Source organism: Plantibacter sp. ME-Dv--P-095 (assembly GCF_030209365.1).
Classification (GTDB): Bacteria; Actinomycetota; Actinomycetes; order Actinomycetales; family Microbacteriaceae; genus Plantibacter.
In genome coordinates this window covers 115,343-173,013 of record NZ_JARVSB010000010.1, presented here as the reverse complement: position 1 = coordinate 173,013, position 57,671 = coordinate 115,343, and the positions used below count along the sequence as shown (strand labels likewise).

The following is a 57,671-nucleotide window of genomic DNA, read 5'->3' as shown; positions in this document are numbered from 1 at the left end:
TCATCGGCAGTTGACCGGAGGTGAAGACGTGGTCGCCGGAGACGACCGCGGGGATGTACGCGGCCACGGGCGGGACGACGGTGGGCAGGGTGATGTCGAGCTCGGCGAGTCGATCGGCGATCTGGGACATGAGGGCTCCTCCGGGGCGTGCGGTCAGTCGGCGATGGGTCGTTTGAGGTAGGCGACGAGGCCGCCCTCGGGACCGGTGACGACCTGGACGAGTTCCCAGCCGTCCCCGCCCCAGTTGTTCAGGATGGCTGCCGTGTTGTGGATCATCAACGGCGTGGTGAGGTACTCCCAGCGGGTCATGTCTCTCCTCGATCGGGCGCTCCACACAGTGAGGCGGATGCGCAGGGGACGGACGTGGCGAACACCGGGTGAAGCTCGCTCACAGTTTCCCCGCTTACCTTCGATCCTATGCCTGAACCACGTACCCCCGCGAAGACGGTCGTGCAGAGCGTCCTCGGCTTCGTCGGCCTGAGTGTCGCCGCCGGTGTCCTCGCGACCGCTGCGGTCACCCCCGCCATCGCGATGACGGGCCTCGCCACGTCCACGGGCATCACCGTCTTCGACGGTCTCCCCGACTACCTCCAGCTCGACTCGCTCGCCCAGAAGTCGAGCATCTACGCGAAGGACTCCGCCGGCAACCCGGTGCTCCTCGCCTCCTTCTACGACCAGAACCGCATCGAGGACAGCTGGGACCAGATCTCCCAGTTCGCGAAGGACGCGGCCGTCTCGGCCGAAGACCCGCGCTTCTTCGACCACGGCGGCATCGACCTCGCGGGCACGGTCCGCGCCGTGGTCAACAACGCCGCCGGCGGGTCCACGCAGGGTGGCTCCTCGATCACGCAGCAGTACGTGAAGAACGTGCTCGTGCAGAAGGCCGAGGCGATCCCCGATGCGGCCGAGAGCAAGAAGGCCTACGAGGAGGCGACGGCCACGACCCCGGAGCGCAAGCTCAAGGAGATGCGGCTCGCGATCGGTCTGGAGAAGACGTACGGCAAGGAGGACATCCTCCGCGGGTACCTCAACATCTCCGGGTTCGGCGGTCGGGTCTACGGGATCGAGGCCGCCGCGAACTACTACTTCAACACCACCGCCGCGAACCTCACCCTGGAACAGGCGGCGACGCTCCTCGCGATCGTCAACAACCCCGAGAACCTCCGCATCGACAGACCGGACAACGCCGACAACGGGGCCGCGAACGGATACGCCCTGACGAAGACCCGCCGGGACTACGTCCTCGACCAGATGCTCAAGGAGGCGAAGATCTCCCAGGAGCAGCATGACGCCGCCATCGCGGTGCCGGTGACACCGACGATCGTGCCGCCGGTCACCGGCTGCTCGGCTGCCGCGTCGGCGGCCTACTTCTGCGACTACGTCACCAATGTGCTGCAGAACAACGAGATCTTCGGTGCCACCCAGGAGGAGCGCTGGACGAACTTCAAGCGCGGCGGGTACAGCGTCTTCACGACCCTCGACCTCGATCTGCAGGGCGCATCACAGGCCGCGATCGACGAGTACGTGCCGAAGACCACCACCGAGGCCGACCTCGGCGCCGTCTCGGTGAGCGTGCAGCCCGGTTCGGGACGCATCCTCGCGATGGCGCAGAACAAGGACTACTCACAGGACCCCGACGTGCTCGCGACGGGCGCCAACTACAGCGCCATCAACTACAACACCGATCAGGCCTACGGCGGATCGGCCGGGTTCCAGCCCGGGTCGACGTACAAGATCTTCACCCTCACCGACTGGCTGAAGGCGGGCAAGGGTGTGAACGAGTCGATCAACGCGAACCGCCGATCCGACTGGGGCACCTTCACCAACAGTTGTGTGCCGGGCGGGACGGAACAGGCCGAGGCCGGATGGAGCCCACGGAACGACGAGGGTGAATCCGGTTCGTACACGGTCCGTCGGGCCACGCAGCAGTCGATCAACACGGCCTTCATCGCGATGGCGCAGGAACTCGACCTCTGCGACATCAGCAAGACGGCCGAGTCGATGGGCGTGCACCGCGCCGACGGAGCACCGCTGAACAACTCCCCGGCCACGGTGCTCGGCACGAACGAGGTCGCTCCGTTGAGCATGGCGACGGCGTTCGCGACCCTCGCCGCCGGCGGCAAGACCTGCGACCCGATCGCCATCGACTCGATCACGAAGCCCGACGGCTCGACCGCCGAGGTCCCCTCGGCGAACTGCCGCCAGTCCGTCGACGCCAAGGTGGCGGCCGCCGCCGACGACGTCCTCCAGGGGGTGGTGTCGAACGGCACCGCCTCGGCCTCCGGCAGCCGCACCGACGGGGTCGGCGAACTGATCGGCAAGACCGGGACGACCGACAACGCCGAGGCGACCTGGATGAGCGGCGCGAGCACGACCGTCGCGACGGTCGTCGGCACGTTCAACGTCTCCGGGCACGTCAACCTCCGCGACACCTACATCGACGGCACGCAGGTCGCGTCGATGCGCCACCTCATCTGGCCGGAGATCATGACGGCCGCCCTGGCGAAGTATCCGGGTGGCGACTTCCCTGAGGCCGACCGCGCCACGCTGCAGGGCGACGGATCAGGTGGCAGCGGAGAGGATGCGACCCCGTCGCCAGCACCGACCGCCGACCCGACGCAGGCACCCACCCAGGCGCCGACACCGGCACCGGGCGACGAGGGCGGCACCGGCGGCACGGGTGAACCCGGTGAGCCGGCCGCGCCCGGGAACGGCAACAACGGCACCGGGAACGGCACCGGCAACGGCCCTCCGGATTGATCGGACGGACGGCGGGCGGGGCGGTCGGCTTCCCGACCTCCCGCCGCCGGCCCGACAACGATCGGGTTTCGACGTCGCTCTGAGCGGGCCTTTTTCAGGAATGTCGCTTAGCATCGATCCATGCCTCAACAACATCGCACGGCCACCGGTGTGCTCGGCGGCCTCCTGGGCTTCCTCGGGCTGAGCGTCGCGGCGGGTGTCCTCGTCACCGCGACGGTCACGCCGGCCCTCGCCGTCACCGGGATCGCGACCAACAGCACGATCAACGTGTTCGACGGTCTCCCCGACTACCTGGCCCTCGACGAGCTGGCGCAGAAGTCCAACATCTACGCGACCGACAGTGCGGGCAACCCGCAGCTGCTCGCGTCCTTCTACCAGCAGAACCGCATCGAGGTGGGCTGGGACCAGATCAACCAGTTCGTCAAGGACGCGGCGATCGCTGCTGAAGACCCGCGCTTCTACGAGCACGGCGGCGTCGACCTCACGGGAACGATCCGAGCCGTCGCGATCAGCGCGACGGGGCGCGATCTGCAGGGTGGTTCGTCGATCACGCAGCAGTACGTGAAGAACGTGCTCGTGCAGAAGGCCGAGGCCATCACCGACGAGGCCAAGATGAAGGCCGCGTACGAAGAGGCGACGAAGACGACTCCGGAGCGCAAGCTCAAGGAGATGCGCATGGCCATCGGCCTGGAGAAGCGCTACGGCAAGCAGGACATCCTGCGCGGCTACCTGAACATCACCGGCTTCGGCGGGCGCGTGTACGGCATCGAGGCCGCCGCCAACTACTACTTCAACACGACGGCGGCGAACCTCACCCTCGAGCAGGCGGCGACGCTGCTCGCCGTGGTGAACAACCCGTCGAACCTGCGCTTCGACCAGCCCGAGAACGAGGTGAACGGCGCGGCCGACGGCTACAGCAAGACGAAGGACCGGCGCGACTACATCCTCGGCAAGATGCTCGCCGAGAAGAAGATCACGCAGGAGCAGTACGACGCGGCGATCGTCACGGTCATCACCCCGACGATCACGCCGTCGAGCACCGGGTGCATCACGGCCGTGAACGTGAGCCCGGGAGCGGGCTACTTCTGCGACTACGTCACGCGGGTGTTCCAGAACAACCCGATCTTCGGTGCGACCGAGGACGAGCGCTGGGCCGCCTTCAACCGCGGCGGCTACGACGTGTTCACGACCCTCGACCTCGACCTGCAGTACTCGGCACAGACCGCGCTCGACGCCTACATCCCGCACGCGAGCGACCAGCTCGACATCGGCGCGGTGGCGGTGACGGTCCAGCCCGGAACCGGGCGCATCCTCGCCATGGCGCAGAACAAGGACTATGCGAGCGACGAGGACACCCTCGCCCTCGGGTCGAACTACTCGGCCGTCAACTACAACACCGACGTCGACTACGGCGGGTCCACCGGCTTCCAGCCCGGATCGACGTACAAGACCTTCACGCTGGCCGAGTGGCTCAAGGAAGGCCACGGCCTGAACGAGGGCGTCGACGGCCGCAAGCGATCGCCGTGGGGCACGTTCAAGGACTCCTGCGCCGACGGTGGCACCGTGTACGCCGGCTCCGACTGGAACCCCGGCAACGACGAGGGTGGCAACGGTGGCCAGTACACCGCACTCCAGTCGACGAAGCTGTCCATCAACACCGGCTTCATCGCGATGGCGAAGCAGCTCGACCTCTGCGGCATCCGCAAGACGGCCGAGTCGATGGGCGTCCACCGCGCAGACGGCGGGCCGCTGCTCCAGTCCCCCGCGACCGTCCTCGGTACCAACGAGGTCGCGCCGCTCAGCATGGCGACCGCCTTCGCGACCTTCGCGTCCGGCGGCACCACCTGCGACCCGATCGCGATCGACCGCGTCGTGAAGCCCGACGGCACCGAGATCCCGGTCCCGGCGGCCAACTGCCGCGTCGGCCTCGAGGCGAACGTCGCGGCCACCGCCAACGTAGCCCTGCAGGCCACCTTCAACGGCGGCACGACGAGCTCGTCGCGCACCGGCGACGGCATCCCGCTCATCGGCAAGACGGGCACGACCGACAACAACGAGGCCACGTGGATGAGCGGTGCCAGCACCCAGGCCGCGACGATCGTCGGTGTCTTCAATGCGACCGGCCACGTCAACCTCCGCCGCACGTACTTCGACGCCGGCCAGGTGGCCACGATCCGACACAAGATCTGGCCACGGATCATGTTGACCGCCAACGCCAAGTTCGGCGGCTCGGCGTTCGGCGACCCGGATCCGTCGCTGATCAACGGCCAGTCGGTCCAGGTGCCCGACGTCGCAGGCAAGACGATCGAAGAGGCGCAGAAGCTCCTCGAGGATGCCGGCTTCGGCTTCGCGAACGGCGGCGCCGGTGACTCCGCGCTGCCGGCAGGCCAGGCCGCGAGCACGAACCCCTCGGGTACGGTGCCGAAGGGCTCCATCGTGACCGTCTACACCAGCAACGGCCTCCTGGCGACCGTCCCCGACGTGAGCGGCGCCGCGAGTTACGACGAGGCCAAGGCGGCTCTCCAGAGCGCCGGGTTCGCGAATGTGGGCCAGAAGTGTGCGGTCGATCCGGCAGCCACGACCCCGAAGGTGACGGGGGTCGATCCCCCGGCGGGGACGGCGGCGCGCAAGGACGGCAAGGTCACCGTGACGGTCTCCAAGACCAGCTGTTAGCGGTTCGCGTCAACCAGGAGGGCCCGGTCGGACATCCCGACCGGGCCCTTCGGCGTTTTCCACGACGGGCGCTCCGAGGGTCCTCGGAGGGCGCACCCGGTACGCTCGGGGGACGGTCGGAACCACCCGACGACCGAGAAGGAGACGATCGATGGCGGCACCCATGAGCACCGGCGGCAGACTCGGCACCGCGGCGGCCGTCGTGGCCGGCCTCGGCGCCCTCACCTTCGGGTACGCGTCCCTCGTCGAACGCAACGCCTTCACGCTCCGCCGGGTGACCGCTCCGGTCCTGCCACCGGACGCCGAGCCGATCACCGTGCTCCACCTCTCCGACCTCCACATGGCTCCGTGGCAGCGTCGCAAGCAGGCCTGGTTGCGCGAGCTCGCCGAGCTCCGCCCGGACGTCGTCATCAACACCGGCGACAACCTCGGCCACGAGCACGGCATCGACGGCATCCGTGCCGCGCTGTCCGTGTTCGCCGGCGTCCCCGGCGCGTTCGTGCACGGCTCGAACGACTACTACGGTCCGAGCGCGAAGAACCCGTTCAAGTACTTCACGCAGACCTCCTCCAAGCACGTCTCCCCGACGACGCTCGACACCGGCGCGCTCGAGCGGTTCTTCATGGAGGACCTGGGCTGGCTGGACCTCAACAACGCGGTCGGCGAGATCACCGTCCGCGGGACACGACTCGACCTCTTCGGCGTCGACGACCCGCACAAGCACTTCGACCGCCTGGACACGTTGACGGCCCTCATCGACGAGCGGCTCGACGCGGAGACCCTCTCGACCGACGACCCCGCCCTGGCGCACACCGTGACGGTCGGCGTGATGCACGCCCCGTACCGCCGCGTGCTCGACGCGTTCGTGACGCAGGGGGCCCAGTTCATCTTCGCCGGACACACCCACGGCGGGCAGGTCTGCGTGCCCGGCTACGGCGCGCTGGTGACCAACTGCGACATCCCCCGCAAGCAGGTGAAGGGGCTCAGCGTGTGGCGCCACGCGCTCCGCTCCGCCTACCTCAACGTGTCGGCGGGCCTCGGGACGTCCATCTACGCGCCGGTCCGCTTCGCGTGCCGCCCGGAGGCGTCGCTCGTGACGCTCCTCCCCCGCCGCACCGCGGTCTGAGGCGGCTCGGGGCGTACACCGCCCTTCGACAGGCTCAGGGACCGAGGCGGGCGAGCGGAGCGCCCTTCGACAGGCTCAGGGACCGGAGCGGCCGGGCAGAACGCCCTTCGACAAGCTCAGGGACCGGGCCGGTGGACGGGCGGGTCTCCCAGGAAACAGAGAAGCCCGGCCGGACAATTGCTTGTCTGACCGGGCTTGTACTGTCGGGGTAGCGGGATGTGCAACCCGCCGGCTCGACGGTTCGCCATCCCGGAAAACAGAGAAGCCCGGTCGGATGATTACTCATCTGACCGGGCTCATACTGTCGGGGTAGCGGGATGTGCAACCCGCCGGCTCGACGGTTCGCCATCCCTGGGAAACAGAGAAGCCCGGTCGGATGATTACTCATCTGACCGGGCTAATACTGTCGGGGTAGCGGGATGTGCAACCCGCCGGCTCGACGGTTCGCCATCCCTGGGAAACAGAGAAGCCCGGTCGGATGATTACTCATCTGACCGGGCTAATGCTGTCGGGGTAGCGGGATTTGAACCCACGACCTCTTCGTCCCGAACGAAGCGCGCTACCAAACTGCGCCACACCCCGATGGCCCGAAGGCCTTGTCTAGGATAGCCGATTTTTCAGCGGCTGTTCGCCACTTCCGAGAATCGGGCGATCCTGGACCGGATCGATCGGGCGGCGTCGTCGACGCCCGACCGATCCGTGCTCTCAGGCCTGCTGGCGGCGGCGCACGAGGACGGTGCCGAGCGCTGCGGCACCGACGGCGAGGAGGCCTCCGGCGGCCCACGGGAGGGCCGTTCCGGCGAAGCCGGTGTCGGCGAGGGCGTTGCCCCCGGCGGACGGGTCGGACGCAGCGGCGGCAGCGGCCTCAGCCGGGTCGAGCACGGTGAAGTCGGACGAGTCGCTCACGGCACCCTGGGTGGCCGTCAGCGTGTAGGTGCCGGCGGGGTCGGCTGCGGTGTCGATCGAGACGTCGATGTCACCGGCCGCGTCGGCGACGGTCGACAGCGTGCGGGTCGATCCGCCTGCGGCCGACGAGTCGATGGTGATCGACACGGTCTGGTTCGCCGCCCAGAAGTCCGAGCAGGAGTAGGTGACGGCTGCACCCCGGGCGACGCTCGCGGGCGTGATCGAGTTGCAGCTGCCGGGTCCGTAGCTCTCACCCTCGACGGCGTTGGCTGCGGTGGGCAGCGCGACGACGGCGAGGAGGACGAGTGCGGCGGCGGAGAGAGTGCGGTTCATGTGCGGGCCCCTAGGTGTGCGGATGGCGCATGCGGTGCGATGACGCGTCATGCGGACAGTGGGCCTGGAGCCGAGCACTGGTCACTCGTGGCCTCCATGGCCGTGATCATGCTAGGGCAGCGGCCGCCGACGGGACCGCTGAAAACCGCGGAATTCCGCGGATGTGACCACCTTTGGGGGTACGGGCACCCCGGCCGCCCCGGGCCCGCGAGACATGCTCGCGGACCCGGGACCGGATGACCCGATCAGGCGGTCTTGCGGCGACGGACGGCGAGCGCGGAGACGACGCCGGCGCCGACGACGAGCAGGCCGCCACCGATCCACGGCAGGGCTCCACCGTCGAAGCCGGTCGAGGCGAACTCGCGCTCGGAGACCTGGAAGGAGGCGCTCTCGGTGGTCGCACCCTGGGTGGCGGTCACCATGCAGGTGCCCGACTTCGTCGCGTCGGTCGAGATCGTCACGGCGAACGCGCGAGCAGTGTCGGCGCTGAACGTCCCGGAGGTGGGGACGGCGCTCTGGCCGGCGGCCTGCTCGGTGGCGCCGGCGGTGTTCGGCTTGGCGGGGGCGGGCACGCTGCAGCCGGGGCCGTCGACCGTGACCGTCACGGGGGTGCCGGGGTCGAAGGTTCCGTCGCACCGGAACACGGTGGACTCCCCCTGGGTCACCGAGACCGGGGTGAGGGTGGCACAGCCGGCAGGGCCGTACGTGGACGAGTCGGTGGCTGCGTTCGCCGCGGTCGGGACCGCGAAGACGGCGAGCAGGCAGAGCGATGCTAGGGCAAGGGTGCGCTTCATGTGTGTATCCCCAAGGAACGTCGAGTACCCCTGCGTCCGCCGATTTCGGGTGGGCGTCCGCGCGAGGTTCCCCAGGGTCACGAATTCGGGTGCGTGGCTTCCTGAGGTGTTGTCATGCTATGTCAGGAGCCACAGCGAGGGAAGGTCGAAATCGTCGTTTTGCCCGTGATTCCGGGGGTTGTGACCAGGTTTGGGGGTACGTCGGAGGCCTTCGGAGCGACCACCGTGAAGACGAGTTCGGTGGATGCCCCCGGAGTGAGGGTCACGTCGGTCTGCGCGTAGAGGCGACCGTTCGGGTCGGTCACCGCCTTCACCGCGAGGTCGGTTCCGTCGCTCGCTCCGAGGAGGGCCGCGCCGAGTGGTCCGTGGATCACGACGCGCGTCGCGATGTCGCCGGGAGGGGTGCCGAAGCGTCCGCCCGCGGTCACGTAGTCGGGGAGGGACGTCGCGGCGTCCGCCGGGGCGGTGGACGTGAGGGTGACGGCGACGACGTATTCGGCACCCTGGCTCGTGCAGCGGGCGTCGCGGAGGTCGACCTTCGTCTCCAGGTAGTAGTCCATCTTCGCCCGGGTGAGGTCCTCGAGGTACACCCCGGTGTACACGGCGTCGTCGTCGGTCGCGGGCGGGATCCCGGCGAGCGTCGTCTGGGCGATGAGCGTCTGCTCGGCGGGCACGGCACTCCAGAGGTGGAGCCGGTTCTCCGCAGCGGATGCCGACAGCGCCTCGACGAGCGCGGCGGGGTCCGGTGACCGGGAGATCATGGTCTCGAAGACCGAACCCGAGACGGCGGCGAAGAAGGCGTCCTGGACGAGCCGGTCCGGGAACCGCGCGTAGACGTCGCTCAGGAGGGTCTTCGGGGCGTTGTCGGCGGTGAGTTCGGAGCCGTCCGGCAGGGCGACCGGGCCGGTCGCCTGCAGCAGGTGGGCGAGGACGTAGGGGTCGATGGCGACCACGGTGTCGATGGGCACGCCGAACACCCGGGTGCCCATGGCGGCGGCGAGTTCGCCCGTCCGGCTGAAGTCGACGGTGAGGTTGGTGTCCTGGATGTAGGTGCCGAGGTTGTCGGTGTAGACGTTCTGCTCGAAGGGGGTGAGCGGCAGGACCGGGGTCGGGAACTTGGAGAAGTCGTCACTGCCGCGGGTCCCGGCGAAGGAGATGACGCCGTTCTCCGCGTGGATCAGCGCCACGGCGCCGGCGATGCCGCCGCTCGAGCGCACCTCCGCGTTGTTCTGGATCATCACCATGATGTTCCGCGGCCCCGCCCCGCCTGCCATGTCGGGGAGGAGGGCCGTGGCGCGCGCGGCCGTGTCGAGCATCGTGCTCGCCCCGTCGAGGGTCCGGGTGAGCTTCTCGACGGCGTCCGCGACGACCGGGAGGGCACCGTCCGTGCTGATCGTGTCGACGCGACCCGCGATGGCGTCGGCGGCGGCCGCGGCTTCGGCCACCCTCGGCGCGACGTCACGCAACGGCTCGGTGGCGATCGACCCGTCGCCGGGGAGGAGCGAGGAGAGGTTGACCCGACCGGCGATCTCGACGACCGACGGGATCACGTCGTCCGCCACGTCGTCCGTCGCGGCTGCGGCCTCGCGGACCGCGGAGAAGTTCACGCCGAGGAACGGGAGGACCTCGGCGGCGCGCCACACCGGATCGCTCGTCAGGGAGACGGCCTCGCCGGTGTGCGCCGACAACGACTGTCGGGTGGCGTCGGTGCCGCTCGCATCACCGTCGAGGACGGCGGTCTGGAGGGTCTTGGCATCCGCCTGGGCGGCCTCGAGGGCGGACTTCGCGAGGGAGGCCCGGACACCCAGCCACGCTCCGAGGGCGAGGACGACGAGGAGGACGGCCAGTGCGATCCACCAGCGGCGGGACCGTCGGCGACCACTCGTGGGGATGCCGGCCGTCGCCGGGCGTGGGTCAGCCAAGAGTGCTCCTTGTTCGGGTAGGCACAGCCTAGCCGCCAGCTGACGGGCGGAACGGGGCGCTGCACGCCCCCGTTTTGGGGCAAGCAGCCGCCCGTCGCCCGGGTCTCGGGCACCCCATGGCCTACGATTGCGAGGTGCCGACGGCACGACCCGACGACCGATCAGGAGCCGCACCGCAGATGACCCGCACACCTCGAATCATCATCGGGGTCCTGCTGCTGGTCTGCCTGTGCGTCATGCTCGGGATCGCGTTCTGGCCGACGCCCGTCGACGCCGGTGGGCGGGACACCCTGCTGGCGCTGATCGATCGACTCCAGGCCGCCGGAGCGCCGTCCTGGTTCGACTACCGCTTCGTCGAGTCCGCCGCGAACGTCGTCCTGTTCATCCCGCTCGGCGCACTCCTCGCGTTGGAGCTCCCCCTGAAGCTGTGGTGGATCGCTCCGTTGACGACGACGACGTTCTCCGTCGCCATCGAGCTCGGCCAGACGCTGCTCCCCGCTCGGGTCGCGACCATCGCCGACGTCTACGCGAACGCCGCCGGAGGGCTGCTCGGCGCGACGATCGTGCTCGTCGTCCGACTCCTCGTCAGCGCTCAGGGGCGACCGAGGCCGACGTAGCGCCACCCGGCACCACGCCACGCGTCGACGTCGAGGCAGTTGCGGCCGTCCACGACGATCTTGCCGGCGGTCAGCGCCGCCACCGCCTCCGGGTCGAGGGCGCGGAACGCCTTCCACTCGGTCACGACCACGACGATGTCGGCGTCGGTCACCGCCTCTTCAGCGGACGCCGCGAACATGAGCTGCGGGTGGAGACGACGCGCGTTGGGCACGGCCTCCGGGTCGAACGCGAGGACCTTCGCACCGAGACCGTTGAGCCCGACCGCCACGTCGAGGGCCGGCGAGTCACGGACGTCGTCACTGTCGGGCTTGAAGGCGAGTCCGAGCACCGCGACACGCTTCTGGTAGGCGCTTCCACCGAGCTCCTCGACGACGAGGTCGACGACCCGCTGACGGCGACGGAGGTTGATGGCGTCGACCTCCTTCAGGAACGCGACCGACTCGCCGCGACCGAGCTCCTCGGCACGCGCCGTGAACGCGCGGATGTCCTTCGGCAGGCAGCCGCCGCCGAAGCCGACGCCGGCGTTCAGGAAGCGACGGCCGATCCGCGCGTCGTACCCGATCGCGTCGGCGAGCTCCGTGACGTCCGCGTCCGTGACCTCGGCGATCTCCGCCATGGCGTTGATGAACGAGATCTTGGTGGCGAGGAAGGCGTTGGCGGCGACCTTGACGAGCTCGGCGGTCGAGTAGCCGGTGGCGACGAGTGGCGTCCCGGTGGCGAGCGCCTGCGCGTACACCTCGTCGAACGCGGCACGGGCGACGGCGGCGTCCTCGGGAGCCGGCGGCAGACCGTAGACGAGCCGGTCGGGGGCGATGGTGTCCTGGACGGCGAAGCCCTCGCGGAGGAACTCGGGGTTCCAGGCGAGCACGGCACCCGTGGGGGCGACGAGTTCGGCGAGGCGCGCTGCGGTGCCGACGGGCACGGTCGACTTGCCGACGACGACGTCACCGGCCGACAGGTGCGGGAGGAGCGCCGTCACCGCGGCGTCGACGTAGCGCAGATCGGCCGCGTTGGAACCGGCCTTCTGCGGGGTACCGACCGCCACGAAGTGCATGGTCGCCCCGGCCGCGTCGGCCATGTCGGTGCTGAACCGCAGGCGACCGGACTCGACACCGGCGAGGAGGAGCTCGGGCAGTCCCGGTTCGAAGATCGGCGAACGACCGGCAGCGAGCGCCTCGATCTTCGCGGGGTCGACGTCGATGCCGACGACCTCGTGACCGATCGATGCCATGGCGGCCGCGTGCACGGCGCCCAGGTAGCCGCAGCCGATGACGGAGAGCTTCATGCGTGTGATCCTTCGCTGATGGGTCGGACGGTGGGAGAGGTGGAGGAGAGTCGGCCGCCGGACTCCTGCAGGTAGCAGACGCCGCAGAGCGATTCGTAGGTGACCGTGGTGCCGTCGATGGCGACCTGGTCGCCGTCGAAGACGAAGGTGTCGCCGAAGCGGCGCCCGTTGAAGATCGCCTTGCGGCCGCAGCGGCAGATCGTCTTCAGCTCCTCGAGGCTGTGCGACACCTCGAGGAGGCGGCGGCTCCCCGGGAAGGCGACGGTCTGGAAGTCGGTGCGGATGCCGTAGGCGAGGACGGGGATGCCTTCCAGAAGGGCGATCCGCAGGAGGCCGTCGACCTGCCCGGCATGCAGGAACTGCGCCTCGTCGACGAGGAGGCAGCTGACGTCCGCGCCGGTCTCCGCGACGACCCGTCGGCGGTGCTCGGCGAACACCTGGACCGCGTCGTCGTCCGGACCGAGCAGGAAGTCGGCGTCTCGGGTGACGCCCAGGCGACTCACGATGGCGGCGTCGCCCTTGGTGTCGAGCGACGGCTTGGCGAGGAGGACGCGGTGACCGCGTTCCTCGTAGTTGAAGGCAGCCTGGAGCAGGGCGGTGCTCTTGCCGGAGTTCATCGCCCCGTAACGGAAGTAGAGTTTCGCCACCAGGCAAGCTTAGGGTTCGGAGACGGCACCTGTTGCATCGACGGCGACGACCGTCGACAGCCGTTCACCTGCCTCGGGGCGGTCGAGACCGCGTCAGAGCGAGATGTCGAGCGCCTCAGCCGTGCTTTCGAGCACCTCGGCCGCCCTGGCGGGGACGTCGTTCAGCGTCGAGCCGTACGTCGGGATCATCTCGCGCAGCCGTGGCTCCCACGCCGTCATGCGGTCGGGGAAGCACTTGCGCAGCACGTCGAGCATGATCGGGACCGCCGTCGAGGCGCCGGGCGACGCACCGAGGAGACCGGCGATCGTGCCATCGGCGCCGGTGATGACCTCGGTCCCGAACTGCAGGACGCCGCCCTTGTCCTTGTCCTTCTTCATGACCTGAGCGCGCTGGCCGGCCTCGATGAGGTACCAGTCCTCGTCCTTCGCCGTCGGCAGGAACTCCCGCAGGCTCTCCATCTTCTGCGAGCGGGACTGCAGGAGCTGCCCGACGAGGTAGGTGATCAGGCTCGGGTTGTCCTTCGCGACCGCCAGCATCGGGAAGAGGTTGTGCGGGCGGACCTGGGTGACGAGGTCGAGGATGGAACCACGCTTGAGGAACTTCGGGCTGAACGTCGCGTACGGGCCGAAGAGGAGGCTCGCCTGACCGTCGACCACGCGGGTGTCGAGGTGCGGGACCGACATGGGCGGGGCGCCGACCGAGGCCTGGCTGTAGACCTTGGCCTGGTGCTTCGACACGACCGCGGGGTTGTCGGTGCGGAGGAACTGGCCGCCGATCGGGAAGACGCCGTAGCCCTTGATCTCGGGGATGCCGGACTTCTGCAGCAGCTTGAGCGCCCATCCGCCGGCTCCGACGAACACGAAGCGGGCGTTGATCTCCATCGGCGAGCGGCCGAGCGTCTGCCGACCCCGGATCCGCCAGGTGCCGTCTTTCAGGCGCTTGAGCGAGCGGACCTCGTGGTTCACCCGCACGTGGGCGGACGGTGCCGCCTCGAAGAGCTTGTGGGTGAGCGAACCGAAGTCGACATCGGTGCCCGCCGTGATCCGCGTGGCGGCGATGCGCTCGCCGACGGCACGACGGTTGATGAGCAGCGGTGCCCACTCGGCGATGACCGCGGGGTCTTCGGAGAATTCGATGCCGGCGAACAGGGGCTCGTCCTTGAGCGCCTCGTACCGCTTCCGCAGGTACTCGACGTCCTTCTCGCCACGGACGAAGGTCATGTGTGGCGTGGGGTTGATGAACGTGTCGGGCTCGCCCAGCAGACCCTCTTCCACGAGGTGCGCCCAGAACTGGCGGCTGAGCTGGAACTGCTCGTTGATGCCGATGGCCTTGGCCGGGTCGACCTTCCCGTGGGCGTCCTGCGGCATGTAGTTCAGCTCGCACAGCGCCGCGTGGCCCGTTCCCGCGTTGTTCCACGGGTTGGAGCTCTCGAGCGCGACGTCGCTCAGGCGCTCGTAGACCTCCACCTTCCAATCAGGCTGCACCTGGTGGATGAGGGCGGCGAGCGTGGCGCTCATGATGCCACCACCAATGAGGGCTACGTCGATGGTTTCGGTCACCAGAGCAGTCTAGTCGCGGCGAGGCACGAGCTCTCCACCCGCGCGAGGTCAGTGATCGCCACTTGTCGGATAGCTCGATGTCGAGACAGTTGCGCTCGGTGCGCGCAGCGTCCGGAAGACCGGCCGGGCCGGAGCCTCAGCGTCCGGGGAGTGCTGGCGACAGGGCGTCGAGCTCCTCGAGCATCCGCTGCGCGATGTGCGCGTAGCCGGCGTCGCTCGGGTGCAGACCGTCGGCGGAGATCCAGGCCGCGGGATCCTCGTCGAGCCAGTGCGAGGCCCCCGAGATGTAGTCGGCGTCGATCGTGTCGGCGGCGTCGTGGACCCAGCCGATGATCTGCTCCAGCGAGTCGGGACGCTCCGCCGTGAACCACCAGGGCTCGACGACGACGATCCGCGTTCCGGGCAGGCCGTCCCGCAGGCGCTGGAACTCCGGCAGGATCGCCTCTCGGATCGCCTCCTCGTTGCCCGTCCACTCGAAGTTGTCGTTGATGCCGAGCGCGACGATGAGGACCTCGGGGTGCTGCGCGATGACGTCGCCCGCGACGTCGCCGACCTGGTCGCGTTTGCGGACGAAGCCGAGCCCCGGGTACCCGGCGTTGTACTCCGTCCACCCCTCGGCCTGGGCGACGAGCGAGGACCAGCGAGCGGCGGGTGCCGACGCCGCGGACCCCTTCGTGTACGAGTCTCCGTAGAACGCGACCAGCGGACCGACCGCCACCTCCGAGCCGGACCCGGCACGCGCGACGGTGGTCTGCTGCACGTCGGCACGCAGACCGCTCACGGTGACGACCGCGGCCACCGCGACGGCGGCGGCGATGAAGGCGACGAACCAGCGTCGGCGCAGGCGTGGGCGCGACATGTCTCCCCTGTCGGGTTCCGGGAGCCGGTCAGACCGACGCGGGCTGCGCGAGCAGCTCGGCGGCGACGAGTTCGGCGATCTGCACCGCGTTGAGGGCTGCGCCCTTGCGGAGGTTGTCGTTCGAGATGAAGAGCACGAGGCCCTTCCCGGCCGGAGCGCTCTGGTCGGGCCGGATGCGCCCGACGAACGACGGGTCGGCACCGGCGGCCTCGAGGGGCGTCGGGACCTCGGAGAGCTGGACACCGGGGGCGTCGCGCAGCAGCTCGGTCGCGCGCTCCGCCGACAGCTCGTTCGTGAACTCGGCGTTGATCGAGAGCGAGTGGCCGGTGAAGACCGGCACGCGCACGCAGGTGCCGGAGACGAGCAGCTCCGGGAGCTCGAGGATCTTGCGGCTCTCGTTGCGGAGCTTCTTCTCCTCGTCGGTCTCCCCGAGGCCGTCGTCGACGATGGTCCCGGCGAGCGGGATGACGTCGAAGGCGATCGGCGCGACGTACTTCTCGGGTGCCGGGAAGTCGATGGCGGAACCGTCGTGCACGAGACGCGTGAGGTCGCCCTGGGCGACGGCTGCCTCGATCTGACCGGCGAGCTCTGCGGCACCGGCGAGGCCGGAACCGGACACGGCCTGGTAGGTGTTCACGATGAGGCGCGAGAGCCCGGCCTCGGCGTCGAGCACCTTGAGCACCGGCATGGCGGCCATGGTCGTGCAGTTCGGGTTCGCGACGATGCCCTTGACGGCGTCCTTGATGGCGTGCGGGTTCACCTCGCTGACGACGAGCGGGACCTCGGGGTCCATGCGCCACGCGCTGGAGTTGTCGATGACGAGCGCACCGGCGGCGGCGAAGCGTGGGGCCTGCGTCCGCGAACCGGTCGCGCCGGCGGAGAACAGGGCGATGTCGATGCCGCTGGGGTCTGCCGTCTCGACGTCCTCGACGACGATGTCCTGGCCGCGGAACGGCAGGGTCGTGCCCGCGGACCGCGCGGTCGCGAAGAAGCGGATCTCGCTGATCGGGAACTCGCGCTCCTCCAGCAGGCGGCGCATGACCTTGCCGACCTGACCGGTCGCTCCGACCACACCGACACGTACACCGTTGCTCATGGGGATTCCTCTGGGATCAGGGGTTGTTGTGAACCATCTTGCATCAGGATCGGCCGTGCCGACCCCTGGGTGGACCATCCGGTCCCTCAGGCGACCGTCCGGTCCCTGAGCTGGTGGAAGTGCGGCGCTAGCGGCCGGTACCGCCGTGGACGACGGCCTCGTCCTCGCCGTCGAGACCGAACGCGGAGTGCACCACGTTGGCGGCCTTGTTCAGGGTGTCGGCGCGCGTCACGACCGAGATGCGGATCTCGCTCGTGGAGATCATCTCGATGTTGATGCCCGCAGCGCTGAGCGCCTCGAAGAGCTTCGCGGACACACCCGTGTTCGTGCGCATGCCGGCGCCGACGAGGGCGAGCTTGCCGATCTGGTCGTCGTGCTGGATAGCCGAGAAGCCCACCCGCCCCTGCTCGGCGGCGAGGGCACGCAGCACCTGCTGCGCCTCGGGCTTCGGGAGCGTGAAGGAGATGTCGGTGACACCGGAGACGGCGGTCGACACGTTCTGCACGATCATGTCGACGTTGCCGCCGGACTTCGCGACGATCGTGAAGATCTCCGCCGCCTTGCCGGGCAGGTCGGGGACGCCGACGACGGTGATCTTCGCTTCGCTGAGGTCGGTCGCGACTCCGGCGACGATGGGCTGCTCCATGGGTGCCTCACCTGCTCCTGGGTTGTTGCGGCCCGCATCGTTCAGGACGAGCGTGCCTTCGTTGTTGTTGAAGGACGAGCGGACGTGGAGTGTGACGCCGTGACGGCGTGCGTACTCGACGGCGCGGATGTAGAGGACCTTCGCGCCAGAGGCCGCGAGTTCCAGCATCTCCTCGCTGGAGATGCGGTCGATCTTCCGCGCCTTCGGCACGACCCGTGGGTCGGAGGTGAAGATGCCGTCGACGTCGGTGTAGATCTCGCAGACGTCGGCGTCGAGCGCCGCGGCGAGGGCGACGGCCGTGGTGTCCGAGCCGCCGCGTCCGAGCGTCGTGATGTCGCGGGTGTCGCGGTTGAAGCCCTGGAATCCGGCGACGATGACGATCGCGCCGTCGTCGAGGGCCTCGCGCAAGCGGACCGGGGTGACGTCGACGATGCGGGCCGCGCCGTGCTGGGCGTCCGTGATCATGCCGGCCTGGCTCCCGGTGAAGGAGCGCGCGACGTAGCCCATGCTGCTGATGGCCATCGCGAGGAGCGCCATCGAGATGCGCTCACCGCTCGAGAGGAGCATGTCGAGCTCACGGGGTGCCGGGATCGGCGTGACCTCGTGAGCCAGGTCGAGGAGCTCGTCGGTCGTGTCGCCCATCGCCGAGACGGCGACGACGACCTCGTTGCCCGCCTTGCGGGTCTCGACGATGCGCTTCGCCACGCGCTTGATGCTCTCGGCGTCAGCGACGGATGACCCGCCGAACTTCTGCACGATCAATGCCATCGGATCTCCTGGGGAAGTCGGTGCGGGCACGAGCGGCCCCGCGATCATCCTACCCATCCGGGCATTCCGCGCCGTTCATGTGACGAAGGGCACCCTCACCCGGTTCGCGACCGCCGTGACCGGCTCCGGACGGCGGCACCCGCTGGGTAGGGTTGGCGCATGCAACAGGACGACGCTCGAGTGCTCGCGACGGTGCGGCGCCTCTGGCAAGGGCTCGCCTCACCGACCGCCCGGTTCACCCCGGGACGCGTCGCGGTCGTCGTGAACGCCGGGTCGATGGCCTGCCCGCCCGGCTGGATCGGCGTCGTCGAGATCGCCGGCAGCGCCCTCGCCATCGTGCCCGACGAGGACACCGCGAGACGTCTGGCGATCGAGGACGAGTCGCCGAAGAACGTCGGCACCGTCGACTTCCTGCGATCCCGGATGCAGATCGCCGAGGTCCTCGGGCCGGCGACCCTCGACTACCTGCTGCCCGGCCGGTTCACGCCCGCCGAGGAGATCGACGTGGTGGCGAGCAAGGCGAGCGACCCGGCCATCGAGTCGATGCTGTCGAAAGTGGGCGACGATGAAGCCTCGGAGAGCGGGATCTTCGGGATCACCTCTCCCCTGTTCTCCGTGCGCGACCACGGACGCGTGCTGGCGGTCGCCGGGTACCGCTCCTGGCCGTTGGGCGTCGCGCACGTGACCGCTTTGACGGCACCGGAGGCCCGCGGCACGGGCCTCGCGACCCGGCTCGCCTCGACCGCCGTCGAGCACGCGCTCGAGCACAATCTGCTTCCCCAGTGGCGGGCGGCCGACACGAACCCCGGATCGCGAGCGGTCGCGAGGAAGCTCGGCTTCTCCGCCGTCGGTCGGCAGCTCTCGGTGCGGCCGGTGTTGGCCGAGTGGCCCTCGCCGTCCGCCGACGCCTGACCGCCGCCGGACCCGCCCCAACTCAGGAGTTCCCCGGCGCGGCGACGCCCGTCGGGCCTGACACGCCGGCCGACTCCTGAGAAACGGTCGATCGCAGCACGGGTCGGGATGGGTGGGTGGGCCGGCGGCTCAGCCGCTGACGACGGTGCGGCCCTCGAACGCTCGTCCGAGAGTGACCTCGTCGGCGTACTCGAGGTCGCCGCCGACGGGCAGGCCGGAGGCGAGTCGGGTGATGCGGATCCCCATCGGGAGCAGCAGCCGGCTGAGGTAGGTGGCGGTCGCTTCGCCCTCGAGGTTCGGGTCGGTCGCGATGATGACCTCGGTGACCGTGCCGTCGGCCAGACGCTGCATGAGCCGACGGATGTTGAGATCGTCGGGGCCGACGCCGTCGATGGGGCTGATGGCGCCACCGAGCACGTGGTAGAACCCGCGGAACTCACGCGTGCGCTCGATGGCGACGACGTCCTTGGGCTCTTCGACGACGCAGATGAGCGCCGGGTTACGCCGTGGATCGCGGCACACGCTGCACAGGTTCTGCTCGGAGATGTTGCCGCAGATCTCGCAGAACTTGACCTTCTCGCGCACGACGGTGAGGAGCTCGGCGAGCTTCGACACGTCGAACGACTCCGTCTGGAGGATGTGGAACGCGATGCGCTGCGCCGACTTCGGACCGATGCCCGGCAGTCGCCCGAACTCGTCGATCAGATCTTGGACGATTCCCTCGTACATGGCCTACCGCCCTCCGGAGCGCGGCTCGTGCGGCTGCTCCTCGATGAATGTGGCGCCGAGGAGCTCGCGGACGACGCTCTCGCCGTACCGGTTGTCGCCCGCCGGATGGGATCCCGCCGACGCCGGAGGCGCCTGACGCATCTTGACCAGCGGCTGCCGGCGCTCGGCCTCGGGTGGGGTGGCGGGAGCGGCCGGAGCCGGAGCGGCGGGAGCCGAGGGGGCCGCCGCGGACGCCGGGGCGTCGTAGGGGTCGGGGTACGGCGGCTCGTCGTCCGGCGGCGGTGCGTCCGCGTCGGACGGGATCGAGACCACGTCCCAGGTGACGGTCCGCGCGCCGAGGGCGTCGCCGTTGGCGGGACCTCGGGCGGGCGCCTGCTGGCGCGACGGCGCGGCCTGCTGGCGCGGCGTGGTCGTCGGGGCGGAAGCTGCGGGTCCTGTGGGCTGGGTGGGCTGCCCTTCGACAGGCTCAGGGACCGGAGACGGTGGTGTCGTCGAGGCAGGCGCCGGAGAGGAGGTGGGCGCTTCGACAGGCTCGCGGACCGGAGACGGCTGCGTGGCGGAGGCAGGCGCCGGAGATGCCGTGGGCCCTTCGACAGGCTCTGGGACCGAGGACGGCTGCGTCGCCGAGGCAGGCGCCGGAGATGCCGTGGGCCCTTCGACAGGCTCAGGGACCGAGGACGGCTCGGGCTCGTCGGCCGGCGGGGCGACCGTCGCCCAGGAGGAGGACGAGACCGAGGCCCGCTCCTCGACCGGCGCCGCAGGCGACGGAGCCGGCGACTCGATGACGGCGACGCCGGAACCGCCGGCAGCGGGCTCGGACGAGGACGCGGCATCCGCTCCGCCGGCAGGCGCGACCGTCGGCCACGACGGGCGGGACGCCGCGGAGGCGGGGCCGCCGGTCGACGACGGCGCTGCGGGCGCTGGGACGTTCTGCGGCAGGCTCGGCGTCGACCAGGCGGACGGCTCCGACGAGGTCGGGCCCGAGGCCGGCGCACCGGCGCGGACCGCCGGGGGCTCCTCGGCACCCGCGACCTTGGCGAGGTACTTGACCCGCACGCCGAGGACGTCGAGCACCGCGGTACGCAGCACCTCGGCCACCCCGGTGCCCGGAGCGTGGCGTGCCTTGAAGTCGTTGAGGTCGCTGTTGTTCGCGAACACGAGGGTGAGGACCTCGTCGTCGGAGTAGCCACCGACCTGGGCGTTGACGACGATCATCCACGCCTTGCGGTCGGCCTTCTCGACCCGGGCGACGATCTCCGGCCAGGCGTCGCGGACGAGCTGCAGCGTGACCGGGCCGACGCGGGGCGCGGCCGGGGCCGGAGGGGCGACCGGCGCGGGAGCGGCAGCTGCGCGTCCGTCGACCGGCTCGGGGACCGGAGACGATGCGGGGGCCGGGGCCTGCGCGGAAGACGGAGCCGTAGCCGGAACGGCCGGGCTCGAGGCGGGTGCCGGAACCGAGGCCGACGGCGCTGCAGCGCTGGGGTCGGCGGCGACACCGATGCGGCGCTCGAGGCGCTCGACCCGGACGAGCGCTCCGCGGGCGGAGTCGTCGGCCGCGGGGACGAGGATGCGGGCCATCATGAGTTCGAGGTGGAGCCGTGGCGAGGTCGCGCCCGTCATCTGCGTGAGCGCCTCGTTGACGACGTCCGCCGTGCGGGAGAGCTCGGCGATGCCGAAGGCACGCGCCTGGCCGAGCATCTTGTCGAGCTCGTCCTGGGGCAGACCACGCAGCACGGCGGCCGCGTTCTCCCCGGTGGCGGCCACGACGATGAGGTCGCGGAGTCGTTCGAGCAGGTCGTCGACGAAGCGTCGGGGGTCCTGTCCCGTCTGGATGACGCGGTCGACCGTGCTGAACGCGGCCCCGGAATCGCGCGCGGCGAGGGCGTCGACGACCTCGTCGAGCAGCGCGGTGTGCGTGTAGCCGAGCAGCGCGACGGCACGTTCGTAGTCGACCGAGTCGCCCTCTGAGCCGGCCATCAGCTGGTCGAGCAGCGACAGGGTGTCGCGCGCCGAACCGCCACCGGCGCGGACCACGAGCGGCAGGACGCCCGGCTCGACGCCGACGTGCTCGCTGTCGCAGAGCTGCTGCACGTAGTCGAGCATCTGGGCCGGCGGGATGAGCCGGAACGGGTAGTGGTGGGTGCGCGAACGGATGGTGCCGATCACCTTGTCGGGCTCGGTCGTCGCGAAGATGAACTTCACGTGCTCCGGCGGCTCCTCCACGATCTTCAGCAGCGCGTTGAAGCCCTGCGGGGTGACCATGTGCGCCTCGTCGAGGATGAAGATCTTGTAGCGGTCGCGGGCCGGCGCGAAGATCGCGCGCTCGCGGAGGTCGCGGGCGTCGTCGACACCGTTGTGGCTGGCGGCGTCGATCTCGACGACGTCGAGCGAGCCCGAGCCGTCGCGTGAGAGGTCGACACAGCTCGCGCAGACACCGCAGGGGGTGTCGGTCGGGCCCTCGGCGCAGTTGAGGCAACGGGCCAGGATGCGGGCCGACGTCGTCTTGCCGCAGCCTCGCGGACCACTGAACAGATAGGCGTGATTGACCCGGTTGGTGCGCAGGGCCGTCATGAGGGGATCGGTGACCTGCGCCTGACCGATCATCTCGGCGAACGTCTCGGGCCGATACCGGCGATACAGAGCAGTGACCACCCACCAATGGTAGCCGTCGCCCCCGACATCGGGGCCGCCGATGGAAGCGGACGGCCGCCGCTCGGACGGCGCCTAGAACTCCACGGGACCGAGCGACGGACGGGCCAGGAAGGAGAGCTCCGGCGCGGTCAACGCATGGAACTCGAACACGGTGAACCGGTTCGCCCCCGCACGCAACTGACCGCCCGGAACGTAGAGCGTGTGCTGCGGCCCTCTCGACCAGTAGCGGCCCAGCAGGAAGCCGTTCACCCAGACGAGTCCCTTGCCCCAGTCGGCGGTGTCGAGGAACAGGTCGGTCGGTGTATCGAGCGTCACGGTCGCGGTGAGCAGCACCGGGCCGGCACCGCTGATCGGCGTGCCAGGCGCACGTGACGACGCGGCGTCGACGACCTCGTCGAGTCGGTCGAGGGCGATCGGCGCGATCCCCCAGGCGGTCAGTTCGACGCCGTCGAGCGACACGGGCCCGATGATGCCCTTCGGCTCACCGAGGCGTTTGCCGTAGTTGACGCGTCCCTGGTTCTCCAGGAGGAGTTCGAGTGTCTCGCCCGCCGGGATCACGAGGGAACGCTCCTGGAACTCGCGGGTCAGCGTCCCGACCGGCACGCCGTCGACGGACACGACGACGCGGTCGCGCACCTCGGCGAACCGCAGCACGCCGCCACGTCCACCGAGCGACGCCCGGTAGCGCGCCAGACCGCTGAACGCTCCGAGTTCGTCCATCGTCGGGATCCGGTCGAACGCTTCGAGCGGTGCGAGCTCGTCGGCGACGTCCGCGAAGGGCACCTCCGACTCGAAGGCGGCGGTGAACGCCGGTGCGTCCGTCGCGGCGGGCGGGATGTCCGTCGGCACCTCGGCGTACTTCGCGATCACGTCGCGGAAGGCGAAGAACTTCTCCGTCGGGTGACCGGCCTCGTCGAGTGGGGCGTCGTAATCGTAGGACGTGACGTGGGAGCGGTACTGCCCCTTGTCGTTCGCGCCGCCGGTGAACCCGAAGTTCGTGCCGCCGTGGAACATGTAGATGTTGACCGACGCACCCGTGGCGAGCAGCGCGTCGAGGTCGGCGGCCGTCTCCGCCACCGGGGTCGTGTGGTGGTGCTCACCCCAGTGGTCGAACCACCCGTCCCAGAACTCCGAGCACATGAGCGGGCCGATCGGCTGGTGCTCCCGCAGGGTCGCGAGGCGTTCGAGCGAACGGCTGCCGAAGGAACCGGTCTTGTGGAGCTCGGGGATGCTGCCGTCCTCGAGCATCTGCGCGGTCGGCTGGTCGACCGTCGTCAGCGGCACGGTGATCCCGAGCTCACGGGTCCAGGCGGTCAGGGTACGCAGGTAGTCGTGGTCGTCGCCGTAAGCGCCGTACTCGTTCTCGACCTGCACGAGGATGACGGGACCACCGCGGTCGATCTGCCGCGCGGCGACGATCGGGAGGAGCGCCTCGAAGTACTCGCGGACGGCCGCGAGGTACCGGGGCTCGCTGCGACGCAGTCCGAGCTCCGGGTCGTGGAGCAGCCAGCCCGGCAGGCCGCCGTTGTCCCACTCGGCGCAGATGTAGGGGCCGGGCCGCACGATCGCGTACATGCCGGCCTCGGCGATGAGGTCGAGGAAGCGCTTGAGGTCGTTGGTGCCGGTGGTGTCGAACACACCGCGCTCGGGGCTGTGCTGGTTCCAGGCCACGTACGTCTCGATCGTGTTGAGCCCCATGAGCTTCGCCTTCGCGATGCGGTCCGCCCACTGCTCGGGGTGCACCCGGAAGTAGTGGAGGGCTCCGGAGAGGATCCGGAACGGCTGGCCGTCGAGCAGGAAGTCGTCGGCGCCGATGGAGAACGTGGGCATGCTGGGGCTCCGTGATGAAGAGGTCGGGATGGAGCGACCGTGGCCGGCCCGACGAGACCCGTGCGGGTCCGCCGACCGGCCACGGTCGATGGTGCTGGTGGTGCAGGTGCCCGCGGTCTCGCTGCAGGCCGGGCCACCGGCTCCGGGACGGACCGGAGCCGGTGGACGACTACTTCTCGGTGACCGTGAAGCCCTGCGTGTTGCCGTACTCGACGAGCTGCTTCTGCCAGTCGGCCAGACCGTCGTTCAGGTCTGCCCGGTTGGCGTAGGACTGCCCGACGGTGTCGGCGAAGATGCTGTTCGCGTAGACCTGGTAGGGCAGGTACTGCCATCCCGTCGACACGTCCTTGGCACCCTGGACGAGTACCTCGTTGATCTTCTGTCCACCGAAGTACTCGGGGGCCGCGGAGAGGAACTCGTCGGAGTTCAGGTCGGCGGTGGTCGCCGGGAAGCCGCCGTTGTCGAGGAAGACCTTGACGCTCTCCTCGTCGTTGTTCAGCCACTTGAGGAAGCCCGCGGCGAGCGCCGGGTTCTTGCTCTGCTTGAGCACGACCTGGCCGCCGCCGCCGTTCTCGGCGTTGGCCGGCTTGCCGTCGTAGGTCGGGATCGGGGCGACGCGCCACTGGCCGGAGGCCTCGGCGACGGACGACTCGAGCACGCCGGGCATCCAGGCACCGGTGATGAGGGTCGCGATGCTGCCGTTGCCGAGCGACTTGTACCAGTCGTCGCTCCACCCGGGGACGTCGGAGAGCAGGTCGCCCTCGACGAGCTGGTTCCAGGTGTCGGCCCACTTCTTCGAGCCCTCGTCGGCGAGGTTGACGCTCACCTTGGTGCCGTCGGCGGTGAACGGACGGCCGCCGGCCTGCCAGATCATGCTGGTCGCGAAGCCGGAGTCACCGGAGTCGTTCGTGATGTACTTCGACGGGTCGGCGGTGTGCAGCTGGGCCGCGGCGGCGATGTACTCGTCCCAGGTGGTCGGGACGGCGATGCCGTACTGGTCGAACACCGTCTTGTTGTAGAACATGGCCATGGGGCCGGAGTCCTGCGGGAGGGCGTACAGGCCGTCGCCGATGTTGACGGAGCTCCACGGGCCGGGGCTGTAGTCGTCCTTGAGGTCGCCGAAGCCGTAGGCGTTGAGGTCCACGAGGGAGTCGCTCAGCGCGAACTGCGGGATGGCGTAGTACTCGACCTGCGCGACGTCCGGGGCACCCTTGCCGGCCTTGATCGCGTTCTGCAGCTTCGTGTACTCGGTGGTGTTGGTGCCCGCGTTCACGAGGTTGACCTTCACCTTGGGGTAGGCCTTCTCGAACGCGGCGACCTGGGCCTCCGCGGACGGGGTCCACGACCAGTAGGTCAGCTCGCCACCGGCCTCGAGGGCCGATTCGATGTCCTTGGCGTCGCCCGAGGCGGTGGTGCCGCCGCCGGACGAGCAGGCGACGAGCGACGCTCCGATCATCGCGGACGCGACGGCCGCCGTGGCCGCGCGGCGCAGGACCGTGCGGGACGGTGAGATGCGCTTCATGGGTGTTTCCTTTCACTGCGTTGGGAGGAGGAGTGGTGCTGGTGGCCCTTCGACAAGCTCAGGGACCGGGGGAAAGCGGTTGTGGACCGGGGCCCTTCGACAAGCTCAGGGACCGGGGAGGGAGTTCAGGGAGCGGATCAGCCCTTGACGCTGCCGGCGCTGAGGCCGGACTGCCAGAAGCGCTGCAGGAAGAGGAACGCGATGACGATCGGGACGATGGTCAGGAGCGATCCGGTGATCACGAGGTTGAAGATCGGCTGGGCCGCGACACCCGTGGCCTGTGCGCTCCATTGACTGAGGCCGACGGTGAGCGGGTACCAGGTGGGTTCGGAGAGCATGATCAGCGGCAGGAAGTAGTTGTTCCAGGTCGCGACGATCGCGAAGAGGAGGACCGTGACGATGCCGGGACCGAGCAGCCGGAGCGAGATCGTGAAGAAGGTGCGGAACTCCCCCGCGCCGTCCATCCGTGCCGCTTCGAGCAGTTCGGTGGGCACGGCGTCGACCGCGTACGTCCAGATCAAGTACAGGCCGAACGGGCTGACGAGCGAGGGCAGGATGACGGCCCACGGCGTGTTCGTCAGGCCGAGCTGGCTGAACATGAGGAACGTCGGCACGGCGAGCGCGGTTCCGGGCACCGCGATGGAGCCGAGGATGATCGCGAAGACCGCACGCTTGCCCGGGAACCGGAACTTCGCGAGCCCGTAGCCGCCGATCGTCGCGAGGAGGGTCGCCCCGCCGGCGCCGACGACGACGTAGAGGAGCGTGTTGCCGAACCAGCCGACGAACTGACCGTCGCGGTAGGTCACGGTGTCGACGATGTTCTGCCACAGGTTGAACCCGCCGTCGCCGAACCAGAGGCCGAAGGACGAGAAGAGGTCGGGCTGGGACTTCGTCGCGTTGATGACGAGCCAGAGGATCGGGACGACGGAGTAGATGAGGAACACGGCCATGACGATCGTCAGGACCAGCGAGCGCTTGCGTCGCGGATCGTGGCGCTTCCGGGTGGGGCGGTCGAAGGCGCGTGCGTTGCGGGCGGTGCTCGTCGAGACGGTCTGCGGACGCACGGTGGGGTTCGAGACGGTGGCCATCAGCTGTTCTCCTGTCGGGAGCCGCGCACCTGCACGACGTAGGCGATGACGGCGGTGATGACGCCCATGATGATCGCGACCGTCGCCGCGAGGTTGAACTGCTGCCCCGCGAAGGACAGGTTGTAGGCGTACATGTTCGGTGTGAAGTTGCTCGTGATCACGTTGGGGGCGAGGTTCTTCAGCAGGTTCGGCTCGTTGAAGAGCTGGAAGGAGCCGATGACGGAGAAGATCGTCGCGATGACGAGTGCGCCGCGGAGCGCCGGGATCTTGATGCTGAAGACCGTGCGGAACTGTCCGGCGCCGTCGATCTCGGCCGCCTCGTAGATCTCGCCGGGGACCACCCGGAGGGCGGCGTAGAAGATGAGCATGTTGTAGCCCATGAACTCCCACGTGACGATGTTGCCGATGGAGGCGAGGACGGCCTGCGAACTGAACGGCTCGAGGATCTGCGCGCCGACGAGGTCGTTGAAGCTGCCCGCGAGCCCGAACTGGTCGCCGTAGATGAAGCCCCAGATGAGTGCGGCGACGACGCCAGGCACCGCGTACGGCAGGAAGAGGGCGATGCGGAAGAACGCGGCGCCGTGCAGCCGGGCGCTGTCGAGTGCGAGTGCGGCCGTGAGCGACAGGGCCAGCATGATCGGCACCTGCACGACGAAGAACAGCGCGACGCGGCCGAACGGTTCCCAGAACTTCGGGTCTTGGAAGACCTGGAGGTAGTTGTCGAACCCGACGAAGGCGTTGCCACCGATGAGCTTCTCCTGGAAGAAGCTGAGGTAGAGCGCGTAGACGAGGGGCGCGATGATCATCAGCGCGAAGACGATCATGAAGGGGGCGATGAACGCCCACCCCTTCCAATCCCGGCGGTCGCGGCGGTGGACGCGGACCGCTGGTGGCCGGCCGGTGCGAGCGGTCGTGGTGGTCATGGGCAGCTTCCTTGCTGGATTCGGGTGGAACCGTCGTGCGGTGTGGCGTGGTGGGGGTGTCGCCGGTGATGTTTACGTCAACATCTGTTCGGTACCATAGCATGTTCACGTCAACATGCAAGGATGGATGCGACGATAGGGAGACCATGACGGACACCACTCGGCGAGCGCCCGGCCGCGCCAGACGTGCGCCTTCCATGGCGGACGTCGCCGCCCACGCCGGCGTCTCCTCGCAGACGGTGTCGCGCGTCGCGAACGGCCTGACGAACGTCGACGACACCACTCGCGACCGCGTCCTCGAGGCGATGACGGAACTCGGCTACCGCCCGAACCGGGCCGCACGCGCCCTTCGATCCGGTCGAACCCGCAGCATCGGCATCACGATGTTCACCCTCTCCTCCTACGGCAACATGCGCACGCTCGATGCGATCACCGTGCAGGCGGCGCGGGCCGGGTACTCCGTCACCGTCGTCCCGGTCGAGTACCCCACGCAGCGCGACGTCGCCGTCGCGCTCGACAGCCTCCGCGAGCAGGACGTCGACGGGCTCATCATCGTGATCGAGTCGCACATCGTCGACGGCGCCGACGTCGAGCTGCCGGCCGGCCTGCCCGTCGTCGTCATCGACTCGGCCGCGCGCACCGACTACCCGGTCGTCGACAACGACCAGGCGCAGGGTGCGGCACTCGCCACGCAGCACCTCCTCGACCTCGGGCACCAGGGCGTGTGGCACATCGCCGGTCCCCGCACCTCCTACTCGGCAGCTCGTCGGGAGCAGAGCTGGGGCGACACCCTGCGCGCGGCCGGCATCACGCCGCCGCCCGCGTTCCGTGGCGACTGGTCGACGACCTCCGGCTACGAGATCGGCCTCGAGATCGCCGAGCGCCCGGAAATCACCGCCGTCTTCGCCTCGAACGACCAGATGGCGCTCGGACTCCTGCGTGCCCTGCACGAACGCGGGCGGGCCGTGCCGGGGTCGATCAGCGTGGTCGGCTTCGACGACACCCCGGAGTCGGACTCCTTCTGGCCGCCGCTCACGACGGTGCACCAGGACTTCGACGAGATCGGCCGACGGGCGATCACGACCCTCCTCCGCGAGATCGAGGAGGGCCCGTCGGCGTCCTCCGAGCCGCTGACGCCGACCCGCCTCGTCGTGCGCGCGAGCACCGCTCCCCCACCCACGCGCTGACCGGCGCCCTTGACACCCGAGTGAGGGGTCGCCCATACTCGTCGGAAATGTTGACGTGAACATCGCGACGTTGCGTCGCGCAATGTTCACGTGAACATCGATCTGCTCTACGGCCTCCAACGAAGGAACCACCGATGACACTGCCGTCACCAGTCCGCCGCCGAACGATCGGAGCGACCGTCGCCGTCGCCCTCGGCATCGCCGCGATCGCACCAGCCCTCGCCACCGTGGAGGCGACGCCTGCCGCCGCTGCGGAGGGCACCGCCCTGACCATCACGCCGAACCCCGCCTACCAGAACGAGGCCTTCGAGGGCTGGGGCACGAGCCTCGTCTGGTTCGCCAACGCGACCGGCGACTACCCCGCCGACGTCCGCCAGGACCTCTTCGACAAGGTGTTCGGGGAGGACGGCCTCAACCTCAACATCGCTCGCTACAACATCGGTGGCGGTAACGCGAGCGACGTCCCGCCCTACCTCCGCGCCGGCGGCGCCGTCGACGGCTGGTGGAACCCGGACCTCGGCGCGAGCGACGCGGACGGACCGATCACCTCCGACTACGCCGACCGCGACCGCTACGCCGCTGCCTGGGACGCCGACGACCCGGCCTCCTACGACTTCACCGCCGACGAGACCCAGCGCTGGTGGCTCACGGCCCTCAAGGACAAGATCACGAAGTGGGAGGCCTTCAGCAACTCCCCGCCGTACTTCATGACCGAGAGCGGCTACGTCTCCGGGAACTACAACGCCGCCGACGAGCAGCTGAAGCCCGAGAGCGTCGACGACTTCGTCGCGTACCTCACCACCGTCGTCGACCACCTCGAGGCCGACACCGGCATCGACTTCGACACGATCGACCCGTTCAACGAGCCCAACACGAACTACTGGGGCACGCAGATCGACGAGGCCACGGGTTGGCCGAAGGGCGGCCGGCAGGAGGGCGCACACATCGGGCCCGCCATGCAGGACACCGTCATCAAGGCCCTCGCCGAGCGCCTGGCGGCCGAAGGCACGTCCACCGAGGCGGTCATCGCCGCGATGGACGAGACCAACCCGGGCATCTTCGCCACCAACTGGAACGGTTGGTCGCAGACCGCCAAGGACCTCGTCACGCAGCTGAACGTCCACAGTTACGGACAGGGCGGCAGCGTCGTCGCACGCGACATCGCGAAGACCGCCGGCAAGCCGCTCTGGATGAGCGAGGTCGAGGGCGACTGGGACTCCAGCGGCCAGCACAACCTCACGAACATCGACAACGGCATCGGGATGGCGACGCACCTCATCGACGACCTCCGGAACCTCGAGCCGACGGCCTGGGTCCTCTGGCAGCCGGTCGAGGACCTCTACAACATGGAGAAGGTCGAGAAGCTCAACTGGGGCAGTGTCCTCATCGACTTCGACTGCAACGCCGAGGGCGACTCCGAGCGCCGCATCGCCGACGGTGACGCCGATCCGAGCTGCTCCGTCCAGACGAACGCGAAGTACAACACGCTCCGCAACTTCACCCACTACGTGCAGCCCGGCGACCACCTCATCCCCTCCACCGACGCGGAGACCACCACGGCCCTGCGCGCCGACGGCACGGGTGCGACGCTCGTCCACGCGAACCCGTCGACCTCCGCTCGGACGATCACCATCGACCTGTCGAAGTTCGCGGACATCGCCCCGGGCGCGACGGTCACCCCGGTCGTCACCACCGAGTCCCCCGCGGACGATGTGACGGCGAACGCCCTCGTCGAGGGCGCGGCCGTCGCGATCGACCCCGTCACCAAGCAGGCGACGCTGACCGTCCCGGCGAAGTCGGTCACCACCTTCCTCGTCGATGGCGCGACCGGTGTCGCCGCGGATGCCGCACCGTTCCAGGACGGGCACGGCTACCAGCTCGTCGGGAAGCAGAGCGCGAAGGCGTTCACCGCGTCCAGCACCACGGGCACGGTCCCGGCCGGCACGATCGCGCCTCGCGCGTCCGACGCCACCACCGGTGCCGCACAGGTCTGGACCGCCGAGCTCCTGTCCGGCGGGGGCACCAGCACCGACCGGTATGCGATGCGCAGCGGTTCGGGCGCACTCCTCGCCGCGACGTCGGCCGGCACCTCCCTGGTGACCGCGACCCGGGAACAGGCCGCGACCGACCCGTCCATGCAGTGGATCCCCACGACCACGAACGGCGCCGAGTGGAGCCTCGTGAACGCGGGCACCAGTCAGGCCCTCGAGGTCGGCGGCCAGTCGACCACGACAGGTGCCGCGGTCGGCGTCTACCAGTCGAACAACGGCGCGAACCAGACCTGGGCGTTCGTCGACATCGCCCTCACCGGTGTCCAGCCGGTCGTGGCGCAGACCATCGCCGGTGTGCCTGCCGCGCTGCCGGGCACCGTCGTCCCGCTCTACGGCACCGTGCAGGGTTCGCCCGTCCCGGTCACGTGGGACACCTCGGCGGTGGACTGGAACACCCCCGGCACGATCGTCGTGACCGGGTCCGGCACGGATGGGTGGGGAACGATCTTCTCCGCCCAGGCGACCGTCGACATCGGCGGGTTCACCAGCACGGAGCCCGTCTCGCTGACCGTCGCCGCCGGCACACTGGCGAGCGCCGTGATCGACGCCGTCCCGGCCACCGTCCCCGCACAGATCGGGGCCAGCGCCAACCGCTTCGACGCCGCGGTGACGTGGGACGTCGACTCGCTGACCGACGAGGACTTCGCCGAACCCGGCGTCGTCCGGGTGACGGGCACTGCGGTCTCCAACGACCCGGCAGCCGCACCGATCGACGCACTCCTGTCGGTCATCGTGACGGCTCCCGGCGAGCGCAACATCGCTCCCGACCCGACGACCGTCGCGAGTGCGACGTCGACGGAGTCCGGCTACCCCGCGAGCAACACGACGAACGGCGTGCGCACCGACAAGGGCTGGTCGAACTGGCGCTCGTCGGACAAGCCGGCGGGTGACACGCTCAGCTACGAGCTGGGTTCCGCGCAGACGGTCGAGCATGTGACGTTCTACGCCTACAAGGACGGTGGGACGAACAGTTGGCCGAGTGCGCTGACGGTGCAGTACCGCGACGCTGACGGGACGTGGATCGACGCACCGGGCGGAGCGGTCACCGTGCCTGCGAGCGGGACGGCGCCGGTCGTCGACGTCGACCTCGGTGGCGTGTCGACCACGGCCGTGCGCGTCGTCATGACGGCCTACCCGAACACGCACCTGGTCGTCTCCGAGGTGGAGATCTACGCGCTCGCGCCGTCGGTCGCCACCGAAGCCGGCCTCGCGGCACTGCGCGTGAACGGCACGCCGGTCGAGGGCTTCGACGCAGGCGTCCTCGAGTACGAGGTGCCGCTGGCGGGTTCCGCAGATCCCGTGATCGATGCGGTCCCCGCCGACCGCGACGCGACGGTCACGATCGAACCGCTCGCCGCTGCTCCGGCTGCTGCAGCCCGTGCTGCGGCCGACGCGAGCGACGGCGTCGTCATCACGGTGACGGCGGCCGACGGTACGACCACGCAGTCGACGACGATCACCTTCGCCCGGACGGCGGTCGCGACCGCGACGCTCTCGAGCGTGGCGCGCGAAGGGGTGGCGACGACCGCGGCGGTCGTCCTCGACCCGGAGGACGCGACCGTGGTCTACGCGTGGCTGCTCGACGACGAGGTGATGGACGGGGCCGACACGGCGACGTTCACCCCGCCCGCCGGCAGTGCCGGTGCCGCGCTCGCGGTCCGGGTCACGGTCTCGGCCGACGGCTTCGCGCCGGTCGAGACGACGTCCGCACCCGTGACCGTCCTGGCCGCCGTGGTGGACCCGGGAACCGATCCCGGCACCGACCCGGGCACGAACCCCGGAACCGGGCCCGGCACGGGCTCCGGTGGCGGCACGGTCGGGAGCGGTGACGGCACGAGCTCACCCTCGGGTGGTTCGACCACGGGTGCCGACTCACTGTCGCGCACGGGTGTCGACGTGTCGACCGTCGGGCTGGTCGCACTGCTGCTCGGCATCGTCGGCTTCGGCTCCGTGCTCGTCGCGCGACGCCGACGCTCGGCGTAGCCGACCGCGCCTCGACAGGCTCGGTGACCGGATCCCCGGTCCCTGAGCCTGTCGAGGGGCACCCGACGAACACCGCACTTCGACAAGCTCAGTGACCAGGACGGTCCCCGCGGACCCGGTCCCTGAGCCCGTCGAAGGGCACTCGACCAACACCGCACTTCGACAAGCTCAGTGACCAGACCCTTTCCGGTCCCTGAGCCGGTCGAAGGGCACCACGACGGAACCCCGTCACCCGAGCTGACTCGGGTGGCGGGGTTCCGTCATTGCAGGTGACTACTCGGCGTCGAGGTCCGTCTCGAGGAGGCCGGCGAGCTCGGCGAGCGCCTCGTCGGCACCCTCGCCCTCGGCACGGAGGGTGACGACGTCACCGTTCGTGGCGCCGAGGCTCATGATCGTGAGGATGCTGGAGGCGTCGAGCGGCCCGGAGTCGCCGAGCTCGATCGTGACGGGCACCGGCTGGCGCTTGACCGTCTCGATGAAGAGCTTGGCGGGGCGGGCGTGCAGCCCGACGCGGCTGGCGATGGTGGCTTGGCGTTCGGCCATGATGATGCTCCTTCTCAGGTTCGGTGTCGAGTGGACGGGCCTGACCAGTGGATCAGGTCCGGCTGTGGATCAGGCCCGGAGTGGGTCAGACGGTGGCCGGGCGGACGGTCGCCTGCTCGGTGCCGACGGCGGGGGTTGCGGCGTCCGCACCCTCCACCGGGCGACGGCAGGCGAACCGCTTGAGCAGGACGACGGCGACGGCGGTGATGACGGTGCCGACGAGGACCGACACGGCGAACATCGCGAAGTTGCCGATCGCGAAGAACACGAACACACCACCGTGCGGTGCCTGCGACGTGACGCCGGTCGCCATGATGAGCGCACCGGTGGCGGCACCACCGAGGATCGACGCCGGGATGACGCGGAACAGGTCGGCGGCGGCGAACGGGATGGCACCCTCGCTGATGAACGCGGCGCCGAGCAGCCAGGCAGCCTTGCCGTTCTCCCGCTCGACGGCGGTGAACGAACGACGGCTGAGAACAGTCGAGGCGAGGGCCATCGCGAGCGGCGGCACCATACCGGCGGCCATGACGGCGGCCATGATCTGCCACGGTGCCTGGTTGGCGAGCGTGCCGGCACCGAGACCGGCGACGGCGAAGGAGTACGCGACCTTGTTGACCGGGCCACCGAGGTCGAACGCCATCATCGTGCCGAGGATGACGCCGAGCAGGATCGCGGAGACACCGGTGAGGCTGGAAAGCCACGTGTTGAGGCCACCCATGAGCGCGGCGATCGGACCACCGAGGACGAGGATCATCAGGCCGGAGGCGACGATCGAGCCGAGCAGCGGGATGATCACGACGGGCATGAGCCCACGCAGCCAGCGCGGCACGTTCAGGCGGCCGAGGCCGTAAGCGACACCACCGGCGAGCAGACCGCCGACGAGTCCGCCGAGGAAGCCGGCGCTCATGAGGAGGGCGACGGCACCGGCGACGAACCCGGGCGCGATGCCCGGTCGGTCGGCGATCGCGTAGGCGATGTAGCCGGCGAGGGCGGGGACGAGGAACTTCATGGACGCGTCACCGATGGAGAACGCGACGGCACCGAGGTAGGTGCCGAGGCCGCCCGCCGGGAGGTTCGCGAGGCTGTTCTCGACGATGATCTTGCCGGCGTTCTCCGTGATGTTGTACCCACCGAGGAGGAAGCCGAGCGCGATGAGGAGACCGCCACCGGCGACGAACGGGATCATGTAGCTGACACCCGTGAGGAGCCAACGCTTGATCGACTGACCGACGTTCGCGTCCTTCTTGTCCGACGTCGAAGCGGACGCCTCTCCCGCCGCAGCGGCGACGCGCGGGGCGTTCGGGTTGGAGATCGCGGCGACCGCGTCGTTGATGAGCTGCTCGGGCGCATCGATGCCGCGCTTGACCGGCGCCTTGATGACGGGCTTGCCGGCGAAGCGGGTGACGTCGCGGACGTCCACGTCGACGGCGAAGATGACCGCCTGCGCCTTCGCGACGACATCGGCGGGCAGGGGGGTCGCGCCGGACGCGCCCTGCGTCTCGACGTGGAGCTCGACACCGAGGCGCTTGGCGGTGGCGGCGAGCGAGTCGGCCGCCATGTAGGTGTGGGCGATGCCGGTGGCACAGGACGTGACCGCGATGAGGACGGGGCGGTTCGCCTCGCCCGCGGACTCGACGGGAGCCGAGGCGGCGCGCTCCGCAGCGGGTGCTGTGGCGGCCTTCGGGGCGTCGCCGAGCGCACCCTCGACGAGGGAGACGACGGCTGCTGCGTCGGGGGCCTCACGGAGCGAGGTCACGAACTCGGGCTTGATGAGCGAGCGGGCGAGCTTCGACAGCAGTGCCAGGTGCGCCTGATCGGCACCATCCGGAGCGGCGATGAAGAAGAGGAGGTCCGCGGGGCCGTCGTCGGAACCGAAGTCGACGAGCGGCGAGACGCGGGCCATCGCGAGCGTCGGCTCGGTGACGGCGGCGGAACGGCAGTGCGGGATCGCGATGCCGCCGGGGATGCCGGTGTCTGTCTTGCTCTCGCGAGCCCAGGCGTCGGCGAACAACGCGTCGGTGTCGGTGGCACGGCCGGCCCGGACGACGAGCTCGGCGAGCGCGCGGATGACGCCCGCGCGATCGGTGCCGAGGTCGGCGTCGAGGGCGACGAGGCCGGTGGTGATCAATGGGGTGGACATCTGGGTTCTCCTTCGAAACGGATGCTGCTGCTGCTTCGGTTGGTACGTGGTCGGTGGATCAGGGACGCATGAGGTGCAACGCCCGGTCACCGAGCCTGTCGAGATGCGGAAGCGGGCCGACGTCGATGGCTGCGGCGTCGGTCTCGCTGAGCGCCGGGACGTCGCTGCCGGGGAGCGCCGCGGCTGCGGCTCCGTGGGCGACGGCCTGCGCGAGGCGGGCTGCAGGCGGGAGGCCTGCGGTGTGCGCGATCAGGTAGCCGGCGAGGGAGGAGTCCCCCGCGCCGACGGTGCTGCGCGCCACGATCTTCGGGGCCTGGGCGGACCAGGCCTGGTCGGCTTCGACGAGGACGGCGCCTCGCGAGCCGAGGGTGACGAGGACGGCGACGACGGGGCCGGGGGCCTCGGCCGAACCGACGAGTGTCGCAGCGACGGCGGCGGCGAGCGCCGGGTCCGCCTCGATGTCCTCGCCGGACGCGATGCCGGTGAGTTCGGCCAGTTCGGCACCGTTGGGCTTGATGAGGTCGACGCGTTCACCACTGTCCGCGAAGGCGGCGAGGAGGGCGGCGAGCGGTGCGCCGGAGCTGTCGACGGCGACGAGCGGACGACCGTCGGCGGCGAGCGCCCGGGCGGCCCGCACGACCCTGGCGTAGAAGTCGGGTGCGAGGCCGGGCGGCAGCGAACCGGCGACGACCAACCACTCGGCGCCGGCCGCGGCACGGGCGGTCGCGTCGACGAGCCGAGTGGCGTCGTCTTCGCTGAGGAGCGGCCCCGGCTCGTTGATCTTCGTCGTCGTGCCGTCGGGCTCGGTCAGGGTGATGTTGCGGCGCACGGGCTGCCCGGTCGGGACGGCGAGGACGTCGATGCCCTGGTCGCGGAGCGATTCGACCATCGGGTCGCTCGACTCACCGGGGAGGACGGCGACGGTCGAGAGTTCGGCGGCGGCGACGGCCCGTGAGACGTTGACGCCCTTGCCACCCGGCTGCTCACGGCTCGCGAGTGCCCGGAGGACTTCGCCGCGCTCGACGACGCCCGGCAGTTCGACGGTGTGGTCGAGGGAGGGGTTGGCGGTCAGGGTGATGATCATGCGACGACCACCTCGACGCCGGCGCCCTCGAAGGCCGTGGTGAGCTCCGCCGCGACGGGTTCGTCGGTGATGACGGTGTCGATCTCGTCGAGGGCGGCGAAGCGGATGAGCGCCTCCTCGCCGAGCTTGGCGGCGTCGGCGAGGACGACGGCCCGGCGGGAACCGCGGACGATCGCTGACTTGACGGCCCCCTCCAGCTCATCGGGCGTGCTCAGGCCGAAGTCGGCGCTCACGCCGTTCGCGCCGACGAAGGCGATGTCGGGACGGAAGCGGCCGAGCTCGTCGACGGTGGTGCTGCCGACCGCGGCGCTCGTGATGCCGCGGACCCGACCGCCGAGCAGGTGGAGTTCGACGTGGTCGCAGTGGTGGAGCGTCGCCGCGATCGGCACGGAGTTCGTGATGACGGTGAGCGTCTGGCCGGCGACGGCCGGCCGCCAGGTGACGAGGAGGTCGGCGAGGTGCGCCGTGGTCGTCCCGGCGTCGATGACGATCGAACCGCTGAAGGTGTCGGGGATGAGGCGGAGGGCGGCGCGGGCGATCGTCGCCTTCGCGTCGCGGCGCTGGTCCTGGCGTTCGGCGAGGCTGGCCTCGGCGACGGACGCGCGGGCCGCGGAGACGGCACCGCCGTGGACCCGGCGCAGGATGCCGGAGGACTCGAGCTGGTCGAGGTCGCGGCGGATGGTCTCGGCGGTGACGCCCAGCTCCCGGGAGACGTCGGCGACGGAGACCCGTCCGCTCGTCTTCACCCGGCTGGTGATGTGCTCGTGCCGCTCCGTCGCGTACATGCGTCGTCCTTGACCTTCGTTTCCGGTATTGCAGGCTTGCAGTGCGAAGAAAGTATCACACAAACACAGGGAAACACAGATCCGGGTATATTCGTTCGCCCATTTTTGGGCGAGGGAGGGTTCACTCGCCCAAAAATGGGCGAACGAACGGGGACGGTTCGAAGGCCGGGACTGACAAGAAGGCGGCGGTCGGCGCAACCGTGGCGCCGACCGCCTGTTCGTCTCGCACCCGAACGCGCGAGACGGTTGGTGTCACGACGGCGAACCGGCCGCCGTCGTGACAGGTCGCTCCGCTGCCTCGCGCCCGACGGACGCCGAGCGATCGGGCAGCAGTTGGCGGAGGACTCCCCCGGCGTGCGTCGCCCATCGGCCGGTGGCCACCCAGGTGCGGTCGCGGACGAACAGCAGGTCGAGGGCGATCATCGCGAGCGAGAACGGCCACAGCCCGAGGAAGAGCCCGATGCCGAGGTGCATGAGGATCGTGAACCCGAGGGCGACGATGCGGGTCGGCCGCCAGAGGACGAGGACGGGGAACAGGAGCTGCACCCACACCGACAGGAACGTCGCGACCCACACGAACGGCGCGATCTGCCAGGCCAGGTCGCTGAGCGCCGGGAACGGGCGGAACACGTCGAGCACGAGCGAGTAGTAGAACGCCGTCCCCTCGCGCCACTCCGGACCCATGAGCTTGTAGATGCCCGAGTTCACGTACACGAGCATGATCTGGTAGCCGCAGAGCAGCACCGCGGTGTTGTTCGCCGCGTTCCCCAACCACTCGGGGATCGCGAGACGCCCGCGCAGGAGGGGGCGTGGCTCCCGGCCCCGCCGACGCGCGAGCCACGCGTCGACCGACCAGTGCCGCGAGAGGTTCGCGAACACGAGGAAGAGGAGGGTGATGCGGAGGATCGTGTCGCCACCGTTCGTGAGCACCGTGCTGTTCGTCGCGAGCCCCACCCAGAACACGAGGAGCACGGGCGTGACGAAGCGGGTCTGCCAGCCGATGAGGAACAGGACGCCCAGCACGATCAACGCCCCGTAGGCGAGGTCGAAGAGGAAGGCGCTGTCCTTCGTGAACACCACTTCGAACAGCGGGAACCAGGCACGACGTCTGGCCTCCGGATCCACCCATCGGGACGCGACACCCCACAGGTAGTGCCGGTCGGCGAGGCTCGTGAGGAGGAAGCTGACGATCGCGATCCCGTAGAGGATGCGCAGCGCGGAGAGGCTGTACCCGGCGTGCTTGGCACCCGTGACCCATCCGGTGAAGCGGTCGAACCCTGTGCGGACGGCGTTCATCGTGCACCTCCGTAGCGGCTGATCACGTCGCGGTAGACCGCGAGCGTCTCGGCGTCGATCACGTCGTCCACGTGTCGCCAGCCGAAGGTGACGGTGGTGGCGTCGAACTGCTGCTCCTCGGAGAACCGGTTCTCGAAGTCGTTCGGGCGGGTGCGGTCGATCCGCCACCTGACCCGTTCGACGTCCTCGTCGAAGTACGCCGTGGAGAACGCGGTCGCGTACTCCTTCAGCATGTAGTCGTAGCGGAGGAACCGGACGATGTCGCCGCGCCCGGTGCTCGGCGTCCCGCCCACGGCCTCGAGGTCGGCGATGAGTGACTCGGCCGACTGGGCGCGGTAGCCGCCACCGTCGGCGCGCTGGATGAAGGTGTCGCGGACGAGCTCCCGCTGCTCGGCGTCGAGCGCGAGATACCGGGCGTTGTAGGCGAGCATCGCGTTCCAGGACGACTTCTGGATGCGCGACGGCTCGGCGTGACCGGGGACGGCCTGCTGCTCGAGCTCCGTGACGTTGACCCAGTCGGACTTGACCAGAGCGCCGTCGGCGTCGCGCCACTGCGCCTGCACGGAGAACGTGATGTTCGTCTTCATGATGCTCGGCGCGAACACGTTCCACTTCTGCGTGAAGTAGGGGCCGGCCGCCGCGACCACGGTACCGCGGACGGGTGTGGTGGGCGAGACGATCACGAGGGTGCCGGCGACGTAGACACCGACGAGGGCGATCGAGACCGCGGCGGCGATGCGCGCGACGCGCCCCGGCGGTGCGGGCGTCGCTCCCCCGGGGTGTCGGCGGGTGGAGCGTCCCTGGCCGTCGACCGGCTCGGCGGTCGGTCGCTCAGGGTGGGGTTCCTCGAGCAGGCCCGGGTCCTCATGGTGTGCCGGTCCCGGAGCTTGTCGCAGGGCGGCGGATGGTCGTGTGATCGGAGTCACGGTTCCTCCTTGGTGCTGGTGGTGATGAACCGCGGGGGCACCCGTTCGGTGGTGCCGTCCGCGGGAGAAGGAGTGGGCCGCGCCGACCCGAATGCGGCGCGGCCCACGCAGCGGGGTCACTCCATACGCGCCCGTCGCGTAGCCACGAAGGCACCTCCGAGGAGGAGCATCGTGGCGCCGAGTCCCCCGAGCCACAGGCCGTCGAAGCCAGTGCTTGGGAGACCGGGGCGTGACCCCGCTGCGGCGGCCGGTTCGATGACCGTGAAGGCTGTCGCCTCACGCTCGAGCGGCAGCTCGCCGGTCACGGATCCGGAGACCTCCACCCGGTGGTTGCCCAGTTCCATCGCCGAGTGGACGGGGAAGGTGAGGATGGCGTTTCCTAAGGCGTCTGCGACGACCGGGGTGAGAGCGAACGGCGTCGAGAACACCGTGGCCGAGACCGTCTCGCCTGGCTCGAAGCCGGTGGCGTAGACCTCCTGGATCTCCCCGGTACCGCGCATGACCATCACCCACTTGACGGTCGCCTGACGCTCGTCGCCGGCGTCGGTGTCGCCATCGGCGTCAGCCGCGGTGTCGGCGTCGGCTGCGGTGTCCGCGTCGGTGTCGGCGTCAGCTGCCGTGTCCGCGTCAGTCGCGGTGTCGGCGTCAGCTGCCGTGTCCGCGTCAGCGTCAGCCGCTGTGTCCGCGTCGATGTCCGCGTTCAAGTCGACATCGGTGCCGTCGGCGTCAGCGGCGGTGTCGGCCGCGGCATCGGTGTCAGCAGCAGCATCCACATCAGCAGCAGCGTCCGCGTCAGTCGCGGTGTCCGCGTCGACGTCCGCGTTCAAGTCGAGATCAGTGCCGTCCGCGTCAGCGGCGGTGTCAGCAGCAGCATCGACATCAGCGGCAGCATCCACGTCGGCAGCGGCGTCCACATCAGCAGCAGCATCCACGTCGGCAGCGGCGTCCACATCAGCAGCAGCATCCACATCAGCGGCAGCGTCCGTGTCCGTGTCAGCAGCAGCGTCGACATCGGCGGCAGCATCCACATCAGCCGCAGCATCGGAGTCGGCCGCAGCGTCCACATCAGCCGCGGCGTCTACGTCAGCGGCAGCGTCCGTGTCAGCAGCAGCATCCACATCAGCAGCAGCATCCACATCAGCAGCAGCATCCACGTCAGCAGCGGCATCCACATCAGCAGCAGCATCCACATCAGCAGCAGCATCCACATCAGCGGCAGCATCCGCATCAGCGGCAGCGTCGGAGTCCGCAGCAGCATCGACATCAGCAGCAGCGTCGAGGTCCGCAGCAGCGTCCGCGTCGGCAGCAGCATCCACATCGGCCGCGGCGTCTACGTCAGCGGCAGCATCCGTGTCCGCAGCGGCATCCACGTCAGCAGCAGCATCGGTGTCAGCCGCAGCATCGGTGTCGGTGTCGGCAGCAGCGTCCACGTCAGCAGCAGTATCCGTGTCAGCGTCAGCATCCACATCGGCAGCAGCATCGGTGTCAGCGGCGGCATCCACGTCAGCAGCAGCGTCGAGGTCCGCAGCAGCGTCCGTGTCGGCAGCAGCGTCCACATCGGCCGCAGCGTCGGTGTCGGCAGCAGCGTCCACGTCAGCAGCAGCATCCGTGTCAGCCGCAGCGTCCACATCGGCCGCAGCATCCGTGTCAGCGGCAGCATCCACATCAGCAGCAGCATCGGTGTCGGCGGCAGCATCCACATCGGCCGCGGCGTCCACGTCAGCGGCAGCATCCGTGTCAGCCGCAGCATCCACATCGGCCGCAGCATCCGTGTCAGCGGCAGCATCCACATCAGCGGCAGCGTCGGTGTCGGCGGCAGCATCCACATCGGCCGCGGCGTCTACGTCAGCGGCAGCATCCGAGTCAGCGGCAGCGTCTACATCAGCGGCAGCATCGGTGTCGGCAGCAACGTCCACATCAGCAGCAGCATCGGTGTCGGCAGCGGCATCCACGTCCGCGGCAGCATCGGTGTCGGCAGCAGCGTCCGTGTCAGCAGCGGCATCCACGTCCGCAGCGGCATCCACGTCGGCAGCAGCATCGGTGTCAGCGGCAGCATCGACATCGGCGGCAGCATCCGTATCAGCAGCGGCATCCACATCGGCGGCAGCATCCGTGTCCGCGGCAGCATCCACATCCGTTGCAGCGTCCGTGTCAGCAGCGGCATCGACATCGGCAGCAGCGTCCACATCAGCGGCAGCATCCACGTCGGCAGCAGCATCGACATCAGCGGCAGCGTCCGTGTCGGCAGCAGCATCCACATCAGCAGCGGCATCCACATCGGTGGCAGCGTCCGTGTCAGCAGCAGCATCCACATCCGTTGCAGCATCCGTGTCAGCAGCAGCATCCACATCAGCAGCAGCATCCACATCCGTTGCAGCGTCCACATCGGCGGCAGCGTCCGTGTCAGCATCCGCGTCCACGTCGGCAGCAGCGTCCGTGTCCGTGTCCGCAGCAGCGTCGACGTCCGCGTCCACATCAGCGGCGCCGTCGGTGTCCACGTCGACGTCGACGTCAGCCGCGGCGTCGACATCGACCGCCGCAGCGTCGGTGTCGACGTCGACCGCGCCGTCCTCGATCGTCACGTCGGCCTCGGCCGGCGTCTCGGAGACATCGCCCTCGGCGGTGACCGTCACGGGGCCCGGCGTGAAGTCGTCCGGGATGGGCAGCTCGACGGTGAAGGAACCGTCCGCGTTCGTCACCACGGTGACCCGCGGCGCACCCGGGACGGAGACCGTGACGGTCTCGTTCCCGGCGAAGCCCGTCCCGTCGACCGTGACCGACTCACCCGGCAGCACCGAGGACGGGTCGACCGTGATCGCCGTGTCGTAGGCGAGGACCTCGATGGTCGTCGTCGCCGGCTCGTCCGATGCGACCCCGAGAGCCGTCACCGTGACGTCACCGAGGGCGTAGCCGGCGGGCACCGGCAGCGTGGCCGTGAAGCCGCCGCCGACGTTCGTCACCTGCGTGACCACCGGAGCGCCGGGGATCGACACCGTCACCGACTCGTTGGCCGCGAAGCCCGAGCCCGTGATGACGGTGGAGTTCCCCGCGATGAGCGCGGCGGGATCGGCGGTGATGACCGGCGTGAACACGATGGCCGTCACCGTGACGGTCGCCGTGGCGGGCGTCTGCGACACCGCACCCTCGGCCGTCACGAGCAGCGGACCAGCAGGGGTTCCCGCCGGGACGGTGATGCCGACCGAGAACTCGCCGGCGCCGTTCGTCGTCGCGGGGACGGCGGTCCCACCGGGCACCGTGACCGTGACCGACTCGTCGGCCGCGAAGCCGGTACCGGTGATGAGCGTCGCCCCACCGGCCGTGACCGTGCTGGGGGTCGCGACGATCGCCGTGTCGTACGCCTCGACGGTGAGCTCGGCGTCGGCGGGCGTCGCCGAGGTCGCACCGACAGCGGTAACCGTGACCGGACCGGCCGGCGTTCCGGCCGGCACCGGCAGGGTGGCCGTGAAGCCGCCCGCGCCGTTCGCCGTCACCACGACGGGGTCGCCGCCGGGGATCGAGACACTGACCGACTCGCCCGGGAGGAAGCCGGAACCGGAGACCGTGGTGCTCTGGCCCGGGTTCAGCGTGTCCGGGGTGAGCGTGATCGCCGTGTCGTAGACCGTGGCCTCGACCGTGACCGTGGTGGTCGCCTCCGTCGCGGACACGACCCCGAGGGCGGTGACTGTGACCGGCCCGGTCGCGAAGCCCTGCGGCACCGCGAAGGAGGTGGTGATCTCACCGTCGGCGTTCGAATCGACCGTCACCGGGGCGAGCCCGGGGAAGGTGACCGTGACGCTCTCGGTGGGCGCGAAGCCCGCACCCGTGATGACCGTCGAGGTACCACCGGCGACGGTGGCCGGGTCGGCGTCGATCGTCGGCGTGTAGACGACGTCGACCGTGAGGTTCGTCGTGGCCGGGGTGTCGGACGTCGCACCGAGTGCGGTCACGACGACCGAGCCCTCCGCGTAGTCGGCCGGCACGGGCAGCGACACCGAGATGGTGCCGGTCCCGGAGGCCTGGGTGGTGACGGGGTCGGCGCCCGGGATCGAGACGGTGACGTCCTCGTCCGGTTCGAAGCCGGTTCCGGTGATCAGCGTGCTCGAGCCGGCGACGACCGTTGCCGGGTCGGCCGTGATCGCGGTGACGTAGAGCGTCGGCTCGACCGCGAGGGTGGCCGTTGCCGGGGTGGCCGAGACCACACCCGTCGCCGTGACCGTCACGTCACCGATCGGGAAGGCCGCGGGGAGCAGGATGCTCACCGAGATCTCGCCGTCGGCGTTCGCCGTGGTCGGGAACGGGTCGACGATGCCCGGGACCGTGACGTTCACGCTCTCGTTCGCGGCGAACCCGGTGCCGGTGACGGTGGTGCTGCCACCAGGGGCGACCGTCGCCGGATCCAGCGTGATCGCCGTCTCGTAGGCGAGCACGGTGACGGTGGTCGTGGCGTCGGTCGCGGAGAGTGCACCGGTCGCGGTGACGACCAGGTCGCCGGCGGCCGTGCCCGAGGGGATCGGCAGCGCGACGGTGAAGCCACCGGTGCCGTTCGTCGTCGTGACGACCGGGCTACCGCCCGGGATCGACACGGAGACCGACTCGTTCGGCGCGAAGCCGGTGCCGGTGATCGTGGTCGAGGTACCGGGGAGCAGGGTGCCGGGGGCCGCGGTGATCGCGGTCTCGTACGCCTCCACGGTGACGTCGGCGTCAGCCGGCGTGTTCGAGGTCTCACCGGTCGCGGTGATGGTGATCGGTCCAGCCGGGGTGCCGGCCGGGATGGTGACCTCCTGCGTGAAGTCGCCGTCGCCGTCCGTCGTGACCGTGACGGGGTCGCCGCCGGGGATCGTGATCGTGACGGTCTCGTTCGGTGCGAAGCCCGTACCCGTGACGGTGGTGGTGCCGCCGGGGTTGGCGGTCGTCGGGTCGACGGTGATCGCCGTGTCGTAGACGACGGCCTCGACCACCACGGAGGTCTGCGCCGGGGTGAGCGAGAGGGCGCCCGTGGCCGTGAAGGTCACGGTGGCCGGCACGAATCCGGCCGGGAAGGCGACGACCTGGCTGATCTCGCCGAGCCCGTTCGCGGTGGTGACGACGTCGTCGAAGCCGGGGGCCGAGATGGTCACCGATTCGTTCGCGACGTAGCCGCTGCCCGAGAGGATCGTCGAGTCGCCGGGGTTCAGCGTGGACGGGGTCGCCGTGAGCGTGGTGTCGAACGCCTGGACCGTGACCGTCGCGGTGGCCGGCGTGTTCGAGACGGCTCCGACGGCGGTGACGACGACGGGTCCGGCGGGCGTGCCGGGCAGGATCGGCAGGATCGCGGTGATGCCGCCGTCGGTCCCGGCCTCGACGACGACGGGCGTGCCGCCGGGGATCGAGACGGTGACCGACTCGCCGGGCAGGAAGCCCGTGCCGGTGACGGTGGTGCTGCCGCCGGGCAGGAGCGCATCCGGGTCGGCGGTGATCGCCGTGTCGTAGACGGTGGCGGTGACGTCGACCGTGGTCGTCGCCTCGGTGGCCGACACGACGCCGAGCGCGGTGACGGTCACGGGACCGACGGCGAAGTCCTGCGGGACGGCGATGGTGGTCGTGATCTCACCGTCGGCGTTCGAGGTGACCGTGACCGGGTCGAGCCCGGGGAAGGTGACGGTGACGCTCTCGGACGGGGCGAACCCGGTGCCCGTGATCTCGGTGGCGGTGCCGCCGGGGACGGTCGCCGGGTCGGCGGTGATCGTCGGGGTGTAGACCACGTCGACCGTGAGGTTCGTGGTGGCCGGGGTCTCGGAGACCTCGCCGAGCGCGGTCACGACGACCGCTCCCTCGGCGTAGTCCGCGGGGACGGGGAGCAGCACCGAGATGGTGCCGGTGCCCGACGCCTGCGTGGTGACCGCGGGCGCACCCGGGATCGAGACGGTGACCGTCTCGTCGGGTTCGAAGCCGGTACCGGTGACGAGCGTGCTCTCGCCGGCGACGACCGTCGTCGGGTCGGCCGTGATGGCGGTGACGTAGGTGGTGGCCTCGACCGCGAGGTCCGCGGTGGCCGGGGTGGCCGAGACCTCGCCGGTGGCGGTGACCGTCACGTCGCCGAGCGGGAAGTCGCCGGGCAGGGAGACGCTGACGGTGATCTCACCGTCGCCGTTCGCCGTGGTGGTCACCGGGGTGGTGAGGCCGGGGATGGTGATGGTGACCGTCTCCTGCGGCACGAAGCCGGAACCGGTGACGACGGTGCTGCCGCCGGGGGCGACGGTCGACGGGTCGAGCGTGATCGCGGTGTCGTAGGCCTCGACGGTGACATCCGTCGTCGCCGGAACACCGGAGACGGCACCGGTGGCGGTGACCGTCAGTGTGCCGGCCGGCGTCCCGGACGGGATCGGGAGCACGGCGGTGAATTCGCCGTCGCCGTCCGCAGTCACGACGACCGGCGTTCCGCCCGGGTAGGAGACGGAGACCGATTCGTCCGCCGCGAAGCCGGTACCGGTGATCGTGGTGGCGTTCCCGGGGAGCAGCGTCGCGGGGTCGGCCGTGATGGCCGTGTCGTAGGGCAGGACCTCGAGGTCGGCGGTCGCCGGGGTCGCGGAGGTCTCGCCGGTCGCGGTGACGACGAGCGTTCCGGCCGGGGTGCCGGCGGGGATGGGGAGCTCGACGGTGAAGTCGCCGTCGGCGTCGGCCTCGACGGTCACCGGCGTGCCGCCCGGGTAGCCGACCGTGACGGTCTCGCCAGGCAGGAAGCCGGAGCCGGTCACGGTCGTCGAGGTGCCCGGGATGAGCGACGTCGGGTCGAGCGTGATGGCGGTGTCGTAGATCGTCGCGGTGACGGTGACGACAGTGGTCGCCTCCGTCGCCGAGACGGCACCGAGGGCGGTGACCGTGACGTCGCCGACCGCGAAGTCCTGCGGGACCGCGATGGGGGTGCCGATCGCGCCGAGCGCGGTGGCCGTGACGGTGACCGGGTCGAGGCCGGGGAACGTCACGACGACGTCCTCACCGGGGGCGAACCCCGCACCGTTGATGATCGTGGTCGTCCCACCGGCGATGGTGTCGGGGACGGCGACGATCGACGTGTCGTAGGCGACCGCGAGGTTCGTCGTGGCCGGGGTGTCGGAGGTCGCACCGACCGCGGTGACGACGATCGAACCGGTCGGGTAGTCCGTGGGCACCGTGAGGTCGACCTCGATGTCGCCGTCTGCGGTGGCCGTGGTGGTCACCGGGTCGGCATCGGGGATGGTGACGGTGACCGTCTCGCCCCCGGCGAAGCCCGAACCGGTGACGGTCGTCGTGCCGCCCGCGAGGACACTCGCCGGGTCGACGGTGATCTCGGTGACGTACTGCGTGGCCTCCACGGTGACCGTCGTGGTCGCCGGGCTGGCCGAGGAGGCGCCGGTCGCCGTGACCGTCACGGGTCCGAGTGGGAAGGCCGCCGGGAACGTGAGGCTCGTCGAGATCGTGCCCGTGGACGTGGCCGTGGTGACGACGGGGTCGGTGATGCCCGGCACGGTGATGGACACCGACTCACCGGCCAGGAAGCCGGTTCCGGTGATCGTCGTGCTGCCGCCGGGGGCGACCGTCGCCGGGTCCGCGGTGATCGCCGTGACGAACGGTGCGACGACGAGGTCGGTGGTGGCCGGGGTGGCAGAGGTCTCCCCCGTGGCGGTGAATGTGACCGTCGCCGGAGTGAAGCCGGCGGGGATCGCGACCGGCTGGCTGATCTCGCCAGCGGCGTTCGCCGTCGTGATGACCGGGTCGAAGCCGGGCGCGGCGAGCGTGACCTGCTCGTTCGCCGCGAAGCCGGAACCGGTGATGACGGTGGACTGCCCCGGGTTGACGGTCGCCGGCGTCGCCGTGATCGCCGTGTCGAAGACGACGAGCGTGCCGCGCACCGAGGACGACGCGAGGTTGACGGTGGCGAGTGAGATCGCCGGGACGAGGGAGACCTGCGCGGCGCGGACCGTCGAGGACCCCGCCCCGAGGTCACCGGTCGCCGGTTGCACGTTGGCGGTGACGTCCGCGACGAGGCGCACGATGTTGAGGATCGGGCCGACGACGTTCGTCGCCAGGCCACCGGTGATGGTGTTCAGGCTGGTGTTCACCGTGCCGAGCCCGGTGAAGGCGGTCGCGACGGTGTTCTTGACGATATTCAGGACGAGGTTGACGACGCCGTCGAGGGTGAGTCCGAGGGTCGTGAGGATCGGGTTGAGCACGTTCGGCAGGAGGCCGGCGGAGGTGAACGCGGCGGTGCCGTTCTGGACGGCGCCGAGCGTCGAGTCCAGCGAGAGCGAGATGACGGGCACCTGCGTGACGACCACGTTGGTCGTGACGTTGCCGGTGACCTGGATGCGCGTGTTGTTGACGAGCGTCTGCAGGCCGGCGGACACGGCAGTGACCTGCGCGGTGACGGCCGAGGTGATCGCGGCAGCGATCGCAGCGCCGATCGGCCCCGACAGCAGCGAGGTGTTCGGTGGGAGGTCGTTGAGGTCCGGCAGGGTCGGATCGTTCGCGAGCAGGGTCGCGAGGTCGACGATGACGGCGCCCGTAAGGAGGTTGACCGAGACGCCCGTCGCCGCGGTCTGCGACGCCTGCGTGGTGAGGATCGTGTTGACCGCGGTCGCGAGGTTCGGCGGGGTGACCGTCGCCGTGGCGCTCACCCGGAGGACGCCGATGAGGTTCGCGTTCAGCGCCGTGTTGAGCGCCGAGGTCAGTCCGTTGAGCGTGGTCTGCAGCGACGGGACCAAGCCCGTCACCTGCGTGCCGACGTTCTGCACGAGCGGGCTGGTGAAGTTGAGGGTCGCACCGGAGATCTGGTAGTCGGGGACGGCCGTGGCGCCGCCCGTCTGCGAGATCGTCGAGGCGAGCGCGCCCAGGCTGAGCGAGAGGTCGCTGAGGACACCACCGGTGGGCGTGCCGACCCTGCCGAGCAGGCCGGTGAGGTTCAGGTCGGCGTCCGCGGGTGGAGCGTCGGGCCCGCCGATGGAGACACCGCCCTGGTCGGTGACCGCACCGGATCCGGCGTAGGCGTCACCGTTGGTGGCCGCAGCACCGTACTGGGCGACCGCGCCGAGCTCGACGACGCCGTTGGTGCCGAACAGCTGCAGCGAGCTTCCGAGATCGACACCGAGCGTGTTCAGCACCTCGGCCGACAGCGGGTTCGCCGCGACCGGGTACACGCCGCTGGGGTTCTCCGCCCGGGCGCCGGGGACCGCCGCGAGGGCGTCGAGGTTGATGCCGGCCGCCTGCCCGCCGAGGAACCGGCCGAAGCCGTCCGAGACGTCCGCCGGTGCCGCGGTCGCCGCCGTTGTCGACCCCATGGCGATGACCGTCCCGACCACGGCCATGGCCGCGACCTTCCATGCACGGCCTCTGCCGAGGATGCTTCGTTGCTGTTCCCCCACGGTGGAACCCTTTCTTCGGTGCACGGGCGGACCCGTGACTGGCGTCGATCCCGGCCAATCTAAAGCCGGCTCAACCTGTCCCCCACCGAGGGGACACCAACCCCGGTAGTACAGGGATCGAAACCCGTATTCAGACCGCCGAGAGCCCCCGGACGCGGGACATTCCCCCGGGGTTACGAGATAACCCCCATGTGAGGTACGTAGTTTCTACTGAGAACCCACAGCTAGGTCTCCTGGACCGCTCAGGGAATACGGATAATGGGGGCAGTCCGACGGAGGATTCGCAGCATCCCTAGTGGTGCGGATCCCGTCGGAAGCTGACGGAGCTTGAGGGGGCTGCGATGGATGGACTGTTGGCGACGGCACGACCGCAGGAGCGGTGGACGATCTCGCGTGAGCAGGTCCGTTCATGAGCGCCGGCGGACACCAGTACAGTGGCGCGAGCCGGTCGGCCGGGTCGGCGCTTCGGCGCTCCGGCGAGTTCCGACAGTCCGCCACGCGGGCACCCGTCGCCCAGAGCAGCCGAGCCGCGGCCATCGCCCGCGTCGCCACGCTGATCGACGATCGGGCCAGCACCCTGCTGGTCGGCCCGCACGGCTACGGCAAGACCTTCGCCGCAGAGTCCATCGGGCGCCGGATGCACGAGCAGGGGCGCTCCGTCATCCGCCTCACCGACTCCTCCCTGAACGCCTCGAACGCCCTCGGCGGGTGGCGCGACGCACCGAGCGGCTCCGTCTTCATCATCGACGACGGCGCCGACCTGCACCCATCGAGCCTGACCGACCTCGTCGATCTCGCACGATCGCGGGACCAGGTCGCCCTCGTCACCCTGGAACAGGAACGCACCGGCCTGCAGGGGCGGCCCGACGAGGCCGCACACCGCCTCCTCGCCGTCTGGCGAAGCGGCGCGCTCACCCGCATCGACCTCCCTGCCCTCGACGGCTTCGAAGCCTCGGCGCTCGCCGACGCAGCAGCCGACGACGCCGTCCTCGACGACATGGCCAAGGCCGTGATCGTCCGTCTCAGCAACGGTTCGCCGCGGCTCGTCCACGAACTTACGAAGGACGCGCTCGAGACGGGCGGGGAGTTCTACCTCCCCCGCAGCATCCTCTCCCTCGGCGTCGCCGGGGTCTCCCCGCGCGTGCACGACCTGACGGAACCACAGCTCGAACGCCTCGAGGACGAGGAACGGTACGCGCTCGTCATGCTGGCGAAGCTCGGGACGATCCCCTACGCACGAGCGGCACGCCTCCTCGGCGAACACCCGCTGCACGCCCTGATGCGGCTCGGACTCGCCCGAAACGACGGGACGGGACAGGACCGGATCGTCGCCGACGAGCTGCACGCCTGGTCGGCGCTCGCGGAATGGCGGCACAGCGGTCGTCTGCACCGCCACGACCGCGTGCAGCGGACCCTCATCTCCGACCTCAGGGTCGGCGGCCGCCTCACCCCCAACGAGTCGTTCATCCTCGGTCGCTACTGGCTGACGACGGCCGCCGACCACCTCGACGAGGGCCTCAAGTCCTCCACCGTGGCCCGTGTCTTCCTCGACGCGGCGCACGTCGCGAACGTGGCGGGGCTGGCCGAGGACGCCCGCTCACTCGCCGAACGTTCGGCCGCGTTGTATCCCTCGGTCGCGGCAGCACTCCAGTGGTCGCGGTCGCTCGCGATGCTGGGTGACGTCGTCGGCGCGCAACGCGTCCTGGAGGTGGACGCCTCCGCGGCCACCGATGACGACATCCAGTCGGAGGTCCTCAGCTGGCGGGCGACCCTCGACCGGTGGAGCGAGCGCACCTGCGCCCAGCACCTCACCGAGCAGGAGGAGGACAGTCGCGTCCTCTCGCAGCGGATCCTGATGATCGAGACGTGGCGGGACCAGCACGAGCAGGGTCCGACCGACAGCGACGCGGTCTTCTGGAAGGTCCTGCGCGACACCGAGGCGACGCAGTCCTCGCGGCTGTACGCCGCAGCCGCGCTCCTGACGCGCCTCGGCATGCACTCCACCCCGTCCGAACTCCGCGACCTGTTCCAGCTGGCCGACTCGGTGTACCGGGCGGTGCCGTACAGTTCCGCTCGCCCCCTCTCCCACGCAGTCCGGGACGCCAGCGCGATGTACGTGCTGTCGGCGGGCACCATCCGGCTCTTCGCGGGGCTGTCCTGGGCCGGCTTCGCCCGCTACGTCGACGAGTTCGCGGAACGGGCCGAACGCGGTACCGGCCGGTTGGCGACCATCGATCAGAGTGTGGTCGGGATCCTGGGCGCACAGTTGGCCCTGTTCGACGGACGACCGGAACGGGCACTGGCCGACCTCCGGATCGTCGAACGGATGCTCGACTCCACCCTGCCTCCGGAAGTGCACACGCAGCTCGGCCTGCTCATGGTCAGCGCGCTCGCCCAGACCGGTCACGTGGACGAGGCGATGGAACGTCGCGCCACCGAGGATCAGCAGCTGATCGACGCTTCGACGGCCCTCGCCTACCTGGCCGACGTGGCCGACTTCAGCCTGTTGATGTCGAGCGGCAAACTCGACGCGGCTCGGGTACATCTGTACGGCATGGCACGGTCGTCTCAGAAGCCGCTGACGGAACGCGTCTACGCCGCGTGCCTCGCCTCGGTGGTCGGCGCGGAGCCGGTGGAGGCCTTCGAGTGGGTCGCCGATGCCCGGTCGAACGAGCTGACCCCGCTCCAGGGCGCCTTGCTGCTCCTCCTCGAAGCCGGGGCGGTCGGTGACGCCAGCCGAGCCGAGGAGGCCGCCTGCTCGCTCGAGCAGCTCGGAGCCCGGCATCGGGCGATCGGGGCCCATCACCTCGCCGAACGACTCCACGCCGCACAGGGCCGGCCGCAACACGCGCGTCGGTGTGCGGAGCGAGCCGCGCAGCTGACCGACGCCTCACCTCGGCCGTCATCGGAGGCCGTGATCGATCAGCACGCGATCGCGTCCCCGTCACCGCTCTTCGTCTCCTTCCGGACCGACACCGGTGCGGTCCCGACGACGCCGGCGCCGCCGCCCTCGCACGCGCCGCTCGCCTATCTCGCGACGGACGCTCGGAGGAGCGAGAGCGAGGAACCCGCCGATCTGAGTGCCCTCACCCGCCGCGAGCTGGAGGTGGGACTGCTCATCGCCGAGGGGCTCAGCAACCAGGAGATCGCGACCCGACTGTTCCTCAGTGTGCGGACGGTGGAGTCGCACGTGCTCCAGGCGCGGACGAAGGTCGGTGCCGGACGCCGGCGGGACCTCGGCAGGATCGTCTCCCAGTCGGTGCGGCGCGAGGCGTGATGCCGGTGATGCTGCGCTGACGGGATCCGTCCCCGCAGTTTTCCCGGTAGCGGTGAGGGATCCCAGTACCCCACTACTGGTGACAACACCTGAGCGTCCTGCCTATCGTCCTGTGAGTGTCGAGAGACGCGTGGAGGACGTCTCCCCGTGCCAGACACCAGCAGGTGGCACGAGGTGCCATCGCCGGACTCCAGGGGGCTTCCATGACCATCGACACCACCACCGAAGCCCCAGCGGCGACCGGCGCTGACACACCCGCACGCGGCCTCCGCAGCAAGCGGGCCAAGGCGATCCTCGCGGGCGGGCTCGTCCTCGGTGTCGGTGCGGCGATCACCTTGGCCGCCTGGAACGACTCGGAGTTCGCGACCGGGGTCTTCGCCGGTGGTGCGTTCAGCATCGAGGGCAGCACCGACGGCGCCGCGTTCACGGAGCACCCGACCGACGACGTCGCCGCTCCACTCACCTTCGCCGTCGAGGCCGACAACCTGGCCCCGGAGGAGCCCGTCTACGCCGGCTTCGCCGTGCAGCTGACCGCCGCGTCGACGTACGCGGCGACGGTGGACATCACCGCGTCCAGCGCCGCTCCGATCGCTGCCTCCCTCACCTACTCCGTCGTGGCGACCGACACCTTCGGGTGCGACGCGACGAGCTTCGCCGCGGGTGAGGCGCTCGTGACGGACGCCGCGACGACCACGAGCACGGCCGCCGACATCTTCACGCTCGGAGCGGCCACGGAACCCGTCTTCCTCTGCTTCGAGGTCACGCCCGCCGCGTCACTCCCCCAGGCCTCGCCGAGTGGCACCGTGCTCTGGGAGTTCTCGGCCGTCTCCACGACCCCGCTGCCGTAGTCGCGGGACGGACGGGCATCATGGGACGCCACTCGCCCGCCCTCGGGCGGCACCATCGCACGGCGACGCCTCGCCGGGCAGGTCGGTACACGCGCACGCGGGCCGCGCTGGCCGCAGCACTCGTCCTCGGCGTCGGCACCTCGCTGACCCTGGCGGCCTGGAGCGACGACGAGTTCGGAACGGCGACCTTCGCGGCGAGCACCTTCGCCGTGGAGTCGCAGACCGTGACGTCGACCTGGGCGGCGCACGAGGCGGGGAACCCGGCCACGTTGGCGTTCAACGCGGTCGCGATGTCGCCGTCGCTCTCGCAGTACGCGTCCATCGACATCCGCACCACGGCGTCGACGAACATCGGCGGCTCAGTGGCACTCACCTCCACGTCGGCGGCGACCGGGACCCTGCTCCCGCAGCTCGAGTACCGCGTGGTCGTGATCCCCGTCGCCACCGCCTGCAACGCAGGGGCCTTCACCTCCGGGACCGTCCCCGCGTACACGACCACCCTCGCCGTCGGCACGGCCACGCCGACGGCGTCCGGGGCGTTGTCGGCCGCGGCCGGTTCCACGGTGCGGTTCTGCTTCGACGTGCGGGTCAAGGCGAACGCCCCGTCCTCGGCGCAGGGTGGGACGGCATCGGCGACGTGGCAGTTCACCAGCACCTCCAGTTCCTGATCGGAGCACCGTGACCCGGACCCTCGCGGACACCATCGACGTCACCGGACGGCAGCGACCCCGCCGTTCGGTGGCGTCGGTCGTCGGGAGCACCCTGTTGAACCTCGCGGCCCTCGGCGGCGTGGTCTGCATCGTGCTCGTGATCCTCGCCACCTGCTTCAACATCACGCTCATCATGTTCAAGACGGGTTCCATGAGCCCGACCATCCCGACCGGCTCGCTCGCCCTGGTGCGGGAGATCCCGGCGTCGGACATCCGCGTCGGCGACGTCGTGACGGTCGACCGCCCCGGGCAGCTCCCCGTGACCCACCGGGTCACCTCGGTGACGGACGGTGGTGACGGCGCCCCGGGATCGCAGCGCCTGATCACGATGCAGGGGGACGCGAACCTGTCCGAGGATCCTGAGCCCTACCGTGTGGAGACGGTCAGGATCGTCCTCGGCTCGGTGCCCGGCCTCGCCGCCATCGTCATCTGGTTCTCGAACCCGTGGGTCCTCGGCGGCCTGACGCTCGCCTGTTCGGTGCTCGTCGGCTGGGCGTTCTGGCCGCGCTCCGGACGGAACGACCCGCCCGAAGGGACCCGCGGACGGCGGACCCCCGCTGCCCCGGCGGCGAAGGATCCGAACCGGCGACCTGCACGGCACGCCGCCCTCCGTTCCACACCCGTCGCCATCGTCCTCGGGACAGGCCTCGCGCTCGGCGCCGCAGCTGGTCCGGCGCACGCGGAACCGCAGGTCGACGTCGTCGCCGGCGAGGCCGTCGTGCTCACCTCGGTGGGCGACCCGACGGCCATGCAGAACCTCGGCCCCGGCCGGTCGACACCGTGGCAGGTGGGCATCCACACGAAGCCGGCGGCGACGCCGGGGTCCATCGACGTCTCCATGGTGGGTTCCGGTTCGTCCGCGCTCGGCCTGGTGATGGAGGTCGACGCCTGCTCGGTCCGGTGGACCGCCGCCGGATGCGAGGGGACCACCACCCACCTGTTCGACGAGATGCCGGTACCGGTCGACGGTGTCGAGCGTGCTGTCCTGTCCATGCGCAGCACCGAGGCCTGGTGGGTGCGCTTCGACGTGCGGATGCCCGCCGGGGCCGCGGCCGCCGACGCCTCGGTCGCCCTGACGCTCATGGCCGACGGCATCGGTGACGACGTGTCCGTGTCGGCCTCGCCCATGACCACCCTCCCCCGCACCGGCGCGAACGTCGAGTTCGCGATCTGGGCGGCGGCCGGAGCCGTCATCCTCGGACTCGTCGGGGCCTGGACCGGCGCGCTGCGCCAGCGGGCTCGACTCGCGAAGGCCGGTCGATGAGGGATGCGCGCTGACACGACGGTGACGGATCGACGCGGGCGGGCGGGCCGTGCCAGGCGCCCGATCGGCACACACCGACGGCTGGTGGCGTCGGTGGTCGCGCTCGCCGCACTCCTCCTCGCGGCGCAACCCGCCCCAGCGCAGACCGAGGCGGCCTGGACGGTCACGAGGTTCGGCTCCGGGAGCTTCACCGCGTTCACGGTGCCGTCACCGGCGATCACCAGCTGCACCTTCAACCCGAATGTGGTCGGGCTGCTGTCCTCGTACACGGTCGTCTACACGATCCCCGCGGGCTACACCATCAACTACGCGTACTCGCCGAACGCCTCGTTCACATCGCCCACCGTCATCACCCCGACCTCGACGAGTGGGACCACCACGGTCACCTCGACGTTCAGCCTCGGGTTGCTCGGCGGGCTCCTCGGGTCCAACGTCTACGTCGGTGCCCGGCTGACGCTCCCGTCGACGACGTGGTCGTCGCCCTACCGGCTGGTGAACGGGACGTCCAACGCCCTGGGGACCAACGGCGGTTGCGCGATCGTCCCCTGAGCCCGCCCCGGTCCCTGAGCCTGTCGAAGGGCGCTCCCCCGGTCCCTGAGCCTGTCGAAGGGCGCTCGCTCAGGGACCGCGACCGCTCAGCTCGTGCCGCTCCCGGCGATCACGAGTGCGGCGGCCATGCCGTTGAACCACATGTGGGTCCAGATGCCGGGGCCGAGTCGCTTGGTGGTGGCGGCGTACACGCCGTTGACGACGCCGAGCACGAGGATCGTGAGGCCGAGGGTCACCATGGTGATCGGGCTGCCCCAACCCTCGTAGAGGTGGACGGCGGCGAACAGCAGCGCGCTGGCTCCGACGGAGACCACGGCTGCGGTGCGGCGGCGCGAGGTCGACGGGGTCGCTCCCGCGCCACCGCGGACCGCGCCGGACGGTCGCCCGCGGAGGATCGTGTTCCGGAAGCCACGGAGCAGCAGCCCGCGGAAGAGGAGCTCCTCGCAGACGGGCGCGACGATGGCGACGGCGATCACCGAGTTGAGGATCACCCACCCGATCTCGGGGGCCGGGGGTGCCAGGTTCGACTTCGGCGTTCCGCCCATGAGGGTGATGACGAAGCCGTCGATCATGCCGGCGATGAGCCGGATGCCGATCGCCGAGCCGAGGCCGATGAAGACGTCGAACCAGCGGAACTGCAGCCCGAAGTCCGTGACCCAGGAGCCGGTGCCGAACCGTTTGCAGACGATGGCCAACGCGACGAGGATGCCGCCGTAGAAGACGGTCCAGAGGAGGAGGTCGGCGAGTTGGGTGTCACCCAGGACGGCGGGGAGCGCGCCGCGCAGGACGACGAGGAGCGCGAGGGCGATGACGAGGACGACCAGGGCGGTGCCGGCTCCCCATCGGCTGCCGTCCGGTGGGGTGTAGGGCAGGGCGGCGGTGGCCCGGCGGTCCTCGGCTCGTCGCTGGCGCGGGGTCGGCGACGGCTCGGTCTGTCCGGTGGTCATCGGACGGGTCGGGAGAAGTGCGCCCGCGCTGCCGGGAGGTACATCTCGACGACGGCGACGATGGTCACGATGACGACGACGATCGCGAGGATGTTGCCGACGAAGATGGAGGCGATCGAGCCGAGGACGGACAGCACGCCGAAGATCGTGAGGATCACGCGGGCCCAGTTGCGGCCTTGCGCCATGAACCAGGCGAAGAGCACGTGGAGTGCGGCGCCGATGAACGAGCCGATGCCGGAGGAGATGGTCATCACCTCGGTCGGCACGGGCAGGTTGAGGCGGGTGGCCGCGGCCTGCTCAGCCGGTGAGGTGGCGGTGAGGATGCCGGAGATGACGAGGAGGACGGCGACGACGACCCACAGCCAGAAGGAGATGGCGATGGGGGTGGGGACGGTCTTCTTGCCGATATTCATGGTCATGATGCTCGTTTCGGATCACGGGAGGATCCGACGGCCGGACCCAGGCTGGTCGAAGAGTATTGCCGACTGCCTGACCCCCGGAAGGGGGTATGTCCCGGCTGTCCGTTTTCTGCAGGCTTTGACTGTCGACGCCAGACCAGTCGGCCTGCCGCCCGGTCCCTGAGCCTGTCGAAGGGCCCCGCGCATCCTGTCAACCCTGCCCGTCTCCGGAGCCGTACCTCTTAATCTCTCTCCATGACGAACCACACCAATGACACCGACAACACCTCGAGCGAGGGCACGCCGAAGCCGGACGGCCTGGGTGAGAACCAGACCATCCCCAACAGCGAGGACGGCCTCGCGGTCGGCCACGACCCCGACGCCTCGAACTTCAACCAGGAAGAGGACCCCGACCACCCGAGCGACGACGCGTAGGTGGCAAGGACGCAGCGCTAGCGGGCCGTCGGTCGTTCCCAGGGGCGGAGCGGGTCGACGGCCCGCGGGACGAGTGTCTGCTCGCTGAGGGCGACTTCCGACTGGGAGTCCTCAAGGATAAGGGCTTGGTCGGCGAGTTCGCTCGACATCGTGGTGAAGCTGGACCAGTACGGCCGGAGGATGCCCCCGGAAGCGGCGAGCAGGTAGATGTCGGCGACG

At 70.0% G+C, this 57,671-nt stretch carries 40 protein-coding genes and 1 tRNA gene (2 of these 41 running past the window's edge); 13 read left to right on the top strand and 28 right to left on the bottom strand.

Annotated features, from left to right (window positions below):
• Positions 1 to 130: the start of a RidA family protein gene (locus tag QRN26_RS15605; protein WP_285037469.1), read on the bottom strand. The gene continues 341 nt to the left of window position 1, outside the view; only the first 130 of its 471 coding nucleotides appear in the window; its start codon is at positions 128 to 130; the stop codon falls past the left edge of the window.
• Between the two features lie 23 nt (positions 131 to 153).
• Positions 154 to 309 (bottom strand): Sp36 family protein, encoded by a 156-nt coding sequence (gene sp36 / locus QRN26_RS15600; RefSeq protein ID WP_164488328.1) that lies wholly within the window; start codon positions 307 to 309, stop codon positions 154 to 156.
• A 108-nt stretch (positions 310 to 417) separates the two neighbouring features.
• On the opposite strand from sp36, the gene QRN26_RS15595 reads away from it, so the two are divergent.
• From QRN26_RS15595 to QRN26_RS15585, 3 genes are all read left to right on the top strand, one after another.
• On the top strand, positions 418 to 2,760 hold the full coding sequence (locus QRN26_RS15595; protein WP_056014519.1) for a transglycosylase domain-containing protein: 2,343 nt from the start codon (positions 418 to 420) through the stop codon (positions 2,758 to 2,760).
• Positions 2,761 to 2,880: 120 nt separating this feature from the next.
• A complete protein-coding gene (locus QRN26_RS15590) occupies positions 2,881 to 5,433 on the top strand; it encodes a transglycosylase domain-containing protein (RefSeq protein ID WP_157579734.1) in 2,553 nt (850 codons plus the stop codon).
• 151 nt (positions 5,434 to 5,584) lie between these two features.
• The gene (locus QRN26_RS15585) at positions 5,585 to 6,559 is read left to right on the top strand and encodes a metallophosphoesterase (protein WP_235522508.1); all 975 of its coding nucleotides are present in this window, start codon (positions 5,585 to 5,587) and stop codon (positions 6,557 to 6,559) included.
• A 508-nt stretch (positions 6,560 to 7,067) separates the two neighbouring features.
• On the opposite strand, the gene QRN26_RS15580 is transcribed toward QRN26_RS15585, so the two are convergent.
• The 4 genes from QRN26_RS15580 to QRN26_RS15565 form a co-directional block, all read right to left on the bottom strand.
• A tRNA-Pro gene (locus QRN26_RS15580) sits at positions 7,068 to 7,141 on the bottom strand.
• Between the two features lie 123 nt (positions 7,142 to 7,264).
• The gene (locus QRN26_RS15575; RefSeq protein WP_056014513.1) at positions 7,265 to 7,798 is read right to left on the bottom strand and encodes a hypothetical protein; all 534 of its coding nucleotides are present in this window, start codon (positions 7,796 to 7,798) and stop codon (positions 7,265 to 7,267) included.
• A gap of 245 nt (positions 7,799 to 8,043) precedes the next feature.
• Entirely contained in the window at positions 8,044 to 8,592 is a 549-nt protein-coding gene (locus QRN26_RS15570; protein WP_285037468.1) for a hypothetical protein, read from the bottom strand.
• Positions 8,593 to 8,714: 122 nt separating this feature from the next.
• Positions 8,715 to 10,514, bottom strand: coding sequence for a DUF4012 domain-containing protein (locus QRN26_RS15565; protein WP_056014507.1), 1,800 nt, complete (start codon positions 10,512 to 10,514; stop codon positions 8,715 to 8,717).
• Between the two features lie 134 nt (positions 10,515 to 10,648).
• Between QRN26_RS15565 and QRN26_RS15560 the strand changes: the two genes are divergently transcribed.
• The gene (locus QRN26_RS15560) at positions 10,649 to 11,131 is read left to right on the top strand and encodes a VanZ family protein (protein WP_162239373.1); all 483 of its coding nucleotides are present in this window, start codon (positions 10,649 to 10,651) and stop codon (positions 11,129 to 11,131) included.
• On the opposite strand, the gene QRN26_RS15555 is transcribed toward QRN26_RS15560, so the two are convergent.
• The 6 genes from QRN26_RS15555 to QRN26_RS15530 form a co-directional block, all read right to left on the bottom strand.
• Complete coding sequence (locus QRN26_RS15555) at positions 11,107 to 12,417, bottom strand: UDP-glucose dehydrogenase family protein (protein ID WP_285037467.1); 1,311 nt, start codon at positions 12,415 to 12,417, stop codon at positions 11,107 to 11,109. The two genes, QRN26_RS15560 and QRN26_RS15555, sit on opposite strands and share 25 nt — an antisense overlap.
• A complete protein-coding gene (locus tag QRN26_RS15550; protein WP_056014497.1) occupies positions 12,414 to 13,064 on the bottom strand; it encodes a thymidine kinase in 651 nt (216 codons plus the stop codon). Before QRN26_RS15550 ends, QRN26_RS15555 begins: the two co-directional genes overlap by 4 nt.
• Before the next feature lie 93 nt (positions 13,065 to 13,157).
• Positions 13,158 to 14,624 carry a malate:quinone oxidoreductase gene (locus QRN26_RS15545; RefSeq protein WP_285037466.1) on the bottom strand — a complete coding sequence of 489 codons (1,467 nt, stop codon included), beginning with the start codon at positions 14,622 to 14,624 and terminating at the stop codon, positions 13,158 to 13,160.
• A 136-nt stretch (positions 14,625 to 14,760) separates the two neighbouring features.
• On the bottom strand, positions 14,761 to 15,483 hold the full coding sequence (locus tag QRN26_RS15540) for an SGNH/GDSL hydrolase family protein (protein ID WP_285037465.1): 723 nt from the start codon (positions 15,481 to 15,483) through the stop codon (positions 14,761 to 14,763).
• A 28-nt stretch (positions 15,484 to 15,511) separates the two neighbouring features.
• The gene (locus QRN26_RS15535) at positions 15,512 to 16,579 is read right to left on the bottom strand and encodes an aspartate-semialdehyde dehydrogenase (RefSeq protein ID WP_285037464.1); all 1,068 of its coding nucleotides are present in this window, start codon (positions 16,577 to 16,579) and stop codon (positions 15,512 to 15,514) included.
• Positions 16,580 to 16,706: 127 nt separating this feature from the next.
• On the bottom strand, positions 16,707 to 17,993 hold the full coding sequence (locus tag QRN26_RS15530) for an aspartate kinase (protein ID WP_056014485.1): 1,287 nt from the start codon (positions 17,991 to 17,993) through the stop codon (positions 16,707 to 16,709).
• Between the two features lie 159 nt (positions 17,994 to 18,152).
• Between QRN26_RS15530 and QRN26_RS15525 the strand changes: the two genes are divergently transcribed.
• Entirely contained in the window at positions 18,153 to 18,905 is a 753-nt protein-coding gene (locus QRN26_RS15525; protein ID WP_285037463.1) for a GNAT family N-acetyltransferase, read from the top strand.
• Positions 18,906 to 19,034: 129 nt separating this feature from the next.
• On the opposite strand, the gene recR is transcribed toward QRN26_RS15525, so the two are convergent.
• The 6 genes from recR to QRN26_RS15495 form a co-directional block, all read right to left on the bottom strand.
• Entirely contained in the window at positions 19,035 to 19,634 is a 600-nt protein-coding gene (gene recR / locus QRN26_RS15520; RefSeq protein ID WP_056014479.1) for a recombination mediator RecR, read from the bottom strand.
• 3 nt (positions 19,635 to 19,637) lie between these two features.
• Entirely contained in the window at positions 19,638 to 22,286 is a 2,649-nt protein-coding gene (locus QRN26_RS15515) for a DNA polymerase III subunit gamma and tau (RefSeq protein ID WP_285037462.1), read from the bottom strand.
• Between the two features lie 72 nt (positions 22,287 to 22,358).
• Complete coding sequence (locus tag QRN26_RS15510; RefSeq protein ID WP_285037461.1) at positions 22,359 to 24,116, bottom strand: glycoside hydrolase family 35 protein; 1,758 nt, start codon at positions 24,114 to 24,116, stop codon at positions 22,359 to 22,361.
• Between the two features lie 169 nt (positions 24,117 to 24,285).
• Complete coding sequence (locus tag QRN26_RS15505; protein ID WP_056014470.1) at positions 24,286 to 25,638, bottom strand: ABC transporter substrate-binding protein; 1,353 nt, start codon at positions 25,636 to 25,638, stop codon at positions 24,286 to 24,288.
• A gap of 137 nt (positions 25,639 to 25,775) precedes the next feature.
• Positions 25,776 to 26,726, bottom strand: coding sequence for a carbohydrate ABC transporter permease (locus tag QRN26_RS15500; protein WP_056014467.1), 951 nt, complete (start codon positions 26,724 to 26,726; stop codon positions 25,776 to 25,778).
• On the bottom strand, positions 26,726 to 27,649 hold the full coding sequence (locus QRN26_RS15495) for a carbohydrate ABC transporter permease (protein ID WP_056014464.1): 924 nt from the start codon (positions 27,647 to 27,649) through the stop codon (positions 26,726 to 26,728). Before QRN26_RS15495 ends, QRN26_RS15500 begins: the two co-directional genes overlap by 1 nt.
• A 146-nt stretch (positions 27,650 to 27,795) precedes the next feature.
• On the opposite strand from QRN26_RS15495, the gene QRN26_RS15490 reads away from it, so the two are divergent.
• Both QRN26_RS15490 and QRN26_RS15485 read left to right on the top strand, forming a co-directional pair.
• Complete coding sequence (locus QRN26_RS15490) at positions 27,796 to 28,836, top strand: LacI family DNA-binding transcriptional regulator (RefSeq protein ID WP_056776355.1); 1,041 nt, start codon at positions 27,796 to 27,798, stop codon at positions 28,834 to 28,836.
• A gap of 134 nt (positions 28,837 to 28,970) precedes the next feature.
• On the top strand, positions 28,971 to 32,870 hold the full coding sequence (locus QRN26_RS15485; protein WP_285037460.1) for a glycoside hydrolase: 3,900 nt from the start codon (positions 28,971 to 28,973) through the stop codon (positions 32,868 to 32,870).
• Between the two features lie 273 nt (positions 32,871 to 33,143).
• Here the strand turns inward: QRN26_RS15485 and QRN26_RS15480 are convergent, their stop codons facing one another.
• The 7 genes from QRN26_RS15480 to QRN26_RS15450 form a co-directional block, all read right to left on the bottom strand.
• Positions 33,144 to 33,413, bottom strand: coding sequence for an HPr family phosphocarrier protein (locus tag QRN26_RS15480; RefSeq protein WP_056014456.1), 270 nt, complete (start codon positions 33,411 to 33,413; stop codon positions 33,144 to 33,146).
• Between the two features lie 85 nt (positions 33,414 to 33,498).
• The gene (locus QRN26_RS15475; RefSeq protein ID WP_285037459.1) at positions 33,499 to 35,556 is read right to left on the bottom strand and encodes a PTS fructose transporter subunit IIABC; all 2,058 of its coding nucleotides are present in this window, start codon (positions 35,554 to 35,556) and stop codon (positions 33,499 to 33,501) included.
• A 58-nt stretch (positions 35,557 to 35,614) separates the two neighbouring features.
• The gene (locus QRN26_RS15470) at positions 35,615 to 36,640 is read right to left on the bottom strand and encodes a 1-phosphofructokinase family hexose kinase (protein ID WP_285037458.1); all 1,026 of its coding nucleotides are present in this window, start codon (positions 36,638 to 36,640) and stop codon (positions 35,615 to 35,617) included.
• Positions 36,637 to 37,425 carry a DeoR/GlpR family DNA-binding transcription regulator gene (locus QRN26_RS15465; protein ID WP_285037457.1) on the bottom strand — a complete coding sequence of 263 codons (789 nt, stop codon included), beginning with the start codon at positions 37,423 to 37,425 and terminating at the stop codon, positions 36,637 to 36,639. Before QRN26_RS15465 ends, QRN26_RS15470 begins: the two co-directional genes overlap by 4 nt.
• A 252-nt stretch (positions 37,426 to 37,677) precedes the next feature.
• Positions 37,678 to 38,721 carry an HTTM domain-containing protein gene (locus QRN26_RS15460; RefSeq protein ID WP_056014444.1) on the bottom strand — a complete coding sequence of 348 codons (1,044 nt, stop codon included), beginning with the start codon at positions 38,719 to 38,721 and terminating at the stop codon, positions 37,678 to 37,680.
• Positions 38,718 to 39,647 (bottom strand): DUF5819 family protein, encoded by a 930-nt coding sequence (locus QRN26_RS15455; RefSeq protein WP_285037456.1) that lies wholly within the window; start codon positions 39,645 to 39,647, stop codon positions 38,718 to 38,720. Before QRN26_RS15455 ends, QRN26_RS15460 begins: the two co-directional genes overlap by 4 nt.
• Positions 39,648 to 39,763: 116 nt before the next feature.
• A complete protein-coding gene (locus tag QRN26_RS15450; protein ID WP_285037455.1) occupies positions 39,764 to 49,024 on the bottom strand; it encodes a hypothetical protein in 9,261 nt (3,086 codons plus the stop codon).
• Positions 49,025 to 49,433: 409 nt separating this feature from the next.
• On the opposite strand from QRN26_RS15450, the gene QRN26_RS15445 reads away from it, so the two are divergent.
• The 5 genes from QRN26_RS15445 (at position 49,434) to QRN26_RS15425 (ending at position 55,672) form a co-directional block, all read left to right on the top strand.
• Complete coding sequence (locus tag QRN26_RS15445) at positions 49,434 to 52,301, top strand: helix-turn-helix transcriptional regulator (RefSeq protein ID WP_285037453.1); 2,868 nt, start codon at positions 49,434 to 49,436, stop codon at positions 52,299 to 52,301.
• Between the two features lie 203 nt (positions 52,302 to 52,504).
• Complete coding sequence (locus QRN26_RS15440) at positions 52,505 to 53,149, top strand: SipW-dependent-type signal peptide-containing protein (RefSeq protein ID WP_157579735.1); 645 nt, start codon at positions 52,505 to 52,507, stop codon at positions 53,147 to 53,149.
• 20 nt (positions 53,150 to 53,169) lie between these two features.
• A complete protein-coding gene (locus tag QRN26_RS15435) occupies positions 53,170 to 53,817 on the top strand; it encodes a SipW-dependent-type signal peptide-containing protein (protein ID WP_285037452.1) in 648 nt (215 codons plus the stop codon).
• Between the two features lie 10 nt (positions 53,818 to 53,827).
• Positions 53,828 to 55,123: a signal peptidase I gene (locus QRN26_RS15430; RefSeq protein ID WP_285037451.1), complete on the top strand. Its 1,296-nt coding sequence runs from the start codon at positions 53,828 to 53,830 to the stop codon at positions 55,121 to 55,123.
• Positions 55,124 to 55,126: 3 nt separating this feature from the next.
• Complete coding sequence (locus QRN26_RS15425) at positions 55,127 to 55,672, top strand: hypothetical protein (protein ID WP_285037450.1); 546 nt, start codon at positions 55,127 to 55,129, stop codon at positions 55,670 to 55,672.
• 86 nt (positions 55,673 to 55,758) lie between these two features.
• On the opposite strand, the gene QRN26_RS15420 is transcribed toward QRN26_RS15425, so the two are convergent.
• Positions 55,759 to 56,619 (bottom strand): CPBP family intramembrane glutamic endopeptidase, encoded by an 861-nt coding sequence (locus tag QRN26_RS15420; RefSeq protein WP_285037449.1) that lies wholly within the window; start codon positions 56,617 to 56,619, stop codon positions 55,759 to 55,761.
• A complete protein-coding gene (locus QRN26_RS15415; RefSeq protein ID WP_056014423.1) occupies positions 56,616 to 57,038 on the bottom strand; it encodes a hypothetical protein in 423 nt (140 codons plus the stop codon). The genes QRN26_RS15420 and QRN26_RS15415 overlap by 4 nt, the downstream gene beginning before the upstream one ends.
• A gap of 234 nt (positions 57,039 to 57,272) precedes the next feature.
• Here QRN26_RS15415 and QRN26_RS15410 point away from each other — a divergent pair, with 234 nt between their 5' ends.
• Entirely contained in the window at positions 57,273 to 57,452 is a 180-nt protein-coding gene (locus tag QRN26_RS15410; RefSeq protein ID WP_285037448.1) for a hypothetical protein, read from the top strand.
• 17 nt (positions 57,453 to 57,469) lie between these two features.
• On the opposite strand, the gene QRN26_RS15405 is transcribed toward QRN26_RS15410, so the two are convergent.
• Positions 57,470 to 57,671 carry the final stretch of an O-fucosyltransferase family protein gene (locus tag QRN26_RS15405; RefSeq protein ID WP_285037447.1) on the bottom strand. 650 nt of this gene lie beyond the right edge of the window, so 202 of the gene's 852 nt are visible here — the last part of the coding sequence; the start codon falls outside the window, past its right edge; its stop codon occupies positions 57,470 to 57,472.

Bases quoted from the DNA above. Each gene is read 5' to 3' on its own strand.
- sp36 (WP_164488328.1), bottom strand. From the start codon at position 309: ATGACCCGCTGGGAGTACCTCACCACGCCGTTGATGATCCACAACACG.
- QRN26_RS15595 (WP_056014519.1), top strand. From the start codon at position 418: ATGCCTGAACCACGTACCCCCGCGAAGACGGTCGTGCAGAGCGTCCTC.
- QRN26_RS15590 (WP_157579734.1), top strand. From the start codon at position 2,881: ATGCCTCAACAACATCGCACGGCCACCGGTGTGCTCGGCGGCCTCCTG.
- QRN26_RS15585 (WP_235522508.1), top strand. From the start codon at position 5,585: ATGGCGGCACCCATGAGCACCGGCGGCAGACTCGGCACCGCGGCGGCC.
- QRN26_RS15575 (WP_056014513.1), bottom strand. From the start codon at position 7,798: ATGAACCGCACTCTCTCCGCCGCCGCACTCGTCCTCCTCGCCGTCGTC.
- QRN26_RS15570 (WP_285037468.1), bottom strand. From the start codon at position 8,592: ATGAAGCGCACCCTTGCCCTAGCATCGCTCTGCCTGCTCGCCGTCTTC.
- QRN26_RS15555 (WP_285037467.1), bottom strand. From the start codon at position 12,417: ATGAAGCTCTCCGTCATCGGCTGCGGCTACCTGGGCGCCGTGCACGCG.
- QRN26_RS15540 (WP_285037465.1), bottom strand. From the start codon at position 15,483: ATGTCGCGCCCACGCCTGCGCCGACGCTGGTTCGTCGCCTTCATCGCC.
- QRN26_RS15535 (WP_285037464.1), bottom strand. From the start codon at position 16,579: ATGAGCAACGGTGTACGTGTCGGTGTGGTCGGAGCGACCGGTCAGGTC.
- QRN26_RS15530 (WP_056014485.1), bottom strand. From the start codon at position 17,993: ATGGCATTGATCGTGCAGAAGTTCGGCGGGTCATCCGTCGCTGACGCC.
- QRN26_RS15525 (WP_285037463.1), top strand. From the start codon at position 18,153: ATGCAACAGGACGACGCTCGAGTGCTCGCGACGGTGCGGCGCCTCTGG.
- recR (WP_056014479.1), bottom strand. From the start codon at position 19,634: ATGTACGAGGGAATCGTCCAAGATCTGATCGACGAGTTCGGGCGACTG.
- QRN26_RS15510 (WP_285037461.1), bottom strand. From the start codon at position 24,116: ATGCCCACGTTCTCCATCGGCGCCGACGACTTCCTGCTCGACGGCCAG.
- QRN26_RS15505 (WP_056014470.1), bottom strand. From the start codon at position 25,638: ATGAAGCGCATCTCACCGTCCCGCACGGTCCTGCGCCGCGCGGCCACG.
- QRN26_RS15500 (WP_056014467.1), bottom strand. From the start codon at position 26,726: ATGGCCACCGTCTCGAACCCCACCGTGCGTCCGCAGACCGTCTCGACG.
- QRN26_RS15495 (WP_056014464.1), bottom strand. From the start codon at position 27,649: ATGACCACCACGACCGCTCGCACCGGCCGGCCACCAGCGGTCCGCGTC.
- QRN26_RS15490 (WP_056776355.1), top strand. From the start codon at position 27,796: ATGACGGACACCACTCGGCGAGCGCCCGGCCGCGCCAGACGTGCGCCT.
- QRN26_RS15485 (WP_285037460.1), top strand. From the start codon at position 28,971: ATGACACTGCCGTCACCAGTCCGCCGCCGAACGATCGGAGCGACCGTC.
- QRN26_RS15480 (WP_056014456.1), bottom strand. From the start codon at position 33,413: ATGGCCGAACGCCAAGCCACCATCGCCAGCCGCGTCGGGCTGCACGCC.
- QRN26_RS15475 (WP_285037459.1), bottom strand. From the start codon at position 35,556: ATGTCCACCCCATTGATCACCACCGGCCTCGTCGCCCTCGACGCCGAC.
- QRN26_RS15470 (WP_285037458.1), bottom strand. From the start codon at position 36,640: ATGATCATCACCCTGACCGCCAACCCCTCCCTCGACCACACCGTCGAA.
- QRN26_RS15465 (WP_285037457.1), bottom strand. From the start codon at position 37,425: ATGTACGCGACGGAGCGGCACGAGCACATCACCAGCCGGGTGAAGACG.
- QRN26_RS15460 (WP_056014444.1), bottom strand. From the start codon at position 38,721: ATGAACGCCGTCCGCACAGGGTTCGACCGCTTCACCGGATGGGTCACG.
- QRN26_RS15445 (WP_285037453.1), top strand. From the start codon at position 49,434: ATGAGCGCCGGCGGACACCAGTACAGTGGCGCGAGCCGGTCGGCCGGG.
- QRN26_RS15440 (WP_157579735.1), top strand. From the start codon at position 52,505: ATGACCATCGACACCACCACCGAAGCCCCAGCGGCGACCGGCGCTGAC.
- QRN26_RS15435 (WP_285037452.1), top strand. From the start codon at position 53,170: ATGGGACGCCACTCGCCCGCCCTCGGGCGGCACCATCGCACGGCGACG.
- QRN26_RS15425 (WP_285037450.1), top strand. From the start codon at position 55,127: ATGCGCGCTGACACGACGGTGACGGATCGACGCGGGCGGGCGGGCCGT.
- QRN26_RS15420 (WP_285037449.1), bottom strand. From the start codon at position 56,619: ATGACCACCGGACAGACCGAGCCGTCGCCGACCCCGCGCCAGCGACGA.
- QRN26_RS15415 (WP_056014423.1), bottom strand. From the start codon at position 57,038: ATGACCATGAATATCGGCAAGAAGACCGTCCCCACCCCCATCGCCATC.
- QRN26_RS15410 (WP_285037448.1), top strand. From the start codon at position 57,273: ATGACGAACCACACCAATGACACCGACAACACCTCGAGCGAGGGCACG.